We start from the raw sequence: 55,800 nt of genomic DNA, 5'->3' as shown, positions 1-55,800 counted from the left end.
GTGCGCGTCACGCGCGTCGAGCACGACGGTGGACAGCCTCGCAGCGCACATGCGCCCCTGCTTACCGCGGCCCCTTCTTGCCGTCCAGCTCGTCCCACCACTCGTCGGACTTCGGATCGCCGGAGGGGTCGTCCCACCAGCGGTCGTCGGGACCGCGCCGGTTGGCCACCATCGCGGCGACGGGCGGGATGACCATGGCCACGAGGCACATGCCCACCGCCGCGGGCACCGACCACAGCCGCACCACGCCCCAGGCCAGGACGAACAGCCCGATGCAGGTGCCCATCATGGCGAAGTAGGCGTGCCGCCTGCGCGCGTACATACCTCCAGCGTAGGTCCGGGCACGCCGAAGGGCCGCACCCCGGGCGTCCAACCCGTGGGATGCGGCCCCTCGGCCGTTCTCGAGCCTCAGACCGCGATCGCGACCTCGGCCAGACCGCCCTGCTGGGCGACGACCGTGCGGTCGGCGGTGCCGCCGGGCACCAGCGCGCGGACGGTCCAGGTGCCTTCCGCCGCGTAGAAGCGGAACTGACCGGTGGCGGAGGTCGGGACCTCCGCGGTGAACTCGCCGGTCGAGTCCAGCAGACGGACGTAGCCCGTCACCGGCTCTCCGTCGCGGGTCACCTGACCCTGGATGGTGGTCTCACCGGGCTTGATCGTCGAGGCGTCCGGGCCGCCGGCCTTCGCACCGCACATGTCTTACTCCTGAAGGGGTCTGGAAAGGTCGGTCGGGAGGGATTACTTGCCGGAGCCGAGCTCGATCGGCACGCCGACGAGGGAGCCGTACTCGGTCCAGGAGCCGTCGTAGTTCTTGACGTTCTCCACGCCGAGCAGCTCGTGCAGCACGAACCAGGTGAGCGCGGAACGCTCACCGATACGGCAGTAGGCGATGGTGTCCTTGGCGAGGTCGACCTGCTCGCCCTCGTAGAGCGCCTTGAGCTCGTCGTCGGACTTGAAGGTGCCGTCGTCGTTGGCGTTCTTCGACCACGGGATGTTCGCGGCGGTCGGGACGTGGCCCGGGCGCTGCGACTGCTCCTGCGGCAGGTGGGCCGGGGCGAGCAGCTTGCCGGAGAACTCGTCGGGGGAGCGCACGTCGACCAGGTTCTGGCTGCCGATGGCGGCCACGACGTCGTCGCGGAAGGCGCGGATGGACGTGTCCTGGGGCTTGGCCTTGTACTCGGTCTTCGGCCGCTCCGGCACCTCGTCGCCGGGGACCAGCTCGCGGGCGTCGAGCTCCCACTTCTTGCGGCCGCCGTCGAGAAGCTTGACGTTCTCGTGGCCGTACAGCTTGAAGTACCAGTAGGCGTACGAGGCGAACCAGTTGTTGTTGCCGCCGTAGAGGACGACGGTGTGGTCGTTGCCGATGCCCTTGTCCGACAGGAGCTTCTCGAAGCCCTCCTGGTCGACGAAGTCACGGCGGACCGGGTCCTGAAGGTCCTTCGTCCAGTCGATCCGGATGGCGTTCTTGATGTGGTTCTTCTCGTAGGCGGACGTGTCCTCGTCCACCTCGACGATGGCGATGGTCGGGTCGTCCAGGTGCTCCTGGACCCAATCGGCGTCGACCAGGACGTCGCTGCGACTCATGCTCTTTCTCCTCCGGGGCAGTTGCGGCGGGGCGTGCGAGTGAGAGGGTGCGCGGCCTCGGCGGGGCCGGCGCACGGGTGCCCTCAGCAGGGCGAGACAGGGTTGCGGACGGCGACGCGTCCGCTCAGAAGGTGCGACAGAGCATGGCGGCGACACGGCACAGGTCCACTGCCCGCCGCTTCGTGAGATCCGCCTGTCCCCGCGGCCGGGGGACGCTCGTCTGACACTGCATGGGGTCGATCGTAGGGACGGACGGGCGGGCATGTCACCGGCGTGTCGCATACTGAGACGCGATCGTCCGCCATCCGGGATCAACAGCCTCGCGAGCCGCCGTTCCCGCGCCCCCGGCCCCCCGGGCGCCCGCCATCCCGCCCTCCCTGCGGACACACTCGTCTCGCCAGTCGGACAGCGCGCCCGCCATGTCCCTCCCTACCCGGCCAGACGGACCTCGGAACCCTTCACGGTGATGTCCACGCCGTCCTCCGCCGCCTCGACCTTGTCCAGCCGGATGCCGCCGGGCAGTGCGCCGATCCTCTGCTCGAAGTCGGTGATCTGCCGCAGGGCGGACTCGACGATGCTGACCCCGCCGAACTCGGGCACGGCGTCGGCCCGCACGCGCACGGTGTCGCCGTCCACGACGGTCACCGAGCTGAGCACGGAGACCGGCTCGGGCAGCTTGGCGCCCAGTACGGTGGCCTCCACGGCGACCTTGATCTTCCCGTTGCCGCCGTCGGAGAGGCCGACGACCCGGGCGGTGACACCGGGGGCGACCCTGCTGGGCTCGGACTTGGCGGTCTTGAGCAGCTCGTCGTAGGCGATGGTGGCCGTGCCGGTGGCGCTGTCGGCCACGGCGGAGCTGAAGTCGTTGGAGAAGTCGACGCCGTGCATGTCGGCGCGCAGGTCGGCGATACGGATCTTCCTGGCGCCGTCGCCGGTGCCGGCGTCGTAGTCCTGGATGCCCACCTGGACCTCGTCGAGGGTGCCGTCGGCGAGCTGGGTGAGGAACGGGAAGCCGTTGATGGACACGTCGGGGGTGTTCGCCAGGTTCTCGGTCGCCTTCAGGCGGTCGGCGGCCTCGCCTTCGGCGATGTTGACGGCTACGCGGTCGATGATGACGAAGATCGCGGCGAGTATCGCTGTGATGACGAGCAGTATTCGCAGTGCGCGCATGCGGTGTCCCCCACCTGGCGGTTCTCTTCGACGTCGGTCCGCGACGACCGGCGGTCGTCCTGCGCGAGGGTAACGCCGTGGGGGGTGGGGGTCGGGGGATTGTGGATCAGCTGTGACAGGGGCCGGGGTCGCTGCGCGGGCTTATGGGCGCCGGGGTTCACGCGCCCGGCGCGTGCGGGGTGCTCCGGCGCTGGTGTGGGCCCGGGGCGTTCGCGTGGCCCGGCGCGTGCGGGGTGCCCCGGCGCTGGTGTGGGCTCGGGGTGTTCGCGTGGCCCGGCACCGGGCGGGGTGCGCCGCGTGGGTGGTGGCCGGGGGGTGTCTGCGCAGCCCGGCGCGTGCGGGGTGCCGTCGCGCCCACCCGTGCCGCCCCAGCGGCACGACTGCCCGCGGATCGCGGCAGACGCGGCGCGGCGGGCCGCGGATCGCGGCAGACGCGGCGCGGCGGGCCGCGGCGAGCGGCGGGCCGCGGCGAGCGGGGTAGGCGGCGGGCCGCGGAAGGTGGGGCGTAGTGGCCGGGCGCCGGGCGGCGGGTTGGCGCGTGCGGCGCGGAGGGGACGGGGCGGGGGTGGCCGCCCGCAGTGGCTGGCGCGTCCGCGCCCCGTGCCTATCCAGCTGGCGTGATTCGCGCCAGTCCGAGGACGGACACCCCCGGCGCGGCCCCGACCCACCCTCCAGCCGTGGGCGTCAGGCCAACCCCCACCGTGGGCGTCAGGCCAGTAGGTAGATCGCGGGGGCCGCGGTGGTCAGGGGGAGGGCCACGCCTGCTGTGAAGTGGACGAAGCGGGACGGGTAGTCGTAGCTCGCCACGCGGTGGCCGATCAGCGCGCAGACCGCCGCACCCGCCCCCACCAGCGCTCCCGCCGACCCGTCGAGCACAAACCCCGCGCCCGCCGCGACCGCCACCGCGACCACCACGGACACCGGCGTCGGCAGCGGCAGCGCCCGCGCCACCACCCCCGCCGCCACAGCGACCGCACCCACGGTCACCGCGGACGCGTCCGCCGCCAGATACCCGCCCGCCACGATCGCCAGCGCCGCCGCCACGACCGTCGCCATCAGGCCGTACATCCGCTCGTCGGGATCCGCGTGCGACCGCAGCTGCAACACCAGCGACAGCAGCACCCACACCCCCAGCGTCCCCAGGATCGCCCCCGGCGACCGGTCCGACACCAGGAGCGCCGCGTCCGCGGCCAACGCGCCGAGGAACCCCAGCGCGATCCCCTGCCGCGCCGGCCACATCCCGTTCAGCCGGAACCAACCCGCCGCCGTGAGCCCTTGCAGCACCACCAACGGCACCAGCAGCGCGTACGTCCCCAGCGCCGCCCCGCCCGCCAGCAGCAGCCCCAGCAGCGCGGTGAGCGCCGCCGGCTGCAACCCGGGCTCGATGATCGGCGACCGCCCCTCGGCCCGCGCCCGCTGCGCGTCCGTGACGCGGGAGTTCCCACCCAGCGTGGCAGGCCCGTACTCGGGGCCGGCCTCAGGCACGACCGGCGCCGGAGCCGCGGCAACCGCAGCCGCCGCCGCAGGCTCAGCCGCGGCCACCGGCGGCTGCGTCTGCGTCTCCCACGTCTGCCCCTGCCACTGCTGCGTGTACTGCTGATCCGCGTACGGATCGTACGGATCGCCGTACCCCTGCTGCTGCCCGGGCCAAGCCTGCGGCTCAGGCTGCTGGTACGGCTCGTACGAGCCATAACCCCCGTACGGCTGGTTCGTCATCGCTCACCCTCCTGCGAACGGCGGAAGCACTTCGACCGTGCCGCCGTCGGCCAGCCGTACCGTCTCATGCGCGCGGGTCCCCACGGGATCACCGTCGACGAGGAACGAGCACCGCAGCAGCACGCGAGCGAGCTCCCCGGAGTGCCGCCCCCGCACCGCGTCGAGCGCCTCGGCGAGCGTGGCCGCCTCGTACGGCTCCTCGGCCACCCCGGCCGCGGCCTTGGCGGCGGCCCAGTACCGCACCGTGACCTTTGCCATCTGCTGGTTCCTCAATCGGTTGACGGTGAACACCGTCAGGCTAGCCCGACCGGGCGACCACCCAGTCCCCGATCCGCCGCAACAGCGCCTCCGGCGCCGCGTTCTCGGCGTGCCCCATGCCGGGCTCGACCCACAGCTCCCCGTGCTCACCGGCGGCGGCCGCGAGCATCCGCGGATGGTCGAGCGGAAAGTACCCGTCACGGTCGCCGTGGACGATCAACAGCGGTGTGGGCGCGATCCGCGGCACCGCCTCGACGGGCGACAGCGGCACCGGGTCCCACTGCCGGTGATGGATCCGCGTCCGCAGCCCGTAGCGCCCCACCAGCCGCCCGGACGGCCGGGTCACCAGCCAGTGCAGCCGCCGCATGGGGGCGGTCCCCCGATAGAACCACCGGGAGGGCGCGCTCACGGAAACGACGGCATCCGCGCCGGGAACACCCGCCTCCCGGCCGAGCGCGGCATGCCGCAGCACCACCGAGCCGCCCATCGAGAACCCGACGGTCGCCACCCGCTCATGCCCCAGCTCCCGCGCCCAGTCGACCACCGCCGTGAGGTCCAGCACCTCCCGGTCCCCGACCGTCGACAGCCCGCCCGACGCCCCGTGCCCCCGGAAGGAGAACGTCACCACGGCCCCGTACCGGGCGAACGCGCGGGCCACCCGCCGCACGTGCGGCCGGTCCGCGTCCCCGGTGAACCCGTGCGCGATCACGAACACGGGATCCGGCACGGACGAGGGGCCGCGGGACGAGTCGTATACGGCGGCACCCTTTTCGTATACGGAATCGATCGCCACCCCGTCCGCGGTACGCAAAAACGTCCGCAATCGCGTGCCCCCGCTCGTTACACCACGCGAAACGGCATGCGTCTCGGAATACGGACGAGAGGTGGATCGCGCCACATGACCTGCCGAACCGGTGCTCATGTCGGCTATTCTGCTGCGAAGAGGACTCGGGCAGCGAAGCCCCCGGGTCCTTTTGTGCTTTCGGAAGCGTTGTATACGACGCGGGAAACCGCACGTGTACGGGGCCGTCGAACGCACGCAGCAATGCCGTAAACGTCCTCGCAGGGACCGAGGAGGAACCAGACGTTATGGGCGAGCGAACCGTGCACGAGCGAACGACGACGACCCCGATCGGGGCAGGTGAGGGGCGATGAGCTCACTGCTGCTCCTGACCAACGCGCTCCAGCCGTCGACGGAGGTGCTCCCCGCCCTCGGCCTGCTGCTGCACAACGTGCGGGTGGCCCCGGCGGAGGGCCCGGCCCTCGTCGACACCCCCGGCGCCGACGTCATCCTGGTCGACGGCCGACGCGATCTCCCGCAGGTCCGCAGCCTCTGCCAGCTGCTGCGCTCCACCGGCCCCGGCTGCCCCCTCGTCCTGGTGGTGACCGAGGGCGGTCTGGCGGCCGTCACCGCGGACTGGGGCATCGACGACGTCCTCCTGGACACCGCGGGCCCGGCGGAGGTCGAGGCGCGCCTGCGCCTGGCGATGGGCCGCCAGCAGATCGTCAACGACGACTCCCCGATGGAGATCCGTAACGGTGATCTCTCGGTCGACGAGGCGACGTACTCCGCGAAACTCAAGGGCCGGGTCCTCGACCTCACCTTCAAGGAATTCGAACTGCTGAAATACCTCGCCCAGCACCCCGGCCGGGTCTTCACCCGCGCCCAGCTGCTCCAGGAGGTCTGGGGTTACGACTACTTCGGCGGCACCCGCACGGTGGACGTGCACGTACGACGGCTGCGCGCCAAGCTCGGCCCCGAGCACGAGTCACTGATCGGCACCGTCCGGAACGTCGGCTATCGGTTCGTTACTCCGGAAAAGCCCGAGAAGCTGGAGCGCGCCGCGGAGGACGCCAAGCCCAAGAGCAAGGCGGACAGCGCGCAAGCGGAGTCATCCAAGGTGTGATACGCCCTGCCCGGAGCGGATCCATCCGCGTAGACTCCGCGCGTGGCCAAGGTGACTAGGGATGATGTGGCGCGACTGGCGGGGACTTCCACCGCCGTCGTCAGCTATGTCATCAACAACGGACCCCGGCCGGTCGCCCCGGCCACGCGCGAGCGCGTCCTCGCCGCGATCAAGGAGCTGGGGTACCGGCCGGACCGGGTCGCGCAGGCGATGGCCTCGCGGCGCACGGACCTCATAGGCCTGATCATCCCGGACGCCCGCCAGCCCTTCTTCGGGGAGATGGCGCACGCGGTCGAGCAGGCCGCCTCCGAGCGCGGAAAGATGGTCCTGGTCGGCAACACCGACTACATCGCCGAGCGCGAGGTCCACTATCTGCGGGCCTTCCTCGGCATGCGGGTCTCGGGCCTGATCCTGGTCAGCCACGCGCTGAACGACCTGGCCGCCGCGGAGATAGAGGCGTGGGACGCCCGGGTCGTGCTGCTGCACGAGCGCCCGGAGGCGATCGACGACGTGGCCGTCGTCACGGACGACCTCGGCGGCGCCCAGCTCGCCGTACGCCATCTGCTGGAACACGGCAACGAGTACGTGGCCTGTGTCGGCGGCACCGCGGAGACCCCCGCGGTCGGCGACCCGGTCTCCGACCACGTCGAGGGCTGGCGGCGCGCGATGGCGGAGGCCGGCCTCACGACCAAGGGACGGCTCTTCGAGGCCCCGTACAACCGCTACGACGCCTACCGCGTCGGCCTGGACATCCTCTCCGGCCCGGACCGCCCGCCCGCGATCTTCTGCTCCACCGACGACCAGGCGATCGGCGTCCTGCGTGCCGCGCGGGAGCTGCGCATCGACGTGCCGGGGGAGCTCGCGGTCGTCGGGTTCGACGACATCAAGGAGGCGGCGCTCACCGATCCGCCGATGACCACGGTCGCCTCCGACCGTCCGGCGATGGCCCGCGCGGCGGTCGACCTGGTCCTCGACGACGGACTGCGGGTGGCGGGCTCGCGCCGCGAACGGCTGAAGGTGTTCCCGTCCCGCCTGGTCGTCCGCAGCTCCTGCGGCTGCGCGTAATCAAGCCCGAACGAAGCCGATCGCCGGGCCTTTATATCGGGCATACGAGGTTCTGTCGGGCTTCTCAGCGCTCACTCAGGATGCTCTCATCGTCGGGCGCGAGGCTCATGCTCATGACCGAGAGCCCGCGCCCCAGCGGCGAGTACGAGAGCCCCGCCCAGGTGAACCCCGAGTGGCCGCCGCCCCCGCCGGCGTACGCGCCGTCCCAGCAGCCGCCCGACGAGCCCCCGCAGAGGTCCCCGCGGAAGCGCACCCGCGGCCCGGCGGCCCTGCTCGCCGCCGTGGCGATCGTCGCGGCGGCCGTGGGCGGCGGCACCGCCTACGGCGTGCAGGAGCTGACCGGCAACGACACGGTCGCCTCGTCGAGCTCCACCAGCACCGACGTCGTGCCGTCGAGCCAGAAGGGCACGGTGGCCGGCGTCGCCAAGGCGGTCGGCCCGAGCATCGTCGAGATCAACGCGACCTCCAACGCCGGGTCCTCCACCGGCTCCGGTGTGATCATCACCTCCGACGGTGAGATCGTCACCAACAACCACGTCGTCGCCGGGGCCTCCTCGATCAAGGTGAGCACCGACGACGGCACAACGTACTCCGCGGAGATCGTCGGCACCGACAGCTCCAAGGACCTGGCGCTGATCAAGCTGCGGGACGCCTCCGGGCTGCCGGCGGCCACCCTCGGCGACTCCGACGGCGTGCAGGTCGGCGACCAGGTCGTGGCGATCGGCTCCCCCGAGGGCCTCACCGGCACGGTGACCAGCGGCATCGTCTCGGCCCTCGACCGTGACGTGACCGTCTCGACGGACGAGAGCCAGGGCCGGCAGCAGGGGCAGCCGGACGGCGGCTGGCCGTTCGAGTACGAGGGCCGGGAGTTCAACGGCGACACCGGCAGCTCCACGACCACCTACAAGGCGCTCCAGACCGACGCGTCCCTGAACCCGGGCAACTCCGGCGGCGCGCTGATCGACATGAACGGCAACATCATCGGCATCAACTCGGCGATGTACTCGGCGAGCGGCACCGGCTCGTCCTCGTCCGACGCGGGCAGCGTGGGCCTGGGCTTCGCCATCCCGATCAACACGGTCAAGTCGGACCTGCCCGCGCTGCGCTCCGGCTCCACGAACTGACGCCCGGCCCGCGAAACGTGCGAGTCTGAAGACCCGAAACCGCAGAAAAGCCGTGAGGAATCCCGAGCCATGAGCCCCGCAGACGGCGACCGTGACCCCCAGCGCATCCTGATCGTCGACGACGAGCCGGCGGTGCGTGAAGCGCTCCAGCGCAGCCTGGCCTTCGAGGGGTACGACACCGAGGTCGCCGTCGACGGCGCGGACGCCCTGGAGAAGGCGGCGGCGTACCGGCCCGACCTGGTCGTCCTCGACATCCAGATGCCCCGCATGGACGGGCTGACCGCCGCCCGCCGCATCCGCGCCACCGGCGACACCACACCCGTCCTGATGCTGACCGCGCGGGACACCGTGGGCGACCGGGTGACCGGGCTGGACGCGGGCGCCGACGACTACCTGGTCAAACCGTTCGAGCTGGACGAGCTGTTCGCCCGTATCCGCGCCCTGCTGCGCCGCAGCTCGTACGCGGCTGCGGTGGCCGCCTCCGCCGAGTCCGGTGACGTCCTCACCTTCGCCGACCTGCGCATGGACCTGGCGACCCGTGAGGTCGCGCGGGGCGGCCGGCCGGTGGAGCTGACCCGTACGGAGTTCACGCTCCTTGAGATGTTCATGGCGCACCCGCGCCAGGTGCTCACCCGTGAGCAGATCCTGAAGGCGGTCTGGGGCTTCGACTTCGAGCCCTCGTCCAACTCGCTCGACGTGTACGTCATGTACCTGCGCCGCAAGACCGAGGCGGGCGGCGAGCCGCGCCTGGTGCACACGGTGCGGGGGGTGGGGTACGTACTGCGGCAGGGCGGCGCGGAGTGACGGGGCTGGTCCGCCGGTTCCGCTCGCTCCCCATCCGGGCGCGGCTGTCCCTGCTGGTGGCGGCGGCGGTGGCGTTCGCGGTGGCGGCGGTGTCGGTGACGTGCTGGTTCGTCGTGCGGGACAAGCTGTACGACGCGGTCGACGACGATCTTCAGTCGTCGGTCATCGAGCTCGAGCCGGCGGAATTCCGGCAGCTCACCGACCCCTGCGTCCAGGAGCCCTCCGACACGAGCACCATCGCCCCGCCTCCCAGCAAGCAGTACGCCCAGCTGGTGCGCTCGGACGGCAGGGTGTGCGTGCTCCCGTACTCCGCGGCCGCGGTCGACGTCACGAGCCGCGACAAGGGGGTGGCCGAGAACCCCGACCCGGGCGCCGGCGTCTTCCGCGACGGCCGCGACAGCGACGGCGAGCTGGTCCGCGTGCTGACGACGGCCGTCACCATCAAGACCGGGCCGCTGGGCCGGGGGGTGGCCCAGGACTACGCGCTCGTCGTCGCCCTGCCCCTCGACAACACCCGGTCCACGCTCAACGAGCTGGCCCTGCTGCTGCTCCTCGTCTCCGGAGTCGGCGTGCTCGGCGCCGCCGCCGCCGGTCTCGCGGTGGCCCGCGCCGGACTGCGTCCCGTGGACAAGCTCACCGAGGCCGTCGAACACGTCGCCCGTACCGAGGACCTCGGCGTGCGCATCCCCGTGGAGGACGAGTCGGAGGACGAGGTGGCCCGGCTGTCCCGCTCCTTCAACTCCATGACGTCCGCGCTCGCCAGCTCCCGCGACCTCCAGCAGCAGCTCATCGCGGACGCCGGCCACGAGCTGCGCACCCCGCTCACCTCCCTGCGCACCAACATCGAACTCCTCACCCGCAGCGAGGAGACGGGCCGCCCCATCCCGGAGGCCGACCGCAAGGCCCTGCTCGCCTCCGTGAAGGCGCAGATGACGGAACTGGCCGCGCTGATCGGCGACTTGCAGGAGCTGTCCCGCCCGGACACGGGCCAGCACGCGGGCCGCACCCAGATCGTCGCGTGGCAGGACGTCGTCGAGTCGGCGCTGCGCCGCGCCCGGCTGCGCGGTCCCGAGCTGACCATCACGGCGGAGGTCGACCCCTGGTACGTACGGGCGGAGCCGTCCGCGCTGGAGCGGGCGGTGGTCAACGTCCTGGACAACGCGGTGAAGTTCAGCCCGGAGGGCGGCACGATCGAGGTGCGCCTCGCGGACGGCATCCTCACCGTCCGCGACCACGGCCCCGGCATCCCCGCCGACGAACTCCCGTACGTCTTCGACCGCTTCTGGCGCTCCCCGAGCGCCCGCGCCCTTCCCGGCTCGGGCCTCGGCCTGTCGATCGTGGCCCGCACGGTCCAGCAGGCGGGCGGCGAGGTGTCCCTGACCCGGGCGGAGGGCGGCGGCACGACGGCCAGGCTCCGCCTGCCGGGCGCCCCGACCCCACCACCCGAGGTGCCGTAGGGGTTAGGGGCGGGCGGCAACCTTTCCGTGGTGGGCGGCGACCGATCGGCGTCCCCTCCCCCACACGGAACGGATCGCCGCATGAGCGAACACCGCAGCACGCCCCGTCACCGCAGGCCCCGCAGGCTCCTGGCGGTCGGCCTCCCGCTGGCCCTGGCGACCGCGGGAGCCCTGGCCCACGGCGCCTACCCGGGACTCCTGTCCCCCCAGTCCGCCTCCGCCGCGACGACCGCGGCCCCCGCCTGGGCCACCGCCACCGCCGACGGCTTCGCCTCCGTGAACGCGCTCGGCCAGAACGGCACGTACGGCGGCCGGGACGGCAGGACCGTCACCGTGCGGACGCAGGCCGACCTGGAGAAGTACGCCACGGCCGCCGAGCCCTACGTCATCGTCGTGGCCGGGACGATCACCATGAACCCGGTCGGCAAGGAGATCAAGGTCGCCTCCGACAAGACGATCGTCGGCGCCGGGACCTCCGGGCACATCGTCGGCGGGGGCTTCTTCCTCGGCCAGGGCGTGCACAACGTGATCATCCGCAATCTGACGATCCGGGACGCCTACCAGGGCGTCTGGAACGACAAGGAGCACGACTTCGACGCGGTCCAGATGGACGGCGCCCACCACGTGTGGATCGACCACAACGACCTGCGGCACATGGCGGACGGCCTGATCGACGTCCGCAAGGACAGCACGTACGTCACCGTGTCCTGGAACAAGCTGAGCGACAACAACAAGACGTTCGGCATCGGCTGGACCGAGAACGTCACGACGGACATCACGATCCACCACAACTGGTTCCGCGAGACCGAACAGCGCAACCCCTCCACGGACAACGCCGCCCACGCGCACCTCTACAACAACTTCCTCGAGGACGTCGCGAACACCGACATCACCTCCTCGTACGGCAACTACTCGCGCGGCGGCACCCGGATGGTCCTGGAGAACAGCTACTTCCAGGGCATGAGGAACCCGGTCATCAAGGACGCGACGGCGACGATCGTCCAGCGGGGCAACGTGTTCTCGGGCACGTCGGGCCGGAACGAGAGCGGCGGTACGGCCTTCGACCCGAAGACGTACTACGCGTACACGCTCGACAAGGCGGCGGACGTACCGGCGCTGCTCAGGTCGGGCACGGGCCCGCGCGCGTCCATCGGCACGACGGCGGTCTCCACGAAGGCCGCGGCGGCCACGACGCTCACGGTCGCCAAGGACGGCACCGGCCAGTACCGGACCGTCCAGGCGGCGGTGAACGCCGTACCCGCGAACAACGCCTCCCGCGTGGTGATCTCCATCAAGCCGGGCACGTACCGGGAGACGGTCAAGGTCCCGTCCAACAAGCCGCACGTCACCTTCCAGGGCACCGGCGGCAGCCGCAAGGACACGGTGATCGTCTTCAACAACGCGTCGGGGACGCCGAAGCCGGACGGATCGGGGAACTACGGCACCTCGGGCAGCGCGACGGTCGCCGTCGAGGCGGACGACTTCCAGGCGCGGAACCTGACGATCTCCAACGACTTCGACGAGCGCGCCAACCAGTCCCTCTCCGGCCACCAGGCGGTCGCCCTGCGCACGGCCGCCGACAGGATCTTCCTGGACGGCGTCATCGTGGAGGGCGACCAGGACACGCTCCTGCTGGACACGGCCGCCAAGGACAAACTGGGCCGGGTCCACGTCACCAACTCCTACGTCGTCGGCAACGTCGACTTCATCTTCGGCCGGGCGACCGCGGTGATCGACCGCTCGGTCATCACCCTGAAGAAGCGCTGGGACGGCACGTCGGCCGGCTATGTCACGGCCCCGAGCACGGCCGCGAACCGCAAGGGCATCCTGATCGCCAACTCGACGGTGAACGGTGACGTCGCCGACCGCACCTTCCACCTCGGCCGCCCGTGGCACGCCGGCGGCGACGCCTCCCTCGACCCGCAGACGACCGTCCGCAACACCACTCTCGGTGCGGCGATCCGCACCACGCCCTGGACCGACATGAGCGGCTTCTCCTGGAAGGAGGACCGCTTCGCCGAGTACCGGAACACGGGCCCGGGTTCCGGTCCGGCCGGCACCGACCGCCCGCACCTGACGGACGCCCAGGCGGCGGACCAGGAGATCGCGGACTGGCTGGCGGGCTGGACCCCCACGGCGTCCTGACCCGCTGCTCCTCGGCGTCCGTTCAGCCGGTCGGGGTCTCGTCCGGGTGGAGGGCGTCGAGGACGAGGGTGAGGCCGAAGGTGAACTCGTCGGCGTAGTCGTAGCCGGGCCTGAGGACGTGCTCGGTGGCCAGTTCGGTGAGGTGGGGGTAGGTGTCGGCGGGCATCTCGCGCACGATGGCGCCCGCGACCTCGTCCAGTTCCTCCGTGTCCCGGAACGGCAGGCTCGCCTCCTGGAGCGCGAAGCCGTAGAGGTAGCTGTCGATCAGCGAGATGGCGTGCGCGGTCATGGCGACGGAGAACCCCGCGGCACGCAAGGCCCCGATGACGGCGTCATGGTGACGCAGCGTCGCGGGGCCGGGCCGGGAGCGGGAGTCCATCAGGCCGATGGCCCACGGATGCCGCCGCAGCACGGCACGGGCGGACAGCGCGCGATGACGCATCGCGCTCTTCCAGTCCGTGTCGCGCGGCGGCAGGTCGATCTCGCCGAACACCGCGTCCACCATGCCGTCGAGGATGTCCTCCCTGCCCGCCACATGGTGGTAGAGCGACATCGCCTCGACGCCCAGGGACCCGGCGATGGCCCGCATGGTGAGCGCGGCCGACCCCTTCTCGTCCGCCAGCGTCACTGCCGTACGGATCACGCGCTCCCGGCTGAGCGGGGTGCGCTCCGACGACCCGCGCCTGCCCTTGGCTCCCTCGGGCATCCGCCCTCTCCCTCTCGCGTGCATTGACCACCTTATGATGTAAGGCTAGCGTGCCTTACAGCATAAGGCCGACGTTCGGCGGAGGGGGCTGTCGTGAAGAAGGTCTGCGTCATCGGGGCTTCGGGGAAGCTCGGGCAGTACATGGTCCGGCACGCGCTCGAGCGCGGTTACGAGGTGGTCGGCGTCTGCCGGGAGCGCAGCGTGCCGAAGCTGGCGGACCTCAAGGGCCGCATCACCGTCGTCCCCGGGCCCACGAACGATCCGGAGGTGATCCGGCGGGCGGTCGCCGGATGCGACGGGGTGCTGACGGTGCTGGTGCCCTGGGGCGTACGGCAGTACGCGTCCGGCACGGCGCAGGCGGTGCTCGACCACGCGCGGCCGGGCGCCCGTCTGGTCTTCTCCTGCGGCTGGCACATCACCCGCGACGGCAAGGACACGTACTCGCGGAAGTTCCTCCTGGGTGTCCGGGTCGCGACCGTACTCGCCAAGCTCTTCCGCGTGGTCGAGATCGACGACCAGGTGGAGGCGTGCCGGCGGGTGTTCGCCAGCGACACCGCGTGGACGGTGGTGCGCGGCAGCGACCTGGAGGAGGGCGAGAGCCAGGGCCTGCCCGTGTGGAGCCGGCATGTGGGCGACCCGGTACTGGCCAGCAACCTCACCCGCCGCGTGGACTTCGCGCTCTTCATGGTGGAGGCGCTCACCGACGACACGCTGATCCACGAGGCCCCGGCGATCGTCGGCCGCACCACACCCAGCGCCCTCGCCCACGGCGCCGGGTGAGCCGTGTGGCACGGTGGGCGCATGTCGACACCACCGGACGGGCTGCCCGTCTACCGCGTACTGACCGGACCCGATGACGCCGCGTTCTGCCGGCGGGTCAGCGAGGCGTTGGAGATGGGGTACAGGCTCCACGCGGGGCCTGCCGTCACCTTCGACGGGGAGCGGGTGATCGTCGCGCAGGCCGTCGTGTGGGGCGGGTAGGGAGCGAGCCGGGCATGCGGCGGGGCCGGTACGCGGCGGTGATCCGCCTCGTACCGGCCCCGTCCGTGGTCACTGCACGATGGTGATGCGGTCCGCCGCCGGCGGGGCGAGCGGGTTCGTGGCCGACGAGTTGGCCGTCAGGTACTGCTCCAGCGCCGTCAGGTCGTCCAGGCCGACCAGGTCGTTCGTGCCCTGGGCCAGTGTCGGGAAGTTGTCGCCGCCGCCCGCGAGGAAGCTGTTGGCGGCGACGCGGTAGGTGGCCGTCGGGTTGACCGGCTCGCCGTTGAGCCTGATGGACTCCGTGACGACGCGGTCGGCGCCCGTCTTGGTCAGGTCCAGGGTGTAGGTCAGTCCCGAGGAGATCTGAAGGATCTTCGGGGCCGCCGCGTTCGCGCCGCTCACCTGCTCCTTGAGCACCTGGATCACCTGGGCACCGGTGAGGTCCTGGAGGTTGACGGTGTTGGCGAAGGGCTGGACGTCGAAGCCCTCGGCGTAGGTCACCACGCCGTCGCCCTCACCGGCCTTGGCGGGGTAGGCCAGGGACGCGCGGATGCCGCCCGGGTTCATCAGGGCCAGGTCGGTCTCCGGGTCCAGCGCCTTGCCGTACGCCAGCTGCGCGTCGGCGATCAGGTCGCCGAGCGGGGACTCGGTGCCCTCGCGGGAGATCTCGCCGGAGATGTAGCCGATCGGACGGCCGCCGATGGGCGCGGCGAGCGTGTTCCACCTGTCGATCAGCGCGGTCATGTCGGGCGCCTTGGGGACGTCCCGGGTGACGACGTGGTTCGCGGACTTCACGGCCGTACGGGCGATGTCACCCGTCACGCGGTCGTAGGTCAGCGTGGTGTCGGTGTAGAGGCGGCCGAAGGACGCGGCCGAGGTGACCATGCGGGGCTTGCCCGCCGGGTCGGGGATCGTGCAGACGTACGCCGCGTGGGTGTGGCCGGTGACCAGCGCGTCCACCTGCGGCGTGATGTTCTTCGCGATGTCCGCGATCGGGCCGGAGATGCCGTCACCGGCGCCCGGGGAGTCGCAGTCGTAATTGTACGCCTGCGAGGCAGGGGCGCCGCCCTCGTGGATGAGCGCCACGATGGACTTCACGCCCTGCCGCTGGAGCTCCTTGGCGTACTTGTTGATCGTCTCGACCTCGTCCTTGAAGGTGAGGCCCCGCACGCCCTCCGCCGAGACGATGTCCGGGGTGCCCTCGAGGGTCACGCCGATGAAGCCGACCTTGACGCCCTGCTTCTTCCACACCCAGTACGGCTTGAGGACGGGCTTCTTCGTCTTCTCGTCCAGGACGTTCGCCGCCAGGTACGGGAAGTCGGCGCCCTCGAACTCCTCGTCGGTGTAGCAGCCCTCGGTCGGGTGGCAGCCGCCCTTCTGGAGGCGGCTCAGTTCCGCGGCGCCCTCGTCGAACTCGTGGTTGCCGACGGAGGTGACGTCCAGGTCGAGCTTGTTCAGCGCCTCGATGGTGGGCTCGTCGTGGAAGAGGCCCGAGATGAGCGGGGAGGCGCCGACCATGTCGCCGCCGGCCGCGGTGATGGAGTAGCGGTTGCCCTCACGCGCCTTGCGCAGGTGTGTGGCGAGGTACTCCACACCGCCCGCGTCGACGGTCTTCGTGGTTCCGTCCGGCTGGAGTTCGGTGACTCGGCCGGAGCTGCTCGCGGGCGGCTCCAGGTTGCCGTGCAGATCGTTGAAGGACAGCAGCTGGACGTCCTGGTAGCGGCCGGGGTGGTGGCCGTGCGACGTGCTCGCACCGCTCTCGCCCGCGCTCGCCGACCCGGGCAGCGCGGCGGCCAGCGCGCCGACGGTGAGCACACCGGCGGCAGTCGCGAGGAGACGGTTCGTACGGCGTCTGCGGCGCTGGTGGTGCGCCGGGGATGTGGCTGGCATGCGCCCCCCTGTGGGTCCGATTGGGTACCGGCGCAGCCTAGAGTCAACGCGCGTAGCGCGACAGGGTGTTCATGGTTACATCCTGGTTTATCTTTCGCTGACACCGCCGCTGTCCGATTTGCGGCACCCTCCGCGACCTCCCCGTACCCTCGTACGCATGACCAGCGACGACTTCGCACGGCCCGGCCGACCCCGCTCGCTCCAGACGTACGCCGCGCTCGGCCCCGAGCAGACCGAGGCGGTCCTCGACCTGCTCGCGGAGGCCGCCCGGACCGACGGGCAGCAGGCGGTGTCCGAGCAGGGGAGGTTGCAGCTGCGCGGCGGGGAGCGGGAGGGCGTCTCGCACCTGCTGCTCTCCGTCGGCGACGAACTCGTCGGGTACGCCCAGTTGGAGGACACCGATCCGGTGGAACCGCCCGCCGCCGAACTGGTCGTGCACCCCTCGCACCGCGGGAACGGGCACGGGCGGGCGCTCGGTTCGGCACTGCTCGCCGCCTCCGGGAAGCGGCTGCGGGTGTGGGCGCACGGCGGTCACTCCGCCGCCCGGCACCTCGCCCAGGTCCTCGGGCTGACGCTGTTCCGGGAACTGAGGCAGATGCGGCGCCCGTTGGCCGGCCTCGACCTGCCCGACCCGGTGCTCCCGGAGGGCGTGACCGTACGCACCTTCGTGCCCGGCCGGGACGACGCGGCCTGGCTCGCCCTGAACGCCGCCGCCTTCGCCCACCACCCCGAACAGGGCTCCCTCACCCAGCGCGACCTCGACGACCGCAAGGCCGAGCCGTGGTTCGACCCCGAGGGCTTCTTCCTCGCGGAACAGGGCGGCCGGCTCGTCGGCTTCCACTGGACCAAGGTGCACGCGGCGGAACGCGTCGGCGAGGTGTACGTCCTCGGGGTGAGCCCCGCCGCCCAGGGCGGCGGCCTCGGCAAGTCACTGACGACGATCGGCCTGCGGCACCTCGCGGGCAAGGGACTGCCGACCGCCATGCTCTACGTCGACGCCGACAACAAGGCGGCGGTGTCCGTCTACGAGCGGCTGGGCTTCGTCACGCACGAGACGGACCTGATGTACCGGACGGAGACCTGAGCCCGCGGAGCCCGGCGCGGCGGACGCGCTCCGTCGTGCACAGGGCTCCCAGGACCAGCACCGCGCACAGCAGCAGCGCCCAGCGGTCGTGGGAGAGCGCCCACTTCGGGTCGTCGGGCGTCACGAACAGCGCCCAGCTCCCCGGGCTGAACAGGGGCGCCAGGATCGCGGAGGCCAGCAGGAACCCGGCGACCGCCTGACCCGGCCGGGTGCCGTCCCCCCGGCGGATCGCGAACGCCGACCCCGTCAGGGCGAGGGCGAGGACCGTCGCCGCCTCGACGGTGACGTCGGCGGCCGGGGGGCGCAAGGACGCGGGGACGAGGAGGAGGGCCGCCGTCCACCACAGGGCGGCGACCGGGGCGACGAGGGCGAGGCGCAGTCCGTGGCGGACGGCGCGCCGGGTGGGGACGACGGCCGTGGTGTGCCGGGCGGGGTCGTCCAGCAGGAAGGCCGCGCCCAGCGCGAAGGCCACCGCGGACGCCCTCAGGGCGGTCAGCGCGAGCCAGTCGGTCGCGCCGTCGCCCCACATCCTCGGGCCGGCGGCGAGCAGCAGGCCCAGGCCGCCCCCCACCGCGATCGTCCGCCAGGGCACGGTCCGTGCCACCGGCCGGACCAGCACCGCACTCACCGCTCCGCCGCTCACCGGCACTCGTCCTCCTCCTCCGGGGTCTCCAGGCCCAGCACCCGCGCGACACGGTCCGTCGTCACCTTCGGGGCCGTCAGCTCGGCCCAGTTGGCCCGCACCTTCGCGGCGATCCCGTCCCGGGGCCGCTGGAGCAGCTCGCGCACCAGTTCCGTGTGCGCGGCGGTCATCCGGAGCGGCTCGGTCTGCGAGACGACGATCGCCGAGCCGGTGTCGCTGTCGTCGAGGCGGACGCGCCGCAGGTCGGCCATCGGATCGGGGCGGTCGGCGAGCGCCAGCCACATCACGGTGACCATCCGGCCGTCGCACATCGCGCCGACCGTCTCCTCCTTCCCCGTGACCAGCACACCGGCCACGGCGGCGGCGAACTCCGGGACCCGGTTGCCGCCCCAGGACGTGCCGACGGTCACCTCGCCCGGGCGGGCGGAGGGGGCGAGCGCCGCGTCTCCCTCCAGGCCGTAGCGCGCGTCGATCCGCTGCCGTACGACCAGCCGCCGGTCCCGCACGGGGGCGCCCGCGAGGGCACGTACGTCGTCCACGACCTCGGCCCAGTCGTCGGTGCGCGGGCCCCACTCCGGGAAGGCGCAGTACGTCGTGCCGTCCCGTTCGGCGCACCGCTGCTCCTTCTCCGGGGTGACCGAGACCCTCGTACGCGCCTCGGTCGTCTCCTGCGGCACGCCCCGGGACTGGCCCACCGCGCCCACCAGCGTCAGTGCCACCGCGCCGGCGGCACCCGCCCGGACGGTCCACAGCCGGGCGCCGCCGGAGAGCAGCACCGCCGGCAGGGCGGCGCTCAGCGCGAGGCCCGCGAGGTACAGGGCGTGCCAGGCGGCGGGGCGCCCGATCAGGTCGGAGGGCAGGGTCAGGGAACTGTTCTCCCCGACCGACGGCACCAGCCACCGGGTCCAGCCGTCGCCTCCGGTGCCGGCGCTGAACATGGAGAAGAGGAGCAGGAAGACGATCAGCAGCGGGGCCGCGAGGGGCGCGGCCACCAGCCGGGCCAGCAGCACGCCGAACGCCCCGAGCAGCAGCACGGACAGCGGTCCGACGAGGAGTTCGCCAGGCGAGCCGTGCCCGACGGCGCCCGGTTTGAGCGCCTCCCAGGTGAACTGGCCGGCCACGCACACCGCGGCGAGGAGCGTCACCGGGACGACGGACAGCAGATGCGCGACCGTACGGCGCCACGGCTGGACCACCAGCACGGCGAAGTGGCGGTCCGTGTCGTGCCGGCGCGAACGCAGCACCGCGTGGTTGGCGCACAGCAGCACCGCGAGGCCGACGAGGAGCGGCCCGCCCTGGGTGGCCCGGTCGGCGTCCTGGAGCGCGGGGAAGCCGTCGAACGAGTCACGGGTGCGCCACACGATCCAGGCGAGGTACACCGCGAAGGCGACGAGGACGGGCACCCGCAGCAGGAGTCTGCGCGCCTCGAAACCGGCGAGGGCGAACACCGCCGACCAGGCCGCGCGGGGCGCGGCCGTCACGACGGACGGGGCCGGCGTCGTTCCGGTCATCGTGGTCATGCCGTCACCTCCGTGTCCGCGCCGGCGCCGTCGAGGGTGAGCAGGTAGCCGTCCTCCAGGGTGGGTTCGAGCAGGTCCGCGCCGGCGGGCGGGTCGCCCACGTTGCGGAAGGTGCCGAGTCCGGTGCGCCAGCCCGCCTTCGCGCCGGGATCGCGTTCGGCGCTGCTCCACACCCGGCCCGCCGCCCGCGCGGTGAGCTCGGCGGGGGTGCCGTCGAAGCGGACGGTGCCGTCGGCCAGGACGACGACCCGGTGGCAGAGCATCGCCACGTCCTCGGTCTGGTGCGTGGACAGGAGCACCGTGCGGCCCTCGCCGGCCCGCGCGATCAACTCGCGGAAGCGCATCCGCTGTTCGGGGTCGAGGCCGACGGTGGGCTCGTCGAGGACGAGGAACGCGGGATCGCCGACGAGCGCGGCCGCCAGCGCCACCCGCTGCCGCATACCGCCGGACAGCTTCTTGATGCGCTTGCCGCGTACGTCGCCGAGGCCGGTCTCGTCCAGCACCCTGCGCACCTCACGGTGCCGGGCGGGGCGGTCGGTGAGCTCCTTGAGGATCGCCACGTAGTCGACGAACTCGAAGGCGGTGAAGTCGGGGTGGAAGCCGGGCGTCTGCGGCAGATAGCCGAGGCCGCGCCGGACCTCCTGCCGGCCGCGCGAGGTGCCCGGGTCGTGGCCGAGCACGGTGAAGGCACCCCGGTCGGGCGGTACGGCGGTGGCGAGCACCCGCAGCAGCGTGGTCTTGCCCGCGCCGTTGGGGCCCAGCAGCCCGGTGACACCGGCGGACAGCCGCAGCGACACGTCGTCGAGGGCACGGGTACCGCCGTAGTGGAGGCTCAGCCCGGAGGCGGAGACGGTGGGGGTCATACGGAACTCCCGTACAGGTAGGTGGAGTCGGGTGCGGACGGGGCCGCGTTGTGTCGGATGAGTCGGGTGAGGAGAGCCGGCGGGCGGACCGCCCTTCCGGGGCTGTCGGGCCGCACTTCCGGCGGCCGGACCGCACCCCCAGGGCTGCGGGGCCGCACTTCCGGCGGCCGGACCGGCTTCCGGGCGGTCGGCCGGTCCTCCCCGGCCGAGGGGACCCGGGGTGGGCCGGACCCGCCGCCCCGGCCGGGGAGGAGACGGTTGCGGTCGAACCGCGCCGCCCCGGCCGGGACGAAACCGGCTGCGGTCAAACCGCACCGCCCCGGCCGAGACGAAACCGGCCGCGGTCGAACCGCGCCGCCCCGGCCGAGACGAAACCGGCTGCGGTCAAACCGCACCGCCCCGGCCGAGGAGGAGACGGGGCGGTCAGGCCGCGCTGCCCCTGCTGAGGTCGAAGCGGTCGCGGAGCAGGACGAGCAGGGCGGCCGCGAGTACGGCGACCGCCGCCGACACGCCCTGCCCGGCCGCGGTGAACGGGGCGAGCGGGTCGTCCGCGCCGGCCCGCACCGCGTCCGCCGTGAGCAGCAGCGCGATCCAGCCGCCGCCGACGAGGGACGGCGCGAGCACCGGGCCGAGCCGGGCCGTCAGCGCGAGCCCGGTCGCGGTGAGCGCGAGGGCGGGCAGCAGCCAGGTCAGGGCGCGCAGTCCGTACCCGGGCAGGGCCAGGGTCGCCAGCCCGTTGAGGCCGAGCCCGGCCGCGAGCACCGCCACCGTGCGGATCATCAGCAGCCGGAAGCCGTGCATCGGGGCGACGACCGCCATCTCGTACGTCGGGTCCAGCGCGGGCCCGTACGACAGGGCGACCCCGGCGAGCGGCAGCAGCGGCGCGAGGGCGAGGAAGAGCGTGGGGGAGCCGGTGGTGGCGTGTCCGGCGGTGACCGCCACGGTGAGCAGGAGGACGGCGGCGACCGCGCCCAGCCAGGAGCGGCGCAGCCCCGGGGTGGCCGCGAGCAGCCGTGCGGTGTGGTCGGCGACGCCGAGCCGCAGCAGCAGGGACTCCAGGAGCCGCGGGCGCGGGGCGTCCAGTTCCGCGTCGAGCCGTTCCCAGCCGGCGTCGAGGGCGACCGGGTCACCGACCTCGGCGAGGACGGCCCGGCAGCGGGCGCAGGCGGTGAGGTGGGTGTCGGCCGACCAGAGCACGGGCGGCTCCAGTTCGGCGCGTGCGTAGGCCCGCAGGTCCGCCTCGGGTACGTGCCAGCCGGTCGTTCCGTACGTCATGCCAGCGCCTCCCGGAGTTGCCTGCGGGCCCGCATGGCCCGTGTCTTGACCGTGCCCGGCGGGATGCCGAGCAGGACGGCGGCCTCACGGGTGGTCAGCCCGTCGACGACCGTGGCCTGGAGCACCGCGCGCAGCTCCGGTGAGAGCCGGACCAGCGCCCCGGCGAGATCCCCGTGCTCCACCCCCGCGAGCACGCGTTCCTCCGCCGACGCCTCGTCCCGGTGCCGCAGCCGGGCCAGCGTCTGCCGCAGCCGGCCGCGGGCCCCGGCGCCGCGCAGCGCGTCGACCAGCCGGCGCGAGGCGATCCGCCACAGCCACCCGGCGGCGTCCGCGCCGACCGTTTCCTCGCGGTAGCGGGCCGTGCCGCGCCACACCGCGAGGAACGTCTCCTGGACGACGTCGTCGACGATGCCCGCGTCGGCGCACCGGCCGCGCATCCGGGCTGTCAGCCAGGGCGCGTACCGCCGGTACAGCTCCTCGAAGGCGCGCCGGTCCCCGTCCGCCGCGACGGCGCGGAGCAGTTCCCCGTCGCTTCTCGTTTCGCTCACGTCTCCTCATCGGACGAGCCCCGCCGATCGGTTCACGGGACCGCGGTTTGACTTTCGCACCACGATTGCACCACCCTTTCACTACTCAATTAGTGAAAGGGTGGTTGTGGAGTGGTCGACTACCGCATCGACCGGCACAGCGGCGTGGCCACCTACGTGCAGATCGTGCAGCAGACCAAACAGGCCCTGCGCCTGGGCCTGCTGGAGCCCGGGGACAAGCTGCCCACGGCGCGCGAGGTCGTGGAGGCCACCGCCGTGAACCCCAACACCGTGCTGAAGGCCTATCGCGAGCTGGAACGCGAGGGCCTGGTGGAGGCCCGGCGCGGCCTCGGCACCTTCGTACGGCGCTCCCTGGGGGCCGCCCCCGCCGAATCCCCGCTGCGCGGGGAGCTGGAGGACTGGGCGGCCCGGGCCCGCGAGAGCGGCCTGGAGCGGGAGGACGTGGCCGCGCTCTTCACCGCCGTACTCGAAACGCACTACCCCGCACATCCGAAGACCCCTCAGGGAGACCCCTCATGACCGTCCCGGCCATCGAGGCGGAGGCGCTGGGCAAGCGCTTCGGCCGGCGCGGCGCCTGGGCGCTGCGCGACTGTTCCTTCCGGCTGCCCGCCGGCCGCGTCTGCGCCATCGTCGGCCCCAACGGCGCGGGCAAGTCCACGCTGCTCGCCATCGCCACCGGACTGCTCGCCCCCACCGAGGGCGGCGTCACCGTCCTCGGCACGGACCCGGCGTCGGCCCGCCCCCGGGTGGGCTTCGTCGACCAGGACAAGCCGCTGTACCCGCAGCTCACCGTCGCCGAGACCCTGCGCATGGGCGCCGACCTGAACCCCGGCCGCTGGGACGCGGACACCGCCGGGCGGATCGTGGCCGGCGGCGACCTGGACCCGCGGGCGCGGATCCGCTCGCTCTCCGGCGGTCAGCGCACCCGCGTGGCGCTCGCCCTCGCCCTCGCCAAGCGTCCCGAACTGCTGCTCCTGGACGAGCCGATGGCCGACCTCGACCCGCTGGCCCGGCACGAGCTGATGGGCGCGCTGATGGGGCAGGCCGCCGCGCACGGCACGACGATCGTGATGTCGTCGCACGTCGTCGCCGAACTGGAGGACTCCTGCGACCACCTGCTGCTGATCGGCGGCGGCCGGGTCCGGCTGGCCGGTGAGATCGACGACCTGCTGGCCGCACACGTCCGCGTCTCCGCCCCCGCGGAGACCGATCTGGCCCCGCACGACGTCGTCGAGTCCCGCACCACCGGACGCCAGCTCAGCGCCCTGATCCGCCCGTCCGGCCCGCTGCCCCGCGACTGGCGCACCGGCACGCCGTCCCTGGAGGAACTCGTCCTGTCCCATCTGCGCAACCCCGGGGCCCCCGCCATGACCCCCGTCGCGTCCGACACCACGGAGGCCGCCGCGTGACCGCCACCCTGACCACCCCGGCCGCACCCGCCACCACCGCCCGCGCTCCCCGCCAGCTGCGCTGGCTGATGCGGCTGCACCGCCCGACGGTCCTCGCCTGGACGGCGTTCGTGCTGGTCACTGGCGCCGCCCTGCTGTGGCTCGGCGGCCCGCTCACCGACGCCTCGGCGGCGGCCTGGAAGGAGTACAACGCCTGCGGCTTCACCCCGCGCTGCTCCTACGACCAGGACGCGATCGTCCGCTACAAGGACCTGTACAACTACACGACGTACGCCGTGCTCGCCGCGCCGTTCCTGGTCGCCGCCTGGGCCGGCGGTTCGCTGACCGGCCGCGAGATGGAGTCCGGCACGGCCCGCCTGGCCTGGACCCAGGGCGTCTCCCCGGCCCGCTGGCTGACCTCCCGACTCGCCTTCCCGGCCGTGCTGGTCGCCGCCTCGACGGGCCTGCTGGTCTGGCTCCACAGGCTGGCGTGGACGGCGGCCGAGGGCCGGATCGACACCACCAAGCCCTGGTACGACTCCGCCACCTTCTACGCGGGCGGCACCGTCCCGGTGGGCCTCGCGCTGGCCGGACTGGCCACCGGCGCCCTCGCGGGACTGCTGCTGCGCCGCGCCATGACCGCGCTCGCCACGGCCGTCGTCGCGCTCGGCGCGCTGTGGGGGGCGGCCCACGCCGCCCTGCCGCACCTGTGGCCCTCGGTCACCAAGGTCAGCGCGCTGCGCGACGGGCCGGCGGGAGCGGGCATCGCCGTCGGCGAGGGCATCGTGACCGCCGACGGCGACCGGATGGCCGCGCCCTGCGGCACCGCCGGGCTGTCCGGGTGCCGCTCGACCCTGGCCGACCTGGACGCCACCGGCTTCTACCGGGACTTCCACCCCGTCTCCCACTTCTGGCCCCTGCACCTGGTCACCACCGGCGCCCTGCTCCTCATCACCGCCCTCCTGACCCTCACCGCCTTCCGCCTACTCCGCCACCGCACAGCCTGACGCCTGCCGCCGCCCTCCGCGGGCAGTCGTGCCGCTGGGGCGATGGGGGTACCTCCCGCTCGAGCGAAGCCGAGAGTGGGGGAGGGTGGGCGCGACGGCACCCCGCAAGCGCCGGGCCGCGCGACCCACCCCCGGCCCACACCAACGCGGGGCACCCCGCTAGCGCCGGGCCCCCGCAACCCGCCCCCGCCCGGCCCCCACCCACCGAGCCCCCCGAACCGCACCCCCGGCAGAGCCCCGCCCCCGCGAGCCGCCCCCCGCTATCCCGGACGTCATGTCTCCGTAACCACCGATTCAGACAGTCTTGCGACGCTCGGCCAATGAATCCCGCCGTGCCAGAGCCTTCGCCACCCCGCAGGGGGAACGGGGGGAACGGGGACGCCTCAGGGCCACCACCGCTCCCACCCGCGGTTTCCGACGCGCCCGTGACGCTCCTGGCGCGGAAGAATGGGTCCATGAGCCAGCCCAACACCCAGGCACAGGTACAGCACCCGCAGCCCTCCGTGGGCTCCATCGCCGCCCACCGGCCGCACACCGTGGCCGGGGTGGTCTCCGACCTGGAACCCGACATCGACGCGGACCTCGACAGTTACGAGGAGTCGCAGCCGGACGGCGCCGCCCCGCTCCCGCAGGGCCGCTTCCTCGACCGGGAGCGCAGCTGGCTCGCGTTCAACGAACGCGTCCTCGAACTCGCCGAGGACCCGGACACCCCCCTGCTGGAGCGCGCCAACTTCCTCGCGATCTTCGCCAGCAACCTGGACGAGTTCTTCATGGTCCGCGTGGCCGGACTGAAGCGCCGTATCGCCACAGGCGTCGCCACCCGCTCCGCGTCCGGTCTCCAGCCGCGCGAGGTGCTGGAGATGATCTGGGCCCGCTCCCGCGAACTGATGGCCCGGCACGCCGCCTGCTACCACGAGGACGTCGCCCCCGCGCTCGCGGAGGAGGGCATCCACCTGGTCCGCTGGAACGAGCTGACCGAGAAGGAACAGGCCCGGCTCTTCACCCTCTTCCGGCACCAGATCTTCCCGGTGCTCACCCCGCTCGCGGTCGACCCGGCGCACCCCTTCCCGTACATCTCGGGCCTGTCGCTGAACCTGGCCGTCGTCGTACGCAACCCGGTCACCGGGCACAAGCACTTCGCGCGGGTCAAGGTGCCGCCGCTGCTGTCCCGTTTCCTGGAGAGCTCCCCGGGCCGCTACGTCCCCATCGAGGACGTCATCGCCGCCCATCTCGAGGAGCTGTTCCCGGGCATGGAGGTGCTGGAGCACCACGCCTTCCGGCTCACCCGCAACGAGGACCTCGAGGTCGAGGAGGACGACGCGGAGAACCTGCTCCAGGCCCTGGAGAAGGAGCTCATGCGGCGCCGCTTCGGGCCGCCGGTGCGACTGGAGGTCGAGGAGTCCATCGACCGTGAGGTGCTGGACCTGCTGGTGCGCGAGCTGAAGATCAGCGAGGCCGAGGTGTACCCGCTGCCCGGCCCGCTCGACCTGACCGGCCTGTTCCGCATCCACGGCCTGGACCGGCCCGAGCTGAAGTACCAGAAGTTCATCGCCGGCACGCACCGCGACCTGGCGGAGGTCGAGACGGCCTCGCAGCCCGACATCTTCGCCGCCCTGCGCAGCCGGGACGTGCTGCTGCACCACCCGTACGACTCGTTCTCCACGTCGGTGCAGGCGTTCCTCCAGCAGGCGGCCGAGGACCCCGACGTCCTGGCCATCAAGCAGACCCTGTACCGGACTTCGGGCGACTCCCCCATAGTCGACGCGCTGATCGACGCCGCCGAGGCCGGCAAGCAGGTCCTGGTACTGGTGGAGATCAAGGCGCGCTTCGACGAGCACGCGAACATCAAGTGGGCGCGCAAGCTGGAGGAGGCCGGCTGCCACGTCGTGTACGGCCTGGTCGGCCTGAAGACCCACTGCAAGCTGTCCCTGGTGGTCCGTCAGGAGGGCGAGACGCTACGGCGTTACAGCCACGTCGGCACCGGCAACTACCACCCGAAGACGGCCCGCCTCTACGAGGACCTCGGTCTGCTCACCGCGGACCCGCAGGTCGGGGCCGACCTCTCGGACCTCTTCAACCGGCTCTCCGGCTACTCCCGCCGGGAGACCTACCGGCGGCTGCTCGTCGCCCCCAAGTCGCTGCGGGACGGCCTGGTCTCCCGCATCGAGAAGGAGGCCCAGCACCATCGCGCCGGGCGCCCCGCCCACGTCCGCATCAAGGTCAACTCGATGGTCGACGAGGCCGTCATCGACGCCTGCTACCGGGCGTCGCAGGCGGGCGTGCCGGTGGACATCTGGGTGCGCGGCATCTGCGCGATCCGGCCCGGTGTGGCGGGCCTGTCGGAGAACGTCCGGGTGCGGTCCGTCCTCGGCCGCTTCCTCGAACACTCCCGCGTCTTCGCCTTCGGCAACGGCGGTGAGCCCGAGGTGTGGATCGGCAGCGCGGACATGATGCACCGCAATCTCGACCGCCGCATAGAGGCGCTGGTACGGGTCACCGACCCGGCGCACCGGGCGGCCCTGAACCGGCTGCTGGAGACCGGGATGTCGGACGGCACGGCGTCCTGGCACCTCGCCGCGGACGGCGAGTGGACCCGGCACGCGACGGACGCGGACGGCCAGCCCCTGCGCAACGTCCAGGAGATGCTCATAGACGCCCGGAGGCGCCGGCGTGGCACAGCGACACCTTGACCCGACGGCCGGTCCGGTGCCGGCGGACGCCCTGGCCGGCTATCTGCGGGACCGGGCGACCGAGTTCCTCCGCGCGCTGCGCCTCCACCGGGAGACCGGTGCGGGCGCGGCCACGTCGGAGGGTTCCGTCGAAGCGGCCCGCGCGCTGCGCCGCGCGGCCCGCCGCATCAGCGCCAGCCTGCACACCTTCCAGCCGGTCCTGGACCCCGACTGGTCGGAGGCGATGCGCCCCGAACTGGCCTGGGTCTCCGGCACCCTGGCCCTGGAACACGCCTACGCCGCCCGCCTGGACCAACTCCTCCAGGCCCTGCACCGCCTCTCGGGCGCCACCCCCCTACCGCACCCCGCGGGCAGTCGTGCCGCTGGGGCGGCACGGGTGGGCGCAGGCGGCGCCTCGTCAGCGCCGAGCGGCGCAACCCCCCTGCCGGCGGAGCCGCACCCTGCGGGCAGTCGTGCCGCTGGGGCGGCACGGGTGGGCGCTGGGGGTCCCCCCTCTGGGGGAGGCGCCTCGCCGGCGCCGAGCGCCGCGACCCCGCCCGCCCCCGGCACCAAGGGCACCGCCACCGGCGTACTCACCGGCTCCGTCAACGGAACCACCCCCACCCCGGACCGCGGAAACCTCACCGTCGGCGCCGCCAAGGCCGGAGCCCTGCTCGACCGCCAGCTCACCCTCGCCCGAACCCGCGCACACTCCACCGCCCTCCAGGCCCTCGGCTCCTCCCGCTTCCACGCCGTCGCCGACAAGGTCGCCGTACTCGCCAGCGAGGTCCCCCTCTCCCCCGCGGCCGACACCGCAGACCTGCGTCCACTCGCCGACGCCGCGGGCGAACGCCTCGCCGACGCCGTCGCCGCGCTGCCCCTGCTCACCGCGGGCAGCCCGTACAACGCGGAGGCGCTGATCCACGGACTCTCCCCGGACCCCGCCCCCCACCCGCAGGACGCCCCCTGGCACCAGGTCCGGCTCCTCCTGCGCCTGCACCGCTACGCCCTCGAGGTCCTGCACTCCGGCCAGGGCACGGGCCTGCTCGCCGCGGGCGAGGCACTCGACCGGCACCGCGACGCCTCCGAGGCGGCGGCCGCCGCGGCGCAGGCGGCCCGCACCCCGCGGATCGCCCCGGCCACGGCGTACGCGCTGGGCGTGCTCCACGCCGACCAGCGGCATGAGGTGGAGGCGGCGCGGTACGCGTTCCAGCGGACCTGGCAGAAGGAAGCCGTCGGCACGTTATAGGGAACAGGGAGGTACACGGTGAGCACCCCGGGCCCCGCCAAGAGCCGCACCAGCACCCTCACCATCCAGGCCGCCGGCTGCGTCCTGTGGCGCCGCTCCCCCGTGACCGGCGACCTCGAGGTCTGCCTCGTGCACCGGCCGAAGTACGACGACTGGTCCTGGCCCAAGGGCAAGCTCAAACGCGGTGAGGACCCGCTGGCCGGGGCGCTGCGCGAGGTCGCCGAGGAGACCGGCCACTCCGCCGTACCGGCCGCCGAGCTCCCCAGCGCGCACTACCTGGCCGCCGGCCGCCCGAAGCGGGTCCGCTACTGGGCGGCCGAAGCCGTCTCCGGCGCCTTCACCCCCAACGACGAGGTCGACCGCCTCCTCTGGCTCCCCCCGGAAGCCGCCCGGCTGCGCCTCACCGAACCCCGGGACGCCGATCTCGTGGACGCCCTGCTGTCCGTCCTCCGCCCGGCACGGTGAGTGTCCTGTTCCGGCCCGGTATCCCCCTGTGTCCTCGACGTAAGCGTTCCGTGACCTCACCGCACCGTCCACAGGGGTTCACCCCTCGTTCATTTACGCCAATCGGCGGCTTCACCTGTTCTGCCTAATTTCGGCCTTACGCGATGCGGCCCGCCCGGAGACCGGGCAACCGCATCACCCACACTTCGCACGCCGCCGAATTCAGGACGGCGGCCACTGGAAGGAACTCAAGTGAAGCTTCAGCGCAAGAACCGGCGGGCCCTCGCTCTCGGTGCTCTCGCCGTCTCCGGCGCCCTGGCCCTCACGGCGTGCGGCTCCGACGACACCGGCAACAGCAACGGCGGTGACGCCTCCGCCACCGCGCAGGCCGGCAACATCGACTGCGGCGACGCCAAGGGCCAGCTCCAGGCCTCCGGCTCTTCCGCCCAGAAGAACGCGATCGACGCCTGGGTCAAGCAGTACTCGGCGGCGTGCAAGGGCGTGCAGGTCAACTACAACCCGACCGGTTCGGGCGCCGGCATCACCGCGTTCCTCCAGGGCCAGACCGCGTTCGCCGGCTCGGACTCCGCGCTGGAGGCCGAGGAGATCGAGCAGTCCAAGAAGATCTGCTCCGGCGGCCAGGCCATCGACCTTCCGATGGTCGGCGGTCCGATCGCCGTCGGCTACAACGTCCCGGGTGCGGACAACCTCGTCCTGGACGCGCCGACCCTCGCCAAGATCTTCGACAGCAAGATCACCAACTGGAACGACGAGGCGATCGCCAAGCTCAACCCCGACGCCAAGCTTCCCGACCTGAAGATCCAGGCCTTCCACCGCTCGGACGAGTCCGGCACCACGGACAACTTCACCACCTACCTCCAGGCCGCCGCGCCCGACGACTGGAAGTACGAGCCGAGCAAGTCGTGGGAGGCCAAGGGCGGCCAGTCCGCGCAGGGCTCCTCCGGTGTCGCCACGCAGGTGAAGCAGACCTCCGGCGCGATCTCCTACATGGAGCTGTCCTACGCCAAGGACGGCATGAACACGGTCTCCATCAAGACCGAGGCCGCCGAGCCGGTCCAGGCCACCATCGAGAACGCCACCGCCGCCATCGGCGCCGCCAAGGTCGTCGGAACCGGCAAGGACCTCGCGCTGGAGCTGGACTACACCCCGTCCGCCGCGGGCGCCTACCCGATCGTCCTGGTGACGTACGAGATCGCGTGCGACAAGGGCAACAAGTCGGAGACCCTGCCCACCACCAAGTCCTTCCTGAACTACATGGCGTCCGAGGACGGCCAGGCCCTGCTGGCCGACGCCGGCTACGCCCCGATGCCCGAGGAAATCATCACCAAGGTCCGCGAGAACATCTCGAGCCTCAGCTGACCCGAGTGTGCGGCCCGGCCCCGGGCCGGGCCGCACCGTCCGGTGCACCGCCAGCAGGAGCCCCCGGCCCTCCGGACGGCTCCGACCGAGCCGCCGGCCCCGGCGGCTCCGCAGACCGGAGAACCCGATGGACATCACCACACAGAAACCAGCCGCTCCCCCCGCACCCGGACCGGCCACACCGCAGGACAAGCGCGCCGCACGCGGCGCCACCCGTCCCGGTGACCGCGTCTTCCTCGGGCTCTCCCGTGGATCCGGCATCTTCGTCCTGGTGCTCATGGCCGCCATCGCGGCCTTCCTGACCTACCGCGCGTCCATAGCCATCAGCAAGGACGAGGCGAACTTCTTCACCTCCTTCGAGTGGAACCCCGCCGGCATCCCGCCGGAGTTCGGCATCGCCGTCCTGGCCTTCGGCACCGTCGTGTCGTCGATCATCGCCATGGTCATCGCGGTCCCGATCTCGGTGGGCATCGCGCTGTTCATCACGCACTACGCGCCCCGCCGGCTCGGCGGTGTCATCGCGTACGTGATCGACCTGCTCGCCGCCGTCCCGTCCATCGTCTACGGCCTGTGGGGCGCCCTCGTCCTGGTGCCGCACATGGGCGGCCTCTACGGCTGGTTCGACGACTACTTCGGCTGGACCGGCATCCTCGACTGGAACGGCGGCGCCCCGCGCTCGCTGTTCACCGTCGGCGTCCTGCTCGCGCTGATGATCGTGCCGATCATCACCAACGTCAGCCGTGAGGTCTTCCGGCAGGTCCCGCGGATGCACGAGGAGGCCGCCCTGGCTCTCGGCGCCACGCGCTGGGAGGTCATCCGCATGTCGGTGCTGCCCTTCGGCCGCTCCGGTGTCATCTCCGCCTCGATGCTGGGCCTCGGCCGCGCGCTCGGCGAGACGATGGCCGTGGCCATGGTGCTCTCCCCGTCGTTCGACATCAGCGCCAGCCTGCTCGACCCGGGCGGCGGCACCTTCGCCCAGAACATCGCCAGCAAGTTCAACGAGGCCACCGTGATGGGCCAGGACGCGCTGATCGCCTCCGGCATGGTGCTCTTCGTCATCACCCTGCTGGTCAACGGCGCGGCCCGCCTGATCATCGCCCGCCGCAAGGAGTACTCGGGGGCCAACGCATGAGCCACGCAACCCTTTCCTCCCCCAAGCGCAGCTCCCTGCGCGGCGCGAGCCTGCCCAAGTGGTTCGCCTGGGCGGTCGCCGCGGGCTCCGTCGCCCTCGGTCTCGGCATCAGCACCGTGGCCGGCCTGAACAGCAGCATCCAGTGGGCGCTGATCGCCTCCATCCTCTTCGTCGTCGGCTCCTACGCCATCTCGGCCAAGGTCGAGGGCAGCCGCCAGGCCAAGGACCGCACCGCGACCAGCCTGGTCTGGGTCGCCTTCCTGCTGGCCGTCATCCCGCTGGCCTCGCTGATCTGGGAGACGGTCAAGCGCGGCATCAAGGTCCTCGACGGCTACTTCCTGACCCACTCGATGGGCGTGGTCGCCGACTCCGAGCCGGGCGGCGGCATCTACCACGCCATCCTCGGCACCCTGGAGCAGGTCGGCCTCGCCACCCTGATCTCGGTACCGATCGGTGTGCTCACCGCGATCTACCTGGTCGAGTACGGCCGGGGCAAGCTCGCCAAGGCCGTCACCTTCTTCGTCGACGTCATGACGGGCATCCCGTCGATCGTCGCCGGTCTGTTCATCCTGAGTCTCTGGGTCCTGATCCTGAAGATGGGTCCGTCCGGCTTCGCCGGCTCGATGGCCCTGTCGATCCTGATGATCCCGGTCGTCGTCCGCTCCACCGAGGAGATGCTCAAGCTCGTCCCGAACGAGCTGCGCGAGGCGTCCCTCGCGCTGGGCGTGCCGAAGTGGCGCACCATCCTCAAGGTCGTGCTGCCGACGTCCATCGGCGGCATCACCACCGGCGTCATGCTGGCCATCGCCCGCATCACCGGTGAGACCGCCCCCGTCCTGCTGCTGGTCTGGGTCACGAACTTCATCAACACCAACCCGTTCTCCGACCCGCAGGCGTCGCTGCCGATGTACATCTACCTGCAGTACGCCAACAGCGGCGGCTCCGGCGCGGCGTACGACCGTGCCTGGGCGGCGGCCCTGACGCTGATCGCGTTCATCATGATCCTCAACCTGTTGGCCCGCGGCATCGCCCGCTGGAAGGCCCCGAAGACCGGTCGCTAAGGCCCCCCGGACCCGAAAGAAGAAGTGATACCCATGGCCAAGCGCATCGACGTCAGCGGCCTCAACGCCTACTACGGCTCCTTCCTCGCCATCGAGGACATCTCGATGACCGTCGAGCCCCGCTCCGTGACGGCCTTCATCGGCCCCTCCGGCTGCGGCAAGTCCACCTTCCTGCGCACGCTCAACCGCATGCACGAGGTCACGCCCGGCGGCCGGGTCGACGGCAAGGTCATGCTCGACGACGAGAACCTGTACGGCGCCGGCATCGACCCGGTGGCCGTGCGGCGTGAGGTCGGCATGGTCTTCCAGCGCCCGAACCCGTTCCCCACGATGTCGGTCTACGACAACGTGGCGGCGGGCCTGCGCCTGAACGGCAAGTACAAGAAGTCCCAGCTGGACGACGTCGTCGAGAAGTCCCTCAAGGGCGCCAACCTCTGGAACGAGGTGAAGGACCGCCTGAACAAGCCGGGCTCCGGACTGTCGGGCGGCCAGCAGCAGCGCCTGTGCATCGCCCGCGCGATCGCGGTCGAGCCGAACGTCCTCCTGATGGACGAGCCCTGCTCCGCCCTGGACCCGATCTCCACCCTCGCCATCGAGGACCTGATCGGCGAGCTGAAGGAGCGCTTCACGATCGTCATCGTGACGCACAACATGCAGCAGGCGGCGCGGGTCTCCGACCGCACGGCGTTCTTCAACCTGGCGGCCGTCGGCCAGCCCGGCAAGCTGATCGAGATCGACGACACGGAGCGCATCTTCTCCAACCCGTCGGTCCAGGCCACGGAGGACTACATCTCCGGCCGCTTCGGCTAGCCCGTCGAACCCCTCGCGGTGCTGCATGGCGGTGCCACCGCGAGGCAAAAGGGCCCGCCCCCGACTCCCGGGGGCGGGCCCTTTCCATGTATAGCTGCGGGCAGTCGTGCCGCTGGGGCGATGGGGGTACCTCCCGCTCGAGCGAAGCCGAGAGTGGGGGAGGGTGGGCGCAGGCGGCACCCCGCAAGCTCCGGGCAGCGCGACCAACCCCCGCCCAGCCCCCAGCACCGGCGACCGCTACAAGAACGCCAGGTTCACAACCCCGAACGACAACGCAGCGACAACCGCCGCCGCAGGCATGGTGATGAACCACCCCAGAACAATGTTCTTGGCAACCCCCCACCGCACGGCATTGACCCGCTTCGTCGCCCCCACACCCATAATCGCCGAAGTGATCACATGCGTAGTCGAGATCGGCGCGTGAAACAGAAACGCCGACCCGAACATGATCGAAGCCCCCGTCGTCTCCGCCGCGAACCCCTGAGGCGGATCCAACTCAATGATCTTCCGCCCCAGCGTCCGCATAATGCGCCACCCACCCGCATACGTCCCCGCGGACAACATCACCGCACAAGCGATCTTCACCCACACCGGAATCGGATCGCCGTAATCCTCGACATCCGCGATGACGAGTGCCATCACCACGATGCCCATCGTCTTCTGCGCGTCCTGAAGACCGTGCCCCAGCGCCATTCCCGCCGCCGAAACCGTCTGCGCGATACGGAATCCCCGCTTGGCCTTGTGCGGATTGGCCCGCCGGAACATCCACATGATCGCGGTCATCACCAGATAACCGGCGAGCATCCCGACGACCGGCGACACGAACATCGGAATGACGATCTTGTCGACCACCCCGTGCCAGTACACGGTCGTCCCGCCGGCCAGCGCGGCCCCGACCATGCCACCGAACAGCGCGTGGGACGACGAGGACGGCAGCCCGAAGTACCAGGTGATCAGGTTCCAGACGATCGCCCCCACCAGCGCGGCGAAGAGGATCCCCATCCCCTTCGACCCCTCGGGTGTCTGGATCAGACCCTCACTGACGGTCTTGGCCACCCCGGAGCCCATGAACGCGCCGGCCAGGTTCATCACGGCCGCCATCGCGAGCGCCGCCCGAGGCGTCAGCGCACGCGTCGACACGGACGTGGCGATCGCGTTCGCCGAGTCGTGGAATCCGTTGGTGTAGGTGAAGAAGAGCGCGACGCCGATGGTCACGACCAGAGCGAAGGTGTCCATGAAGGGCTCAGGACTCCTTGACGGCGATGGTCTCCACCGTGTTCGCCACGTGCTCGAAGGCGTCCGCCGCCTCCTCCAGTACGTCCACGATCTGCTTGAGCTTCAGCACCTCGATCGCGTCGTACTTGCCGTTGAAGAGGTGGGCCAGCAGCTTGCGGTGGATCTGGTCGGCCTGGTTCTCCAGCCGGTTGACCTCGATCCAGTACTCGGTGAGGTTCTCCATGGTGCGCAGATGCGGCATGGCCTCCGCCGTCAGCTCCGCGGCCCGCGCCAGGACCTCGATCTGCTGCTCGACGCCCTTCGGCAATTCCTCGACGTTGTAGAGGACGACCAGGTCGACGGCCTCCTCCATGAAGTCCATGATGTCGTCGAGGGACGACGCGAGGGAGTAGATGTCCTCACGGTCGAACGGCGTGATGAACGAGGAGTTCAACTGGTGGAAGATCGCATGCGTGGCGTCGTCACCTGCGTGTTCCGCGGCCCGCATACGCTCTGCGATCTCGGCCCGGGCGGAGGTGTCCGCCCCGAGCAGTTCCATCAGGAGTTTCGAGCCCGTGACGATGTTGTCCGCGGACGCGGCGAACATGTCGTAGAAGCTCGTCTCCCTGGGGGTCAGACGAAAGCGCACGTGGGGTCCTCGGTATGCATCGGTTTCGGTCAGGCTGATGCTAGGCGCATCATCCGGCCACGACTAACGGGCCGCCCACCAGTGTCGCCCATCAGGCAGAGTGATGAGTACGGGGGCGGTCCGAGGTCCGTTTCCGGCCGCAGCGCACGACATTGGCCAAGGGGCCTATACCCAGCGAAGTTCGGTACCATATACCCACCAGGGGTATATGCCGCCCATCAGTGCACCAGGAGGACGCGATGACGACCACCGAGACCGGCGCGAACGCGCCCTCCTCCCCCGACGTAACCGATGTAACGGGCGTAACAGACGTGACCGAAGCGGCGGACATCGTGACCGACCACGACCGCGGGATCCACGGCTACCACAAACAGAAGCAGGAACACCTCAAGCGCCTGCGCCGCATCGAGGGCCAGATCCGCGGCCTCCAGCGGATGGTCGACGAGGACGTCTACTGCATCGACATACTCACCCAGGTGTCCGCCTCCACCAAGGCACTGCAGTCGTTCGCGCTTCAGCTGCTGGAGGAGCACCTGCGCCACTGCGTCGCCGACGCGGCCGTCAAGGGCGGCGACGAGATCGACGCGAAGGTCAAGGAGGCGACGCAGGCCATCGCCCGCATGCTGCGGACCTGAGCGACCGCGCCCGCTAGCTCCCGGCGGACTCGGCCCGTGCCTCGGCCACCCTCAGGACCTCGTCGATGCTCTCCAGGCTGAGCCGCTCCTCGGCATTGGAGGCGGCGATGATCAGCTCGCCGCACAGCTCGATCTCGGCGAGCGCCACGTGGTCCTGAACCGGAACCGTTCCACCGCCGAGCGGAGCCACGCGCCTCACCTCATCTCTGTCGTCACCGACTTCCTAGAGTAGGGAGCGCCCTACGCACCGCGCATGGCACGGAAGGGCTAGTTCAGGCCGGTCACTCCGCGGCTCACGCCCCGGCTCACTCCGGGGCGATCCGGCCCGCGTAGATGTCCTCGTCCTCGGGAAGCCGCACGTCGGCCGGGACGCCGAAGCCGTACAGCAGCGTGGTCGAGGCGACCGCGACGGGCTCGTCCTGCCGGCCGTTGACGAAGCTGAACCGGTGCCGGATCTTACGGATCCGGCCCTGGTCGTCCAGGTAGGCGTCGAACGGCACCCGGGCGGTGGCGAACCCTTTCGCCGCCGCGGCCAGCACCTTCCGGTTCGCGTCCGAGGCCTCCCGTGAGGCCTGCTCCAGGTCGGCGGTCCCCCGGTAATGACGGACCTTCGTCCCCTCGACCTCGGTCCGCTCCACGAACCTCGCCGAACGCGTCCCGCGCAGCACCTCGGCGGCGGCGAACGGATCGGTGGCCCCGCCGGTGACGAGGTTCCCGTCGGACAGCGTCCCGGTGTCGACCCGAACCCACTTGTCGGCGGGCACCCCGGCCCCCCGGTTCTTCATGAACAACGCGCCCGGAGCGAGCAGTTCGGTGATGGGCCGCCGCGCGCTGTCCCCCGCCGGGTCCTGCGGCAGCAGCACCTTCAGCCGGCCGAGCCGCTTGCGGTAGTCGTACACGCCCTCGCCCCGGATGGTGACCCGGGTACCGCCGGTGGCCATCTCCAGGGACGTACGCGCCTCGGACGTCCCCGCGTCCACCAACGCGTCGGCGGCGTGCCGCAGCACCCGCACCGGATCCCCGGCGGGAGCCCCCTGGGTCACCGCGTCGCTCCGCGCACACCCCACGCCCCCGACCCCCAGACAGCACACAGCCGCGACTCCGGCCACCGCGCCGCGCATCCGCCTGTGCTGCTGCTGCCGTCGAGCCATGCCTGCTTCCCCCGCTCCGTCCGACACGGGCCGCCTGTCGTGTCGCTTAACGACGGGTGGATGCCCCCGTCACGCCGACACGCCGGAGCGCTACGGTGGTCGACGTGGCGCACCAGGATGACGAGGCGGCCCCCGCCCGGCACAGCACGACCACCGTCGAACAGGGCCCCTTCTGCGTGGCCCGCTGCTCCTGCGGCTGGCGCGGCCCCGCCAGAAGGGCCAGGAGCCAGGCCCGCACGGACGCCAAGAACCACACCGCCGAGTGACCCACGCCCCACCGCCGTAGCGGGGCGCGGCATCAGTGCGGCAGGGCCGTGCCCTCCTTCCAGGCCCGGGCGAACCATTTGTGCGCGGGTGAGGGCGGGGACGCCGGTGCGGCGGGCGCGGGGCGGGGGGCCTTCGCCTCGGTGAGTTCCCGGCGGACGGCACGGTGGTGGTCGAGGGTCCAGCCGTTCCAGCGGCGCACCATGCGGTCGACCGGCCGGTCCAGGGCGTGCAGTTGGAGGTGGAGGGCCGCCGCGTCACGGCCGACACCGAGGGCCGCCGCCACCTCGTCCACCAACTCCGGGACGCCGAAGAGCGGGTTGGCCTCGTACTGGCCCGGCGGGACCGGCGTGGCGAGCGACCGGTCCGCCAGGGCCCGCAGGGCGGTGCGTAGTTCGGCGGTGGCGTCGGTGAGCAGGTCGATCAGCGCGCGGGCGCCCTCGGCGGCCGGGTCGCCGACCGGGCGCTCGGCGCCCGGAGCGCATCACGGCCACCCGGTGCGACAGCTCCCGGCGGCGGCGCAGCACATCGGCCGCGAGCCGCACGGCGCGGGCCACCCCCTGCCGGACCCTCGGCTAGGTCACACCGGGCAGCTCCGGGTCGCCCCCGGAGGCCAGCACCCCGCAAGCGCCGGGCCGGTGCCGCCGCACCACCGCCCTCCACGGGCAGCCACCTGCCACGTCAGCTGCGGGCAGTCGTGCCGCTGGGGCGATGGGGGTCCCCCCGCTCGAGCGAAGCCGAGAGTGGGGGAGGGTGGGCGCGACGGCACCCCACGAGCGCCGGGCCCCGCGAACACCCCCCGCCCAGCCCAAGCACCACCGACCGCTCACACGCGTGGTGAACATCTCGCCGCACGAACCGGACGCCCCGCCCGCCCTCCCGGCACCATGGAACCCCCACCGCCCCGACCCCGTCTCGTTCCACGCACCCGGGAGGCTGCCCATGGAACGACGTACCTTCCTCACAGGCGCGGCCACCGCAGCCCTCACCACGGCCTGCACAGACGGCGACCCCGGCACGCCCCGCCGCAGTACCCCCACCCGCACCCGCACCGCCACCCGCACCCCCACCCCCGCCGACTGGACCGCCCTCGCCCGCGACCTCGACGGCCCACTCATCCGCCCCGGCGACGCCGAATGGCCAACCGCCCACCGCCTCTACAACACCCGCTTCGACGGCCTGAAACCCACCGCGGTCGCCTACGTCCACCACGCCGACGACATCCGCACCGCCCTCGCCCACGCCCGCACCCACGCCGTCCCCGTCGCGATCCGCAACGGCGGCCACTCCTACGCCGGCTGGTCCTCCGGCGACAACCACCTGATCATCGACGTATCGGCACTCAACAAGATCCACGCCTCCGCGAACACCGCGGTCGTCGGCGCCGGCGCCAAGCTCATCGACGTCTACCGCGCCCTCGCCGCCAAGGGCGTCACCGTCCCCGGCGGCTCCTGCCCCACCGTCGGCATCTCCGGCCTCACCCTCGGCGGCGGCCACGGCGTGACCACCCGCGCCTACGGCCTGACCTGCGACAGCCTCACCGAGGCCACTCTGATCACCGCCGTCGGCGAACAACTCACCGCGTCCGCGACCGAGAACGCCGACCTCTTCTGGGCCCTACGAGGCGCCGGCAACACCAACTTCGGCGTCGTCACGGAGTTCCGCTTCACCACCCACCCGGCCCCGCAGAGCGTCACCGGCCACCTCACCTGGCCCTGGCCGAGGGCCGCCGCCGTGGTCGAGGCCTGGCAGGACTGGGGGCCGGCCCAGCCCGACGAGATCTGGTCGGCGCTCCACCTGGAGAACACCCCCGGCAACACCCCCACCGTCTCCGTGACGGTGTTCTCCCTCGGCACCTACGGCGAACTCCAGAACGCCGTGGACCGCCTCGCCGACCGGATCGGCGCCTCCGCGAGCGGCGTCTCGCTGCTCCGCCGCTCGTACGAGGAGTCCATGGAGCTGTACGCCGGCTGCACCTCCTTCGCCGACGACGTCCAGTGCCATCTCCCCGGCACGACCCCGGGCCGTTCCCCCGAGGGCGCCCTGAACCGCGAGACCTACTCCGCCCGCTCCGACTTCTACGACCGCCCGCTCGACGCCACCGGCATCCGGGCCCTGCTCGCCGGGATCGAGGACGTACGCGGCGGTTCCGGCAGCATCGCGCTCACCGCCCTCGGCGGAGCCGTCAACCGGGTCGCGCCCACGGCGACGGCCTTCGTCCACCGCCGCTCCCGCATGCTGGCCCAGTACATAGCGTCCTGGAGCCCCGGCAGCACCTCCGGCTCCGCGGCCGAATCGTGGCTGGCATCCACGCACCGAGCGATGCGCCCGCACGCCTCCGGAGCGGCGTACCAGAACTACTCGGACCCGAGCCTCGAGGACTGGCGCCGCGCCTATTACGGCGACGCCGCCCCGCGCCTGACGCGGCTGAAGAGGCAGTACGACCCGGACCGCCTCTTCGCCCACCCACAGGCCCTGTAGAGGCCCTGTGGACGCCCTGTCGGTCAGGCCGCCAGATCCCGCTCCTCCGCCCCCGGCGTCCCGTTGCGGGTCCCCGGGGCGACGCGCCCCTCCTCGACGTGGTGCCGCCCCCGCGCCGTGATCAGCCAACCGCCCCGGGGCGAGCGCTCGATCGCCCGCATCAGCGGGGTCAGCAGAGCCATGGCGAGCGGCGACAGCAGCAGCGCGACGGCCGTACCGAGCGCGAGCCCGCCCACGACGTCCGTCGGATAGTGCACGCCCATGTAGACGCGGATGAACCCGCCCAGCAGCCCGAGCGCCAAGCCGATGATCCCGAGCCGCCGGTTGGCCAGGAACAGCCCCACCGCCAACGCCATGCAGAGCGTCGCGTGGTCGCTGACGAACGAGTAGTCGGTCTTGCCCTGGACGAGGACTTCCAGTCCCTCATGGTCGTTGAACGGCCGTGGCCGCTCCACGAACCCCCGTATCGGCACGTTCACCAGCACCGCGATGCCGGCCGCGAGCGGAGCCCACACCAGCGCCGCGACGGACGGGGCCGCGTCCTCCCCACCCCGCCGCCGGACACCCCACCAGCACCACAGCAGCAGCGCCACCAAGCCGAACAACAACCCGAACTCGCCCACGAACTCCATGATCCGGTCGAACCACGGCGGCGCGTCCTTGGCGAGGCCATTGATGTCATAGAGCAGGTCGACGTCGGGGTTCGACCCGGAATCGGCGAGTCCAGCCATGGTGCTGCGGCCCCTTCGTCATCTCTCTCGACGCACGATGTGCACGCCGCTCCTGCCACCCCCGTGGTTTGTAGATCCGCTCGTCCGCTCGGCTACGACAACAGGAACGCACGGCCCCCGTTGATACGTTCCACACTCCACCGAATGATCACGCAGACGTTATCGAAGAGAGATGCATCTCCGCAGCTCAGGGGGAGGGTTAACGCTCCGCTCACACGGTCGTGGGGAGCGCTTTCGCGCCATCCTCGGTCACGCGGGTGGCACCAAAGTAGTCAGGGGTGTCGATCGGGTCGAATCGGATCACGGCACCGGGCCGGGGCGCGTCGATCATGTACCCACCGCCGACATAAATGCCCACATGCCGGATGGCCCGTGAATTGGTCAAGTCGTCCGAGAAGAACACCAGATCGCCGGGCAGCAGTTCGTCCCGATCCGGGTGCGGACCCGCGTTGTACTGGTCGTTCGCCACACGCGGCAACGTGATCCCCACGCTCTCGTACGCCGCCTTGGTCAACCCCGAGCAGTCGAACCGTCCGCCCTGCTCAGCGGTACCGTTGCCGCCCCACAGATACAGGGTCCCGAGCTTCTTCTGCGCATACGCGATGGCCCCGGCGGCCTGCTTCGACGGATCGACCCGCCCCACCGGCGCGGCGAAGCTCTCCTCCAGCGCCCGAATCCGCTTGACGTAGTTCTGGGTCTCCTCGTACGGCGGCACACCGCCGTACTTGATCACCGCGTACGCCCCGGCGTTGTACGAGGCGAGCATGTTTTCGGTCAGATTTCCGCCGACGTCCTTCACATAGGACGCGAGCGTGCAGTCGTACTGGGCCGCCGAGGGGATCGCGTCCTTCGGGTCCCACACGTCGCGGTCCCCGTCTCCGTCGCCGTCGATCCCGTGCGTGGCCCAGGTGCCGGGGATGAACTGGGCGATGCCCTGCGCGGCCGCATGGCTCTGCGCCTTCGGGTTGAACCCGCTCTCCTGGTAGAGCTGGGCGGCGAGCAGCGCCGGGTTGATGGCCGGGCAGAGATTTCCCCACCTCTGCACCAGTTGTTGGTACGCGGCCGGCACGCTCCCCTTGGCCAGCGCCTTGGCCGCCCCGCCGCCCACCCCGTTGACGAGGTTCCCGGCGACGACGTAGACCCCGACGACGAGCAGCATCACAAAGGCGAGCGCGGAACTGACGGCGATCCCCGCCGCGACCCATGCCTTACGCACCGTCAACCGCCCCTCGCCGTCCGGGAGTCCGCCGCCGCGCTCAGTGTAGAGGCGACACCCGCTCCGCGGCGTGATCACGCATGACGGAATGCGCAATGAAGAGGCTGGTCCGCGCTCAGGAGTTCGCCCCCACGGGCAGCGGGAACCGTACGGACGTCAGTTCCTCGGAGACGTCCCACAGGCGCCGTGCCGTGTGCGGGTCGCTCGCCGCCCGTGAGCGGCCGACGAGGGTCGGCGCACCGCGCGTCTCCCCGAGGCCGTCCGGGCCCACGTAGCTCGCCCCGGGAAGGTCCTGCGCCACGGCGTAGAGGGTGGGCAGCGCGCCGGCCTTGTCGTCCTGCGCGAAGAACCTGTTGCCGATCTTCAGGAAGCCCCGCATCACCGGGTTCGCCGTATGACTCTGGAGGTTGGTCGCGGCGTACCCGGGGTGGGCCGCGAGGGCACGGACCGGGGAACCGGCCTCAGACAGGCGCCGCTGGAGTTCCAGGGTGAACAGGAGGTTCGCCAGCTTGGACTGGGCGTAGGCGCGCCGCGGGGTGTAGTTGGCGGTCATGTCCAGGTCGTCGAACTCGATCACGGCCCCGCCCCAGCGGTGCGCGGCCGACGACAGGGTCACGACGCGGTCGGTGACGTACGGCAGCAGCAGGTTCGTGAGGGCGAAGTGGCCCAGGTGGTTGGTTCCGAACTGCATCTCGAAGCCGTCCTTGGTGCGCTGCCTCGGCAGCATCATCACGCCCGCGTTGTTGACGAGGGCGTACAGCGGGTCGCTCCAGCCCGCGGCGAACTCCCGCACCGAGGTCAGGTCGGCCAGGTCCAGGCGCCGCACCTCGGTGCTGCCGGGCAGGCTCGCGGCGGCGGCCCGCCCCCGCTCCGGATCACGTACCGCGAGGACGACGTGCGCCCCCGCCCCTGCGAGGGCGTGCGCGGCGGTACGGCCGATACCGCTGTTGGCTCCCGTGACGACGACGGTCCGGCCCGCGAGGTCGGACAGACGGGCCGCGCTCCATGCTTGCGTGCTTTTCTCAGCCATACCCTCGAATGTAGGCGGCGCCTACAATGCTGTCAATGACAACAAAGATGGCGACGTCAACATCGAGATACGATGGGACCCATGTCCGAGAGCCGCCCCTATCACCACGGAGACCTGCGCTCCACCCTCCTCGCCGGAGCCGAGCGCACCCTGCGCGACAAGGGGGCCGGCGCACTCTCACTGCGCGAACTGGCCCGCGAGGCGGGCGTCAGCCATGCCGCACCCGGCCGCCACTTCAAGGACAAGCAGGCCCTGCTCAACGCCCTGGCCCTGAACGGCTACGACCGGCTGGCCCAGACCCTGGAGAACGCCGACGACCCCGCACTCCCGCTCCAGCCGAGGCTCACCACCCTCGCCAGGGCCTATCTGCGCTTCGCGCTCGACAACGCCGCACTGCTGGAGCTGATGTACGCCCGCAAGCACGCCCCCGACGCCGCCGAACAGATGGCCGCCGGTATCGACCGCACCGTGGGCCTCCTCGGCCGGGTCCTCGCCGGGGCGCAGCAGCGCGGGGAGATCATCGAGGGCGACCCGCACCATCTCACCCTCACGGTGGGTGCGGCCCTCCACGGCACCGCCACCTTCGCGGCCAACGACATGGTCGGCCACGAGGAGGCCCTGGCCGGCGTGGACCACCTGGTCCAGCTGCTCCTGCACGGCCTGAGGCCCCGCTGAGCCACCCGACCGGGCGTCAGAAACCAACGCCGGGCTCCGTTTCGGCCTCATTGCCCGGCGTTACCGTGCGTGATACACAGAGTGACAATACAACTCTTCACCCATCGGGGCGCGCCCCTCCCGGGGTCCGGCGCGCGCCGGTGGCAAGCTGTTCGCACGAAAACCGCCAACAGATGACGCCAAGTCGACATACGACAGCGGCATCGTCGGCGACAATGAGGCCTGACCTCTGCACTACCGCAGGGGATGCGGAACTACCCATACAGGGGCGGTGACTTACATGTTCTTCGCGGCCGACGAGGGAGACATCAACACCATTATCGGCGGGATCGCTCCGGATTGGGGCCCCTTCGGCAGCCTGGGCAACGAGGCCAAGATCATGATCGAAGTGGTCATGGCGGTCGCCATCCTCATCTGCCTCGGCATCGCCATCTGGGGTGCGGCCAAACAGCGCATCGGCGCCACCGCGTTGAGGGACACGTTCAGCGCCGAACAGGGCAAGGGCCTCATCATCGCGGGGCTGACGGGCGTCTTCATCATCGGCTCGCTCGGCACGCTGTTCACCATCGTGTACGGCATGGCCGTGTAGCCCCGCCCCACCACCCCCGACCGGGCACGCCCGGCAACCCCCCATCCCACCCGCCCGTCGTGCCCACCGGCTGAGGTTGCGTTTCCCTGATGTCCAGTCACCACACCGCGCCCGTACGGGAGCCGGCCCGGCTACCGTCGTACTTGGAGTACACGGAGCACGAGGTGTTTCCGCACGACGCTGAGGGGGCGTACGCGGCATGAGTCTCGGAGACGACACGGGCCAGACCCGCACCCGCCTGCCGGAAGGCGGCGGCGACCCGTACGGCGGCGCGCGCAGAGGCGGCCGTTCGTCCTCGCGCAGCCTGGTCACGGTGGTCGGCGTGGTGGTCCTCCTCATCGCCGCGATCGCCTTCGCGAACCGCGGAGGCGGCGATTCCGCCGCGGAGGAGGGGGACGGGGACTCGCCCAAGTCGGCGGCGACGGCGCCTTCGGGCGAGAAGCCGGTGAGCTCGAAGGCGGCGGGCATTCCGTCGGGGTTCGCCCATGACCGCCAGGGGGCGGAGAGCGCGGCGGCGAACTATGCGGTGGCACTCGGCTCCGCCGAAATGTTCAACAAGGCCCGACGAGACGCCATCCTGCAGTCGTTGATCGTCCCCGCCCGGGTCGCGGACTTCGAGGCGACCCTGGACAGGGCGTACACGCCGGAGTTCAACAAGAACGTGGGCCTCAACGAGGACGGCACCACGCCAAAGGGCTTTACGTTCGTCTCGCGCACCAGCCCGATCGGCACCAAGGTCACCTCGTCGTCCGCCGACGCGGCAACGGTGGAGGTCTGGTGCAGCGGACTTCTGGGTCTGGCGGGCGAGAGTTCCACCAGTCCGGTCACCAACAGCTGGTTCACCATCACCATGCAGCTTGAGTGGACCAACGACGACTGGAAGATCGTGACCCACTCTCAGAAGGACGGCCCGGCGCCCGTTCCCGGCGACGAGCGGGCCTCCAGCGCCGACGAGATGGCGAAGGCCGTCGAGGAGTACGGAGGGTTCACGTATGCCCGCTAACCGCCGCCTACTCAAACTGACCGGAGCCGTCGCGGCCGTACAAGCCGCTGCTCTCGTCTTCGCCACGCGGGCCTTCGGCGCACCCACGCCCACGCCTACTCCTACCGACAGTAACGACCCGTGTGACCTGATCCACGGCCCCGCCAAGGACTACTGCGAACGAGGCGAATCCGGCGGTGGCTCCACCGACGGCCCCGGCGCGCTCAACGACCCCACCTCCACCCTCGACCCCCTCGCCTCCCTCGCCCAGGGCTGCGCCGACGCCGCCGCCTGGACCGTCGACAAGCTCAGCGACGCCGTCGAGGAGACGGCCAACGTCGACTTCACCAACGACACGTTCCTCCAGCAGTACGCCGTCGTCTTCGCCGCGTCGACGATCCTGACCCTGCTCCTCTGGCTGCTCGCGGTCGCCAAGCGCGCGGTGCGGGGCGTCCCCCTCACCACCGCCATCTCCGAGGCCATCGGCTTCCTCTGGCTCACCGTCCTCGCCTCCGCCTTCACCCCGCTTATCCTCTACACCGTCGTCTCCGCCACCGACGGCGTCACCGACGTCCTCGCCAACGCGACCGGCGACCAGACCGACACGTTCTTCGGCACGTTCTCCGGCGCCCTCGAGAAGGGCGACGACATCGGCGGCGGCCCGATCATGCTGATCGTCGTCTCGCTCGTGTCGATCCTCGCCGCCGGCGTCCTCTGGCTGGAGCTCGTCATCCGCGCCGCCCTGCTCTACGTCGGCGCCCTCCTCGGCACCGTCGTCTACGCGGGCCTCGTGGACAAGAACCTGTGGGGGCACGTCCGCCGCTGGGCGGGCATCATGATCGCCGTGATCCTCGTGAAGCCCGTCATCGTGATCGTGCTCGGCCTGGCCGGAGCGCTGTCCGCCGACGACGGCCCCGACGCCTTCTCCGCCGTGGTGTCCGGGCTGGCGATCATCCTGCTCGCCATCTTCGCCTCCGCGATGATCTACCGCTTCGTCCCCGGCTTCGGCGACGAGATCGCCGGCTCCCGCAACAACCGCATCATGCAGGGCGCCGAGGGCAAGGCCGCCGCCGTCATCAGCTCCCCGGCGACCCTCGTCGCCCAGGGCATCAAGACCCACAGCAGCCGCACCGACAACAACGGCGGAGGCGGCGGCCAGTCCTCCGGCCCCCGCCCCTCCAACCCCGCCTCCGGTGGTGTCGCCGCGCACAGCTCGCGCACGTCGAACGGCGGCGGATCCGTCCCCTCCGCCGCCCCCGCGCCCCGTTCGAGCAGCCCGGTGAACACCCCCCACGCCAGCAGCACCCGCAACAGCAGTACCAACCGCACGGGAGGTGAAGGGCGTTGACGACCGAGTCCCACCTGTCCCATCCGGTCACGCCCCGCCGTACGTATCTGATCGGCCGCGCCCGGCCGAACGCGATCGTCGGCCGCAATCGCGAGACCGGAGAGATCGCGCTGATCGTCGTGGGCGCGTTCCTCGGCATGATGTGCGGGCTCCTCGTCCCCGTCCTGTCCGTGCGGATCGTCTTGCTGGCGGGCCTTCCGATGCTGGCGCTGTCCGCCGTGTACGTGCCCTACAAGGGCCGCACGTTCTACAAGTGGTTCGAGATCAACCGCAGCTACAAGCGCACCGTGCGCCGGAACGCCACCTACCGATCCGGTGCCGTCGAGGCCGGCACCCGCCTGGACGGACGCGAGGTGGAGATCGGATCGCCGCCCGGCATCGGCAGGATCACCTGGCTGTCCGCGCCGTTCGGCCCGGACGAGATCGCCGTACTGCTGCACGCGGACCGCAAGACCGTCACCGCCGCCATCGAGATCGAGGGCCCGGGCGTGGGCCTGCGCGACAGCGAGGACCAGGAGGCCCTCGTCGACCGCTTCGGCACGCTCCTCAAGCATGTCGCCAACGGCGACGGCTTCGTGACCCGCATTCAGATGCTGGCCCGCACCCTGCCCGCCGACCCCGACGCCCACGCCAAGGACGTCGCCGTCCGCGGCGACGACAAATCACCGCCGTGGCTCCAGCAGTCGTACGACCAGCTCCAGTCGATGGTGTCGACCAGCAGCGAGCAGCACCGCGCCTACCTCGTCGCCTGCATGCACTACACGCGCGAACTGGCCGCCGAGGCCAACACCATGGCCCGCGCGATGCGCAGCCAGGGCGGCGGCAAGGTGGACCGGGACGCCGGGCTCGCCGTCGTCATGGCCCGTGAGCTGACCGACATCTGCTCCCGGCTCCAGGAGGCCGACATCCGCGTACGGCAGCCCCTCGGCCAGAGCAGGCTGTCCTCGCTGATCCACTCCATGTACGACCCGGACCACCCGATCGACCACATCCAGGCGATGTCGCAGCGCAACGCCTGGCCGGCCGAGCTGGACGCCATGGAGCCCACCTACCTCCAGGCCAAGACCCGCGAGTCCGCCACCCGCGCCCCCTGGTGCCACGCCACGGCCTGGGTGAAGGAATGGCCGATGACCCCGGTGGGCGTCAACTTCCTCGCACCGCTCCTCGTCCACACCCCGGACGTGATCCGCACGGTCGCCGTCACGATGGACCTCGAACCCACCGAGGTCGCCATCGAACGGATGCTGACCGAGAAGACCAACGACGAGGCGGAGGCGTCCCGCGCCGCCAAGATGAACCGCACCGTCGACCCACGCGACATCGCCGCCCACAGCCGGCTCGACCAGCGCGGCGAGGACCTCGCCAGCGGCGCGGCCGGCGTCAACCTGGTCGGCTACATCACCGTCTCCTCCCGCAATCCCGAGGCCCTGGCCCGCGACAAGCGGACCATACGGGCGTCGGCCGGAAAGTCGTACCTGAAGCTGGAGTGGTGCGACCGCGAGCACCACCGCGCGTTCGTGAACACACTCCCGTTCGCCACCGGCATTCGAAGGTAGGGGCTGAGCCGATATGCGGGATCCGCTGTCCGTCGTCACCGACGCCTTCACGTCCTTCCTGTTCGGGAAGGTCGAGACGACACGGCTGCCGGTGCGCACGTCCACCGGGCAGGCACAGGCGGTGTATCTGCCGACCGCCGCCCCCGGCCTCGGCGACTCCGGCGTCATCATCGGCCGCGAGGTCTACTCCGGCAAGGGCTACATCTACGACCCCTTCCAGCTCTACGGGCAGCAGCTCCCCGCCCCGCACTGGCTGGTCCTCGGCGAGTCCGGCAACGGCAAGTCCGCGCTGGAGAAGACGTACGTCCTGCGCCAGCTGCGCTTCCGCGACCGCCAGGTCGTCGTCCTGGACGCCCAGGGCGAGGACGGCGTCGGCGAGTGGAACCTCATCGCCCAGGAGCTGGGCATAACTCCCATCCGGCTGGACCCGATGGCCGCCCTGGACCACGGCATCCGGCTCAACCCGCTCGACCCGTCGATCACCACGACCGGTCAGCTCGCCCTGCTGCGCACCATCATCGAGGTCGCGATGGGCCACGGCCTGGACGAACGCTCCGGCTTCGCCCTCAAGGTCGCGCACGCCTTCGTCAACGAGACGATCGTCGAGCGCCAGCCGGTCCTCTCCGACATCGTCGAGCGACTGCGCCACCCCGAACCGGAGTCGGCGGAGGCGATGAACGTAGCCATAGACGACGTACGGGCCTGGGGACTGGACGTCGCCCTGGTGCTGGACCGCCTGGTCGACGGTGACCTGCGCGGCATGTTCGACGGCCCGACGACCGTCGGCATCGACCTCGACGCGCCGCTCATCGTCTTCGACCTGTCCCACATCGACCGCAACTCCATCGCCATGCCGATCCTCATGGCGATCGTCGGCGTGTGGCTGGAGCACACCTGGATCCGCCCCGACCGGAAGAAGCGCATCTTCCTGGTCGAGGAGGCCTGGCACATCATCAACAGCCCGTTCGTCGCCCAACTGTTCCAGCGGCTGCTGAAGTTCGGACGGCGGCTGGGCCTGTCGTTCGTGGCGGTCGTCCACCATCTGTCCGACGTGGTGGACGGGGCGGCGGCGAAGGAGGCCGCGGCCATCCTGAAGATGGCGTCGACCCGGACCATCTACGCCCAGAAGGCCGACGAGGCGAGGGCGACCGGCCGGGTGCTCGGACTGCCCAGGTGGGCCGTGGAGATCATCCCGACGCTCACGCCCGGTATCGCCGTGTGGGACGTCAACGGCAACGTCCAGGTGGTCAAACACCTGGTCACCGAGACGGAACGCCCGCTGGTCTTCACCGACCGCGCGATGACCGAGTCCTCCACCGACCTCTCCGACGACGCCCTGCGCGCCGCCGAACTGGAGGCGGAGGAACGGGCGGCGGCCTTCGTGGAGCAGCACGTCGGCGACTCCGAATCGACGGTGGCGTAGGGGAGAACGCGTGAGACCGGACGATCACCGTGAGCAGGGCCGGGCCGGCCAGGGCGGTATCCCCGACGGGCTGCTGATCGGCATACTCGCGTTCCTCATCGGCATGACCGCCATGGTGTGGACGGCCACGGGGCTCGCGAGCCTCTTCGCCCACGGCCACTGGCCGCCCGGTGTCACCTTCACCCGCACCCCGGTGGCCATGCGCCACCTCGTCGCCGAACCACAGGACGTCCCCGGCGCCTGGCCGGACGCCCCGGAGGCCGCCCTCTCCGGCTACGGCCTCTTCTGGGGCCTGTTCATCGGCCAGCTGATGATCCTCACCGTCCTGACGGTGTTCGTCGTGGGCACGGTGGCCCGCTGGAGGGCCGTACGGGCAAGGCGGCGGGCGGAGCGGGCGACGGGAGCCCCGCGGCCGCAGCCCGAACCGCACCGGGAGCCGGCACCGAAGCAGCTGCACGAGGTACCGACACCGAGGGCACCCGAGCAGGAGACGCCGACCCCGGAACCGGTCCAGGAGCCGACGCCCCGGACGGTCCCGCAGGAAGCGACGTCCGCCCCCCTGTCCCGGGGTGAACGGCCGGGCGGATGGGAAGCCCCCCGCACCGAAGGCGCCGGGGTGCTCTACGGCCCCCCGGCCACGCGCCACACCACCGCCATCCAAGCCGTACGCGACGCCGACGGCCCCGCGCTCGTCCTCACCTCCAACCCCACCCTCTGGCACGACACCAAGGACGCCCGCGCCAAGCTCGGCCCCACCCACCTCTACGACCCCACACACCTCTGCGACACCCCGGCCCGCCTCCACTGGTCCCCCACCACCGGCTGCGAGGACAAACACACGGCCACCGCCCGCGCGGCGGCGCTCCTCGCTCCCGTCCGCCCCACCTCACGCCTCGACCAGGCGGTCAGCGACACCGCCGAGACACTGCTGCGCAGCTACGTCCACGCCGCCGCCATCGACGGCCGCACCGTCCGCCACGTCCACCGCTGGTCCCAGGGCGTCCAGGTCCACGACGCCGTACGCATCCTCCGTACCAACCCCAAGGCCGCCCCCGGCTCCGCCGGTGAGCTCGAGGCGGCCCTCACGGCCCATCCCGAGCGCCGGGACATGGCGCAGCAGCTGACCACCCGCGCCCTCGCCGCACTCTCCACTGTCAATGTCCGCGAGGCGTGCACTCCCAACCGAACTGATGCCCTCGCCTTGGATTCCTTCGTCCACGAAGGGGGCACGCTTTATGTCGTGGGTGAATCCATCGAGGACCCCCGCACCAGCCCGGGCGCGATGCCCCTGCTGACGGCCCTCGCCGCACACGTGGTCGAGCACGGCCGGCGCATGGCCGAACGGTCATCCTCCGGTCGGCTCGACCCACCACTCACCCTCGTCCTGGACGACGTGGCGGCCGTGGCCCCGCTCCCCCAGCTCCCGGAACTGCTCGCCACCGGCGCGGACCGCGGCATGCCCACCCTGGCCCTGCTCCGCTCCCGCGAACAGGGCCGCGCCCGCTGGCCGCACGACGAACTGCCGGTCTGACCTGCCGGCCCGACCTACCGGTCCGACGCCGGCCGCTCCACGGCCATCTCCAGCTCCCACTCGTCCGGATCGTCCCCCAACGACACGGTCACCCCCGTCTCGACGAACCCGGCCTTGCGGTAGGAACCCAGCGCCCGCTTGTTGTCCGGGTGCACGATGAGCCGCACGCGCTCCATCCCGCGCTCCCACGCCCACTCCAGCGCGGTCTCGAACAACGCCTTCGCCAGCCCGCTCCCCCGATGCCCGGGAGCCACGTACACACCCACCAGATGCCCCTGCCGCCGCTCCACGACGGACCCGGCCCAGTCCGTCGTCCCGGCCTCCTCGATCAGCACGGCCACACTGGCGACCCAGCTCCCGTCCGCCGTCTCCGCGACGAACTGCCGAGCCCCGTTCGCCGCGCGCTCCCGCCACCACGAGTCGGGCCGGGCCACGGCCTCCTCATACGTGTCCAGATAGGCGATGTGCGCGACCGGGTCCCGCAGCGCGGCGAGCCGCAGCTCCTTCGCCGCCCTCCACTCCTCCGCGCGCACCGGCCGGATCACACAGTCCTCGTAGGGCATGGCACTCATGGCCGCCACCGTAGTACCGGGGTACCACGCCCCTCACCCGGATTACGGCCGACGGTCCGACGCCCGCCGCCCCCGCGCGGACGAGCATCGACGCATGATTACGGCACGGGAACTCACCAAACGCTACGGCGACAGGACCGTCGTCACCGACCTGTCCTTCACCGTCCGCCCCGGCACCGTCACCGGCTTCCTCGGCCCGAACGGCGCCGGCAAGTCCACCACCATGCGGATGATCCTCGGCCTGGACGCCCCGACCCGCGGCCACGCCACCGTCGGCGGCCGCTCCTACGCCGCCCACCCCGCACCCCTCACCGAGGTCGGCGCCCTGCTGGAGGCCCGCTCCGTCCACCCGGGCCGCACCGCCCGCCACCATCTGCGCGCCCTCGCCCACACCCACGGCATCCCGCGCACCCGAGTCGACCACGTCCTGGGCCTCACCGGCCTGACCGACGTGGCGGACCGCCGGGTCAAGGGCTTCTCCCTCGGCATGGGCCAGCGCCTCGGCATCGCCGCCGCGCTGCTCGGCGACCCGGCCACCGTCATCCTCGACGAACCGGTCAACGGCCTCGACCCCGAGGGCGTCCTGTGGATCCGCACCCTCCTCAAGTCCCTGGCCGCCGAGGGCCGTACGGTCCTCGTCTCGTCCCACCTGATGAGCGAGATGGCACTCACCGCCGACCACCTGGTCATCATCGGCCGCGGCCGGCTCCTCGCCGACACCACGGTCACCGATTTCGTTCGCCACTCCGGCGCGGGCACCGTCAAGGTCGTCACCCCGGACGCCGCCGACCTCGCACTCCACCTCACCGCGCCCGGCGTCACCGTCACCACCGACGCCCCCGACCGCCTCACCGTGCACGGCACCGACGCCGCACACATCGGCCGCACGGCCGCCGCCCACGGCATCCCCCTCTTCGAACTCACCCCGAACACCGCATCGCTGGAAGAGGCGTTCATGGACCTCACCCATGACGCGGTCGAATACCCGGCCGCCCTGGAAGGAGCAGCGGCATGACCGCCACCACCGCCGTACAGCCCTACCGGGTCACCCCCGCCCGCGTCCTGCGCTCCGAATGGCACAAGCTGTGGACGCTCCGCTCGACCTGGATCAACCTCATCGCCACCAGCGCCCTCACCCTCGGCATGGGCGTCGGCATCAGCGCCGCCTACGACGGCACCGGCGAGGGCGGACTCGACCCGGTCGTCTTCGTCCTCCTCGGCACCCAGTTCGCCACCGTCAACCTGGCCGTCCTGGGCGTCCTCGCCACCGCCGGCGAGTACTCCACCGGCCAGATCCGCGCCACCATGACAGCCGTCCCGCGCCGCCTGCCCGTCCTGTGGTCCAAGGCCGCCGTCCTCGCCGCGGTCGCCTTCCCCCTGTGCCTGTGGACCAACCTGCTCACCTTCCCGCTGGCCCAGGCCTTCCTCACCGACACCGACCAGTCCGCCGCCCTCGGCGACCCGGGCGTCCTGCGCGGCCTCGCCGGCAACGCCGCCGCGCTCACCCTCCTCGCCGTCATGGCCCTCGGCCTCGGCGCCGTCGCCCGCTCGATCCCGATCTCCATCGGCGCGTACATCGGCCTCGTCATGATCGTGCCGGAGGTCCTGAGGATGCTCCCCTACGCCGTCGTCGACGACGCCGTCCGCTACTTCCCCGCCCAGGCCCTGCAGTCCCTCACCGCGGCCCAACCGCTGCCCGGCGAGGCGACGCCCGGCGCCGCGCTGCTCGCCCTGGCCCTGTGGACGGCGGCCGCCCTGACCGCGGCGGCGGCATCGCTGAGGCGACGGGACATATGACGCGCGCACCCGGCACCATGGACGCCGTGACCGAAGACCGTCCGGCCGAGCCCCTCACCGAGTACATACAGCGGATCAACGAGCGGGTGCGCGCCTTCGACCGGCGCCACCCGCTGCTGTGGGACCTGCACCTCACCGGTTTCTGGCTGACGGCCGCCCTCATCGACTACGTCGGCGGGGGCTGGCGCAGCATCGCCCACAACTTGGACGTCCCCGGCGGACTGCTGCTCGCCCTGTCCCTGGGCTTCACGATCCCGCTCCTGTGGCGCCGCAGCCACCCGGGGGCAGTCCTGGTCGCGATGGCCCCGGTCGCCCTCGTCAACGCCTGGACCGGCGCCATCCTCCAGGCCGCCATGCTCCAGTTGCTCGTCGTCTTCCACATCGCCCTGCGTCTGCCCCTGCGCGCCCTGTGGTGGTCCACCGCCCTGGTGCTCACACCGGTCCTGGTCTCGGCCCTCCGCTACGACGAGCAGCCCTGGGACCAGCAGGTCGGCGCGCAACTGATGTCCATCACGGTGGCGGCCCTCATCGGCGTCACGGTCCGCACCCGCCGGAACTACACCGCCGCCCTGGAGGACCGCGCCCGCCGCCTGGAGATCGAGCGCGACCAGCAGGCCCAGCTCGCCGCCGCCGCGGAACGCGCCCGCATCGCCCGGGAGATGCACGACATCATCGGCCACAACCTCTCCGTCATCACGGGCCTGGCCGACGGAGGCGCCTACGCGGCCGGCAAGTCCCCGGAACGCGCCGCCCAGGCCCTGAACGCCATCGCCACCACCAGCCGCCAGGCCCTCGGAGAACTCCGCCGCCTCCTCGACGTCCTCCGCGACGACACCACCTCGCCCCCCGCCGAACGAACCCCCCAGCCCGGCCTCAACGACCTGGACCAGCTCATCAACGGCGTCCGCAACGCGGGCCTGCCCGTCCGCACCAGCATCGAGGGCCGGGCGACTCTCCCCCCGGGACGCCAGCTCACCGTGTTCCGGGTCGTCCAGGAGGCCCTCACCAACACCCTCAAGCACGCCGGCCCCGACGCGACCTCGGAGATCGCCATCGCCCACGGCGACAAAGGCGCCGTCACGGTCACCATCACCGACACCGGAAAGGGCGTACTACCCTCCGCCCCGTCCGACGGCCGCGGCATCCCCGGAATGCGCGAGCGAACCGCCCTGTACGGCGGCACACTTGAGGCCGGCCCACGCCCGCAGCCCGAGCGGGGCTGGCGCGTCCAACTGCGTCTCCCGGAGGAAACCCAGCAGTGACCACCGTCCTCATCGCCGACGACCAGCCCCTTCAGCGCTTCGGCTTCCGCATGCTGCTGGAGAGCCAGGACGACCTCACGGTCCTCGGCGAGGCGGCGAACGGCACGGAAGCGATCCGCATGACGGCGGAGCTGAGCCCCGATGTGGTCCTGATGGACATCCGCATGCCCGGCCTGGACGGCATCGAGGCCACCCGCCGCATCGTCGCCACCGGCGACCGCACCCGCGTCCTGATCCTCACCACGTTCGACCTCGACGAGTACGCCTACGCCGGCCTCCGGGCGGGCGCCTCCGGTTTCCTCGTCAAGGACGCCCAGCCGGAGGAACTCCTCTCCGGCATCCGCAACGTGGCCACCGGGGACGCCGTCGTCGCCCCCAGCCTGACCCGCCGCCTCCTCGACGCCTACGCCCAGCATCTGCCGGCGACACCCCGGGACCCCGCCGTGCCCATGGCCCAGCACACCGATCCCCGCCTCGACACCCTCACCGAACGCGAACGCGAGATCCTCACGGTCATCGGCAGGGGCTGGACCAACACGGAGATCGCCACCCGCCTCCACCTGGCAGAGTCCACGGTGAAAACCCACGTGGGCCGCATCCTGGCGAAGACCGGCTCCCGGGATCGCATCCAGGCGGTCATCCTGGCGTACGACACGAAACTGGTGGAGCCGTCCTGAAACGCAGAAAGCCCCCGTGCCGAATGGCACGGGGGCTTTCTTCAATATTTGTTCGGCGGCGTCCTACTCTCCCACAGGGTCCCCCCTGCAGTACCATCGGCGCTGTAAGGCTTAGCTTCCGGGTTCGGAATGTAAC

General features: G+C 71.6%; 58 protein-coding genes and 1 rRNA gene (1 of these 59 only partly in view). 33 read left to right on the top strand and 26 right to left on the bottom strand.

Going from position 1 to position 55,800, the window contains the following annotated elements; genetic code table 11:
- The 9 genes from ACZ470_RS19660 to ACZ470_RS19620 form a co-directional block, all read right to left on the bottom strand.
- Positions 1-51, bottom strand: the 5' portion of a protein-coding gene (locus ACZ470_RS19660; RefSeq protein ID WP_468428753.1) for a VOC family protein. The gene continues 336 nt to the left of window position 1, outside the view; only the first 51 of its 387 coding nucleotides appear in the window; the start codon lies at positions 49-51; its stop codon lies off the left edge, out of view.
- 10 nt (positions 52-61) lie between these two features.
- Complete coding sequence (locus tag ACZ470_RS19655) at positions 62-322, bottom strand: DUF3099 domain-containing protein (protein WP_468428751.1); 261 nt, start codon at positions 320-322, stop codon at positions 62-64.
- 86 nt (positions 323-408) lie between these two features.
- On the bottom strand, positions 409-696 hold the full coding sequence (locus ACZ470_RS19650) for a DUF1416 domain-containing protein (RefSeq protein ID WP_004986406.1): 288 nt from the start codon (positions 694-696) through the stop codon (positions 409-411).
- A 42-nt stretch (positions 697-738) separates the two neighbouring features.
- Positions 739-1,584 (bottom strand): sulfurtransferase, encoded by an 846-nt coding sequence (locus ACZ470_RS19645; protein ID WP_468428750.1) that lies wholly within the window; start codon positions 1,582-1,584, stop codon positions 739-741.
- Positions 1,585-1,708: 124 nt separating this feature from the next.
- On the bottom strand, positions 1,709-1,816 hold the full coding sequence (locus tag ACZ470_RS19640) for a putative leader peptide (RefSeq protein ID WP_397726347.1): 108 nt from the start codon (positions 1,814-1,816) through the stop codon (positions 1,709-1,711).
- A 197-nt stretch (positions 1,817-2,013) separates the two neighbouring features.
- Entirely contained in the window at positions 2,014-2,754 is a 741-nt protein-coding gene (locus ACZ470_RS19635) for an LmeA family phospholipid-binding protein (RefSeq protein WP_468428747.1), read from the bottom strand.
- A 708-nt stretch (positions 2,755-3,462) separates the two neighbouring features.
- Positions 3,463-4,470: a hypothetical protein gene (locus tag ACZ470_RS19630; RefSeq protein WP_468428746.1), complete on the bottom strand. Its 1,008-nt coding sequence runs from the start codon at positions 4,468-4,470 to the stop codon at positions 3,463-3,465.
- Positions 4,471-4,473: 3 nt separating this feature from the next.
- Positions 4,474-4,728: a MoaD/ThiS family protein gene (locus ACZ470_RS19625; RefSeq protein ID WP_359989439.1), complete on the bottom strand. Its 255-nt coding sequence runs from the start codon at positions 4,726-4,728 to the stop codon at positions 4,474-4,476.
- Positions 4,729-4,768: 40 nt separating this feature from the next.
- Positions 4,769-5,650 (bottom strand): alpha/beta hydrolase, encoded by an 882-nt coding sequence (locus tag ACZ470_RS19620; RefSeq protein WP_468428744.1) that lies wholly within the window; start codon positions 5,648-5,650, stop codon positions 4,769-4,771.
- Between the two features lie 229 nt (positions 5,651-5,879).
- On the opposite strand from ACZ470_RS19620, the gene ACZ470_RS19615 reads away from it, so the two are divergent.
- From ACZ470_RS19615 to ACZ470_RS19590, 6 genes are all read left to right on the top strand, one after another.
- Positions 5,880-6,635, top strand: a complete 756-nt coding sequence (locus ACZ470_RS19615; RefSeq protein ID WP_468428743.1) for a response regulator transcription factor — start codon at positions 5,880-5,882, stop codon at positions 6,633-6,635.
- A 42-nt stretch (positions 6,636-6,677) separates the two neighbouring features.
- Positions 6,678-7,700, top strand: coding sequence for a LacI family DNA-binding transcriptional regulator (locus ACZ470_RS19610; RefSeq protein ID WP_468428742.1), 1,023 nt, complete (start codon positions 6,678-6,680; stop codon positions 7,698-7,700).
- A gap of 113 nt (positions 7,701-7,813) precedes the next feature.
- Positions 7,814-8,824: a S1C family serine protease gene (locus ACZ470_RS19605; RefSeq protein WP_468428740.1), complete on the top strand. Its 1,011-nt coding sequence runs from the start codon at positions 7,814-7,816 to the stop codon at positions 8,822-8,824.
- A gap of 69 nt (positions 8,825-8,893) precedes the next feature.
- Complete coding sequence (locus ACZ470_RS19600) at positions 8,894-9,628, top strand: response regulator transcription factor (RefSeq protein WP_468428738.1); 735 nt, start codon at positions 8,894-8,896, stop codon at positions 9,626-9,628.
- Complete coding sequence (locus ACZ470_RS19595) at positions 9,625-11,085, top strand: sensor histidine kinase (protein WP_468428736.1); 1,461 nt, start codon at positions 9,625-9,627, stop codon at positions 11,083-11,085. The genes ACZ470_RS19600 and ACZ470_RS19595 overlap by 4 nt, the downstream gene beginning before the upstream one ends.
- An 81-nt stretch (positions 11,086-11,166) precedes the next feature.
- Positions 11,167-13,230, top strand: coding sequence for a pectinesterase family protein (locus ACZ470_RS19590; protein ID WP_468428735.1), 2,064 nt, complete (start codon positions 11,167-11,169; stop codon positions 13,228-13,230).
- A 22-nt stretch (positions 13,231-13,252) separates the two neighbouring features.
- On the opposite strand, the gene ACZ470_RS19585 is transcribed toward ACZ470_RS19590, so the two are convergent.
- The gene (locus ACZ470_RS19585) at positions 13,253-13,936 is read right to left on the bottom strand and encodes a TetR/AcrR family transcriptional regulator (RefSeq protein WP_468428734.1); all 684 of its coding nucleotides are present in this window, start codon (positions 13,934-13,936) and stop codon (positions 13,253-13,255) included.
- Positions 13,937-14,077: 141 nt separating this feature from the next.
- Here ACZ470_RS19585 and ACZ470_RS19580 point away from each other — a divergent pair, with 141 nt between their 5' ends.
- A complete protein-coding gene (locus tag ACZ470_RS19580) occupies positions 14,078-14,716 on the top strand; it encodes an NAD(P)H-binding protein (RefSeq protein WP_468429199.1) in 639 nt (212 codons plus the stop codon).
- Between the two features lie 21 nt (positions 14,717-14,737).
- Complete coding sequence (locus ACZ470_RS19575; protein WP_037930945.1) at positions 14,738-14,917, top strand: DUF1737 domain-containing protein; 180 nt, start codon at positions 14,738-14,740, stop codon at positions 14,915-14,917.
- Between the two features lie 69 nt (positions 14,918-14,986).
- Here ACZ470_RS19575 and ACZ470_RS19570 read toward each other — a convergent pair whose 3' ends face one another.
- Positions 14,987-16,807 carry a bifunctional metallophosphatase/5'-nucleotidase gene (locus tag ACZ470_RS19570; protein ID WP_468428732.1) on the bottom strand — a complete coding sequence of 607 codons (1,821 nt, stop codon included), beginning with the start codon at positions 16,805-16,807 and terminating at the stop codon, positions 14,987-14,989.
- A 157-nt stretch (positions 16,808-16,964) separates the two neighbouring features.
- Between ACZ470_RS19570 and mshD the strand changes: the two genes are divergently transcribed.
- On the top strand, positions 16,965-17,891 hold the full coding sequence (mshD, locus tag ACZ470_RS19565; RefSeq protein WP_468428731.1) for a mycothiol synthase: 927 nt from the start codon (positions 16,965-16,967) through the stop codon (positions 17,889-17,891).
- Here mshD and ACZ470_RS19560 read toward each other — a convergent pair.
- The 5 genes from ACZ470_RS19560 to ACZ470_RS19540 all read right to left on the bottom strand — a co-directional run bounded on the left by ACZ470_RS19560 (position 17,851) and on the right by ACZ470_RS19540 (position 22,740).
- Positions 17,851-18,534: an ABC transporter gene (locus ACZ470_RS19560; protein WP_468428730.1), complete on the bottom strand. Its 684-nt coding sequence runs from the start codon at positions 18,532-18,534 to the stop codon at positions 17,851-17,853. The genes mshD and ACZ470_RS19560 overlap by 41 nt on opposite strands.
- Positions 18,531-20,054, bottom strand: a complete 1,524-nt coding sequence (locus tag ACZ470_RS19555; RefSeq protein WP_468428729.1) for an ABC transporter permease — start codon at positions 20,052-20,054, stop codon at positions 18,531-18,533. Before ACZ470_RS19555 ends, ACZ470_RS19560 begins: the two co-directional genes overlap by 4 nt.
- The gene (locus ACZ470_RS19550) at positions 20,051-20,917 is read right to left on the bottom strand and encodes an ABC transporter ATP-binding protein (RefSeq protein WP_468428727.1); all 867 of its coding nucleotides are present in this window, start codon (positions 20,915-20,917) and stop codon (positions 20,051-20,053) included. Before ACZ470_RS19550 ends, ACZ470_RS19555 begins: the two co-directional genes overlap by 4 nt.
- Before the next feature lie 423 nt (positions 20,918-21,340).
- Positions 21,341-22,192, bottom strand: a complete 852-nt coding sequence (locus ACZ470_RS19545; protein ID WP_468428725.1) for a zf-HC2 domain-containing protein — start codon at positions 22,190-22,192, stop codon at positions 21,341-21,343.
- The gene (locus ACZ470_RS19540) at positions 22,189-22,740 is read right to left on the bottom strand and encodes an RNA polymerase sigma factor (protein ID WP_468428723.1); all 552 of its coding nucleotides are present in this window, start codon (positions 22,738-22,740) and stop codon (positions 22,189-22,191) included. The genes ACZ470_RS19545 and ACZ470_RS19540 overlap by 4 nt, the downstream gene beginning before the upstream one ends.
- Positions 22,741-22,851: 111 nt before the next feature.
- Here ACZ470_RS19540 and ACZ470_RS19535 point away from each other — a divergent pair, with 111 nt between their 5' ends.
- The 10 genes from ACZ470_RS19535 to pstB all read left to right on the top strand — a co-directional run bounded on the left by ACZ470_RS19535 (position 22,852) and on the right by pstB (position 33,880).
- Positions 22,852-23,259, top strand: coding sequence for a GntR family transcriptional regulator (locus ACZ470_RS19535; RefSeq protein WP_468428721.1), 408 nt, complete (start codon positions 22,852-22,854; stop codon positions 23,257-23,259).
- Positions 23,256-24,149, top strand: a complete 894-nt coding sequence (locus ACZ470_RS19530; protein WP_468428720.1) for an ABC transporter ATP-binding protein — start codon at positions 23,256-23,258, stop codon at positions 24,147-24,149. The genes ACZ470_RS19535 and ACZ470_RS19530 overlap by 4 nt, the downstream gene beginning before the upstream one ends.
- On the top strand, positions 24,146-25,135 hold the full coding sequence (locus ACZ470_RS19525; RefSeq protein WP_468428718.1) for an ABC transporter permease: 990 nt from the start codon (positions 24,146-24,148) through the stop codon (positions 25,133-25,135). Before ACZ470_RS19530 ends, ACZ470_RS19525 begins: the two co-directional genes overlap by 4 nt.
- Before the next feature lie 320 nt (positions 25,136-25,455).
- Positions 25,456-27,825 carry an RNA degradosome polyphosphate kinase gene (locus ACZ470_RS19520; RefSeq protein ID WP_468428717.1) on the top strand — a complete coding sequence of 790 codons (2,370 nt, stop codon included), beginning with the start codon at positions 25,456-25,458 and terminating at the stop codon, positions 27,823-27,825.
- Complete coding sequence (locus ACZ470_RS19515) at positions 27,806-29,053, top strand: CHAD domain-containing protein (protein WP_468428716.1); 1,248 nt, start codon at positions 27,806-27,808, stop codon at positions 29,051-29,053. The genes ACZ470_RS19520 and ACZ470_RS19515 overlap by 20 nt, the downstream gene beginning before the upstream one ends.
- Positions 29,054-29,071: 18 nt before the next feature.
- Positions 29,072-29,518 carry an NUDIX hydrolase gene (locus ACZ470_RS19510; RefSeq protein WP_468428714.1) on the top strand — a complete coding sequence of 149 codons (447 nt, stop codon included), beginning with the start codon at positions 29,072-29,074 and terminating at the stop codon, positions 29,516-29,518.
- Positions 29,519-29,749: 231 nt separating this feature from the next.
- On the top strand, positions 29,750-30,877 hold the full coding sequence (gene pstS, locus ACZ470_RS19505; RefSeq protein ID WP_468428713.1) for a phosphate ABC transporter substrate-binding protein PstS: 1,128 nt from the start codon (positions 29,750-29,752) through the stop codon (positions 30,875-30,877).
- A gap of 127 nt (positions 30,878-31,004) precedes the next feature.
- Positions 31,005-32,009: a phosphate ABC transporter permease subunit PstC gene (gene pstC, locus ACZ470_RS19500; protein WP_468428711.1), complete on the top strand. Its 1,005-nt coding sequence runs from the start codon at positions 31,005-31,007 to the stop codon at positions 32,007-32,009.
- The gene (gene pstA, locus ACZ470_RS19495; protein WP_468428709.1) at positions 32,006-33,070 is read left to right on the top strand and encodes a phosphate ABC transporter permease PstA; all 1,065 of its coding nucleotides are present in this window, start codon (positions 32,006-32,008) and stop codon (positions 33,068-33,070) included. Before pstC ends, pstA begins: the two co-directional genes overlap by 4 nt.
- 33 nt (positions 33,071-33,103) lie before the next feature.
- Positions 33,104-33,880, top strand: a complete 777-nt coding sequence (gene pstB, locus ACZ470_RS19490) for a phosphate ABC transporter ATP-binding protein PstB (RefSeq protein ID WP_356313175.1) — start codon at positions 33,104-33,106, stop codon at positions 33,878-33,880.
- Between the two features lie 237 nt (positions 33,881-34,117).
- On the opposite strand, the gene pitH is transcribed toward pstB, so the two are convergent.
- On the bottom strand, positions 34,118-35,116 hold the full coding sequence (gene pitH / locus ACZ470_RS19485) for a low-affinity phosphate transporter PitH (protein WP_468428706.1): 999 nt from the start codon (positions 35,114-35,116) through the stop codon (positions 34,118-34,120).
- A gap of 7 nt (positions 35,117-35,123) precedes the next feature.
- Positions 35,124-35,744 carry a DUF47 domain-containing protein gene (locus ACZ470_RS19480; RefSeq protein ID WP_306965725.1) on the bottom strand — a complete coding sequence of 207 codons (621 nt, stop codon included), beginning with the start codon at positions 35,742-35,744 and terminating at the stop codon, positions 35,124-35,126.
- 239 nt (positions 35,745-35,983) lie between these two features.
- On the opposite strand from ACZ470_RS19480, the gene ACZ470_RS19475 reads away from it, so the two are divergent.
- Positions 35,984-36,379 (top strand): metal-sensitive transcriptional regulator, encoded by a 396-nt coding sequence (locus ACZ470_RS19475; RefSeq protein WP_468428704.1) that lies wholly within the window; start codon positions 35,984-35,986, stop codon positions 36,377-36,379.
- Between the two features lie 13 nt (positions 36,380-36,392).
- Here the strand turns inward: ACZ470_RS19475 and ACZ470_RS19470 are convergent, their stop codons facing one another.
- Together ACZ470_RS19470 and ACZ470_RS19465 are read right to left on the bottom strand one after the other, a co-directional pair.
- Complete coding sequence (locus tag ACZ470_RS19470) at positions 36,393-36,578, bottom strand: hypothetical protein (RefSeq protein ID WP_468428702.1); 186 nt, start codon at positions 36,576-36,578, stop codon at positions 36,393-36,395.
- Positions 36,579-36,684: 106 nt separating this feature from the next.
- Positions 36,685-37,530 (bottom strand): SCO4651 family lipoprotein, encoded by an 846-nt coding sequence (locus ACZ470_RS19465; protein ID WP_468428700.1) that lies wholly within the window; start codon positions 37,528-37,530, stop codon positions 36,685-36,687.
- Between the two features lie 104 nt (positions 37,531-37,634).
- On the opposite strand from ACZ470_RS19465, the gene ACZ470_RS19460 reads away from it, so the two are divergent.
- The gene (locus ACZ470_RS19460) at positions 37,635-37,796 is read left to right on the top strand and encodes a hypothetical protein (RefSeq protein WP_468429222.1); all 162 of its coding nucleotides are present in this window, start codon (positions 37,635-37,637) and stop codon (positions 37,794-37,796) included.
- A gap of 32 nt (positions 37,797-37,828) precedes the next feature.
- On the opposite strand, the gene ACZ470_RS19455 is transcribed toward ACZ470_RS19460, so the two are convergent.
- Complete coding sequence (locus tag ACZ470_RS19455; protein ID WP_468428698.1) at positions 37,829-38,089, bottom strand: hypothetical protein; 261 nt, start codon at positions 38,087-38,089, stop codon at positions 37,829-37,831.
- Between the two features lie 647 nt (positions 38,090-38,736).
- Here ACZ470_RS19455 and ACZ470_RS19450 point away from each other — a divergent pair.
- On the top strand, positions 38,737-40,275 hold the full coding sequence (locus ACZ470_RS19450) for an FAD-binding oxidoreductase (RefSeq protein WP_468428696.1): 1,539 nt from the start codon (positions 38,737-38,739) through the stop codon (positions 40,273-40,275).
- Positions 40,276-40,298: 23 nt separating this feature from the next.
- On the opposite strand, the gene ACZ470_RS19445 is transcribed toward ACZ470_RS19450, so the two are convergent.
- The 3 genes from ACZ470_RS19445 to ACZ470_RS19435 all read right to left on the bottom strand — a co-directional run bounded on the left by ACZ470_RS19445 (position 40,299) and on the right by ACZ470_RS19435 (position 43,252).
- Positions 40,299-41,006 (bottom strand): phosphatase PAP2 family protein, encoded by a 708-nt coding sequence (locus ACZ470_RS19445; RefSeq protein ID WP_468428695.1) that lies wholly within the window; start codon positions 41,004-41,006, stop codon positions 40,299-40,301.
- A 211-nt stretch (positions 41,007-41,217) separates the two neighbouring features.
- Complete coding sequence (locus ACZ470_RS19440; protein ID WP_468429197.1) at positions 41,218-42,165, bottom strand: C40 family peptidase; 948 nt, start codon at positions 42,163-42,165, stop codon at positions 41,218-41,220.
- Positions 42,166-42,337: 172 nt separating this feature from the next.
- Positions 42,338-43,252 (bottom strand): oxidoreductase, encoded by a 915-nt coding sequence (locus ACZ470_RS19435; RefSeq protein ID WP_468428693.1) that lies wholly within the window; start codon positions 43,250-43,252, stop codon positions 42,338-42,340.
- 72 nt (positions 43,253-43,324) lie between these two features.
- Between ACZ470_RS19435 and ACZ470_RS19430 the strand changes: the two genes are divergently transcribed.
- From ACZ470_RS19430 to ACZ470_RS19400, 7 genes are all read left to right on the top strand, one after another.
- Positions 43,325-43,927, top strand: coding sequence for a TetR/AcrR family transcriptional regulator (locus ACZ470_RS19430; protein ID WP_468428691.1), 603 nt, complete (start codon positions 43,325-43,327; stop codon positions 43,925-43,927).
- A gap of 280 nt (positions 43,928-44,207) precedes the next feature.
- A complete protein-coding gene (locus tag ACZ470_RS19425; protein WP_030829533.1) occupies positions 44,208-44,516 on the top strand; it encodes a hypothetical protein in 309 nt (102 codons plus the stop codon).
- Between the two features lie 199 nt (positions 44,517-44,715).
- Positions 44,716-45,519: a DUF8175 domain-containg protein gene (locus tag ACZ470_RS19420; protein WP_468428689.1), complete on the top strand. Its 804-nt coding sequence runs from the start codon at positions 44,716-44,718 to the stop codon at positions 45,517-45,519.
- On the top strand, positions 45,509-46,846 hold the full coding sequence (locus ACZ470_RS19415) for a hypothetical protein (RefSeq protein ID WP_468428687.1): 1,338 nt from the start codon (positions 45,509-45,511) through the stop codon (positions 46,844-46,846). The genes ACZ470_RS19420 and ACZ470_RS19415 overlap by 11 nt, the downstream gene beginning before the upstream one ends.
- Complete coding sequence (locus ACZ470_RS19410) at positions 46,843-48,402, top strand: SCO6880 family protein (RefSeq protein WP_468428686.1); 1,560 nt, start codon at positions 46,843-46,845, stop codon at positions 48,400-48,402. The genes ACZ470_RS19415 and ACZ470_RS19410 overlap by 4 nt, the downstream gene beginning before the upstream one ends.
- Before the next feature lie 13 nt (positions 48,403-48,415).
- Positions 48,416-49,825: an ATP-binding protein gene (locus ACZ470_RS19405; protein WP_468428684.1), complete on the top strand. Its 1,410-nt coding sequence runs from the start codon at positions 48,416-48,418 to the stop codon at positions 49,823-49,825.
- A 10-nt stretch (positions 49,826-49,835) separates the two neighbouring features.
- A complete protein-coding gene (locus ACZ470_RS19400; protein WP_468428682.1) occupies positions 49,836-51,356 on the top strand; it encodes a TraM recognition domain-containing protein in 1,521 nt (506 codons plus the stop codon).
- A gap of 14 nt (positions 51,357-51,370) precedes the next feature.
- Here ACZ470_RS19400 and ACZ470_RS19395 read toward each other — a convergent pair whose 3' ends face one another.
- Entirely contained in the window at positions 51,371-51,928 is a 558-nt protein-coding gene (locus ACZ470_RS19395) for a GNAT family N-acetyltransferase (protein WP_468428681.1), read from the bottom strand.
- 94 nt (positions 51,929-52,022) lie between these two features.
- Between ACZ470_RS19395 and ACZ470_RS19390 the strand changes: the two genes are divergently transcribed.
- The 4 genes from ACZ470_RS19390 to ACZ470_RS19375 are packed head-to-tail and all read left to right on the top strand — an operon-like array spanning position 52,023 to position 55,664.
- Positions 52,023-52,943, top strand: a complete 921-nt coding sequence (locus ACZ470_RS19390; RefSeq protein WP_468428679.1) for an ABC transporter ATP-binding protein — start codon at positions 52,023-52,025, stop codon at positions 52,941-52,943.
- Positions 52,940-53,725 carry an ABC transporter permease gene (locus tag ACZ470_RS19385; protein WP_468428677.1) on the top strand — a complete coding sequence of 262 codons (786 nt, stop codon included), beginning with the start codon at positions 52,940-52,942 and terminating at the stop codon, positions 53,723-53,725. The genes ACZ470_RS19390 and ACZ470_RS19385 overlap by 4 nt, the downstream gene beginning before the upstream one ends.
- Before the next feature lie 17 nt (positions 53,726-53,742).
- A complete protein-coding gene (locus ACZ470_RS19380; protein ID WP_468429195.1) occupies positions 53,743-54,987 on the top strand; it encodes a sensor histidine kinase in 1,245 nt (414 codons plus the stop codon).
- Positions 54,984-55,664 (top strand): response regulator, encoded by a 681-nt coding sequence (locus ACZ470_RS19375; RefSeq protein ID WP_468428676.1) that lies wholly within the window; start codon positions 54,984-54,986, stop codon positions 55,662-55,664. The genes ACZ470_RS19380 and ACZ470_RS19375 overlap by 4 nt, the downstream gene beginning before the upstream one ends.
- A gap of 50 nt (positions 55,665-55,714) precedes the next feature.
- Here ACZ470_RS19375 and rrf read toward each other — a convergent pair.
- Positions 55,715-55,800: ribosomal RNA gene (rrf, locus tag ACZ470_RS19370) — 5S ribosomal RNA — on the bottom strand; the annotation flags it as partial.

This window comes from Streptomyces sp. NPDC031111 (assembly GCF_055570675.1).
This window is presented reverse-complemented; position numbering and strand designations above follow the sequence as displayed.

Coding starts and splice junctions, on each gene's coding strand:
- ACZ470_RS19415 (WP_468428687.1), top strand. CDS start 45,509: ATGCCCGCTAACCGCCGCCTACTCAAACTGACCGGAGCCGTCGCGGCC.
- ACZ470_RS19450 (WP_468428696.1), top strand. CDS start 38,737: ATGGAACGACGTACCTTCCTCACAGGCGCGGCCACCGCAGCCCTCACC.
- ACZ470_RS19405 (WP_468428684.1), top strand. CDS start 48,416: ATGCGGGATCCGCTGTCCGTCGTCACCGACGCCTTCACGTCCTTCCTG.
- ACZ470_RS19530 (WP_468428720.1), top strand. CDS start 23,256: ATGACCGTCCCGGCCATCGAGGCGGAGGCGCTGGGCAAGCGCTTCGGC.
- ACZ470_RS19625 (WP_359989439.1), bottom strand. CDS start 4,728: ATGGCAAAGGTCACGGTGCGGTACTGGGCCGCCGCCAAGGCCGCGGCC.
- ACZ470_RS19550 (WP_468428727.1), bottom strand. CDS start 20,917: ATGACCCCCACCGTCTCCGCCTCCGGGCTGAGCCTCCACTACGGCGGT.
- ACZ470_RS19395 (WP_468428681.1), bottom strand. CDS start 51,928: ATGAGTGCCATGCCCTACGAGGACTGTGTGATCCGGCCGGTGCGCGCG.
- ACZ470_RS19650 (WP_004986406.1), bottom strand. CDS start 696: ATGTGCGGTGCGAAGGCCGGCGGCCCGGACGCCTCGACGATCAAGCCC.
- ACZ470_RS19440 (WP_468429197.1), bottom strand. CDS start 42,165: ATGCTGCTCGTCGTCGGGGTCTACGTCGTCGCCGGGAACCTCGTCAAC.
- ACZ470_RS19600 (WP_468428738.1), top strand. CDS start 8,894: ATGAGCCCCGCAGACGGCGACCGTGACCCCCAGCGCATCCTGATCGTC.
- pstB (WP_356313175.1), top strand. CDS start 33,104: ATGGCCAAGCGCATCGACGTCAGCGGCCTCAACGCCTACTACGGCTCC.
- ACZ470_RS19620 (WP_468428744.1), bottom strand. CDS start 5,650: ATGAGCACCGGTTCGGCAGGTCATGTGGCGCGATCCACCTCTCGTCCG.
- ACZ470_RS19635 (WP_468428747.1), bottom strand. CDS start 2,754: ATGCGCGCACTGCGAATACTGCTCGTCATCACAGCGATACTCGCCGCG.
- ACZ470_RS19570 (WP_468428732.1), bottom strand. CDS start 16,807: ATGCCAGCCACATCCCCGGCGCACCACCAGCGCCGCAGACGCCGTACG.
- ACZ470_RS19590 (WP_468428735.1), top strand. CDS start 11,167: ATGAGCGAACACCGCAGCACGCCCCGTCACCGCAGGCCCCGCAGGCTC.
- pstC (WP_468428711.1), top strand. CDS start 31,005: ATGGACATCACCACACAGAAACCAGCCGCTCCCCCCGCACCCGGACCG.
- ACZ470_RS19430 (WP_468428691.1), top strand. CDS start 43,325: ATGGGACCCATGTCCGAGAGCCGCCCCTATCACCACGGAGACCTGCGC.
- pitH (WP_468428706.1), bottom strand. CDS start 35,116: ATGGACACCTTCGCTCTGGTCGTGACCATCGGCGTCGCGCTCTTCTTC.
- ACZ470_RS19605 (WP_468428740.1), top strand. CDS start 7,814: ATGACCGAGAGCCCGCGCCCCAGCGGCGAGTACGAGAGCCCCGCCCAG.
- ACZ470_RS19380 (WP_468429195.1), top strand. CDS start 53,743: ATGGACGCCGTGACCGAAGACCGTCCGGCCGAGCCCCTCACCGAGTAC.
- ACZ470_RS19420 (WP_468428689.1), top strand. CDS start 44,716: ATGAGTCTCGGAGACGACACGGGCCAGACCCGCACCCGCCTGCCGGAA.
- ACZ470_RS19520 (WP_468428717.1), top strand. CDS start 25,456: ATGAATCCCGCCGTGCCAGAGCCTTCGCCACCCCGCAGGGGGAACGGG.
- ACZ470_RS19575 (WP_037930945.1), top strand. CDS start 14,738: ATGTCGACACCACCGGACGGGCTGCCCGTCTACCGCGTACTGACCGGA.
- ACZ470_RS19585 (WP_468428734.1), bottom strand. CDS start 13,936: ATGCCCGAGGGAGCCAAGGGCAGGCGCGGGTCGTCGGAGCGCACCCCG.
- ACZ470_RS19445 (WP_468428695.1), bottom strand. CDS start 41,006: ATGGCTGGACTCGCCGATTCCGGGTCGAACCCCGACGTCGACCTGCTC.
- ACZ470_RS19655 (WP_468428751.1), bottom strand. CDS start 322: ATGTACGCGCGCAGGCGGCACGCCTACTTCGCCATGATGGGCACCTGC.
- ACZ470_RS19385 (WP_468428677.1), top strand. CDS start 52,940: ATGACCGCCACCACCGCCGTACAGCCCTACCGGGTCACCCCCGCCCGC.
- ACZ470_RS19465 (WP_468428700.1), bottom strand. CDS start 37,530: ATGGCTCGACGGCAGCAGCAGCACAGGCGGATGCGCGGCGCGGTGGCC.
- pstA (WP_468428709.1), top strand. CDS start 32,006: ATGAGCCACGCAACCCTTTCCTCCCCCAAGCGCAGCTCCCTGCGCGGC.
- ACZ470_RS19435 (WP_468428693.1), bottom strand. CDS start 43,252: ATGGCTGAGAAAAGCACGCAAGCATGGAGCGCGGCCCGTCTGTCCGAC.
- ACZ470_RS19640 (WP_397726347.1), bottom strand. CDS start 1,816: ATGCAGTGTCAGACGAGCGTCCCCCGGCCGCGGGGACAGGCGGATCTC.
- ACZ470_RS19645 (WP_468428750.1), bottom strand. CDS start 1,584: ATGAGTCGCAGCGACGTCCTGGTCGACGCCGATTGGGTCCAGGAGCAC.
- ACZ470_RS19545 (WP_468428725.1), bottom strand. CDS start 22,192: ATGACGTACGGAACGACCGGCTGGCACGTACCCGAGGCGGACCTGCGG.
- ACZ470_RS19390 (WP_468428679.1), top strand. CDS start 52,023: ATGATTACGGCACGGGAACTCACCAAACGCTACGGCGACAGGACCGTC.
- ACZ470_RS19425 (WP_030829533.1), top strand. CDS start 44,208: ATGTTCTTCGCGGCCGACGAGGGAGACATCAACACCATTATCGGCGGG.
- ACZ470_RS19630 (WP_468428746.1), bottom strand. CDS start 4,470: ATGACGAACCAGCCGTACGGGGGTTATGGCTCGTACGAGCCGTACCAG.
- ACZ470_RS19475 (WP_468428704.1), top strand. CDS start 35,984: ATGACGACCACCGAGACCGGCGCGAACGCGCCCTCCTCCCCCGACGTA.
- mshD (WP_468428731.1), top strand. CDS start 16,965: ATGACCAGCGACGACTTCGCACGGCCCGGCCGACCCCGCTCGCTCCAG.
- ACZ470_RS19555 (WP_468428729.1), bottom strand. CDS start 20,054: ATGACCACGATGACCGGAACGACGCCGGCCCCGTCCGTCGTGACGGCC.
- ACZ470_RS19580 (WP_468429199.1), top strand. CDS start 14,078: ATGGTCCGGCACGCGCTCGAGCGCGGTTACGAGGTGGTCGGCGTCTGC.
- ACZ470_RS19615 (WP_468428743.1), top strand. CDS start 5,880: ATGAGCTCACTGCTGCTCCTGACCAACGCGCTCCAGCCGTCGACGGAG.